The following is a 56,561-nucleotide window of genomic DNA, read 5'->3' on the forward strand; positions in this document are numbered from 1 at the left end:
CGCGGCGGCCACCACCAGCATCGCCTCCGCGCCCGCCGCATGGATGGCGAGATCCGCCCTGTCGGGAAAGAAGTAGCGCAGGCCCAGCGTGACCTCGCCGCGCCGCACCAGGTCGGTGACCTCTGCGCTCGAGGCGGTGCGCAACTCGAGCCGCACGCCGGGCGCCCGCTCGCGGAAGCGGCGCAGCGTGTCGACGATGTGCGTGTCGGCGAGGGTGCCGACCAGGGCGAGCGAGAGACTGCCCGACAGGCCGGACTGCAGGTCGCGGACGGCCTCCTGGCCATCCTTCAGTGCGGCGAGGGCGGCCTCGGCGTGCGGCCGGAAGGCAGCACCCGCCTCGGTAAGCCGGGCCCGGCCGCGCAGCCGGTCGAACAGGGGGACCCCCAGCTCCTGTTCCAGCAGGCCGAGGCGGCGGCTGATCGCCGGCTGGGAGCGGTGCAGGCGCGCGGCGGCGCGGGTGAAGCCGCCGAGCTCGGCGATCGCGACGAAGGTCCGCAGCCCGTCGATGTCCATCGATCCGTTTTCCTGATGATGATGCGAAATACTATGCATTCGACAGAGGCCTGTCGCGCGGCGATCTTCGCGGCAGATCGAGGAGAGAGAGCACATGCGCACCCAGGCCGAGAAGACCGCATCGTTCAGGAAACTGCACGAGCGTCCGGGATGCTTCCTCATTCCCAACCCGTGGGACGCGGGCACGGCACGGATCCTGGCGGGGCTGGGCTACGAGGCGCTGGCGACCACCAGCCTCGGGGTCGCGAACAACCTGGGACACGCGGGCGTGACGCGCGAGCAGGTGATCGCCAACGCGCGCGAGATCGTGGAGGCGACCGACCTGCCGGTGAATGCCGACCTGGAGAACGGCTTCGCCCACGAGCCGGCGGCGGCAGCCGAGACGATCCGGATGGCGGCCGAGGCGGGCCTGGCGGGCGGCTCGATCGAGGACTATTCGAACGATCCCAAGGCTCCGATCTACGACTTCGGCCTGTCGGTCGAGCGCGTGCGCGCCGCAGTCGCCGTGGCCCGCAGCCTGCCGGTGCCGTTCGTGCTGACGGCGCGGGCGGAGAACCTCATCCGCGGCCGCAACGACATGGCCGACACGATCCGCCGCCTCCGGGCCTATTCCGCGGCGGGAGCCGAGGTGCTCTATGCGCCGGGACTGCGCACCGCGGCCGAGATCCGCGCGGTGGTCGAGGCGATCGACCGGCCGCTGAACGTGGTGACGGGCTGGCTCGAGCCCGCGCTCACCGTCGCCGACGTCGCGGCGGCCGGCGCCAAGCGCATCAGCGTCGGCGGCGCGCTGAACCGGTTGGCGCTGGCGGCGTTCGTCGAGGGCGCCCGGGCGATGAAGGAAGAGGGGTCGCTGGCCTGGATGCAGCGCATCGCCGACATGGGGGCGGTGCGCAAGCTGTTCGCCGCCGGTCAGGCCGGCGAGCCGTAGCCGCCGCCGCCCGAGGTCTCCATGACGACGCGGTCGCCGGCCCGCAAGGCGAGGTTCTCCTTGCCGGAGAGCTCGCGGCCGCCGCCGGCCGCGCGATGCAGCGTGACGCGGAACGGCGCGCCGTCGGCGCCGCCCTGCAGGCCGTAAGGGGCGACGATCCGGCGCTCGAACATGGTGGTGAGGCTGAGGCCGTCGGCCAGCACCGTGTAGGTGCGCACCATGCCGTCGCCGCCGCGATGCCGCCCGGCGCCGCCCGAGCCGGTGCGCAGGCGCTGCTCCTCGACCCGGATCATGTACTCGGCCTCGACGATCTCGGCCGGCGTGTTCATCGTGTTGGTGAGGTGAACGCGCACCACCGGCACGCCGTCGCGCTCGGCCCGCGCGCCTTCGCCGCCGCCATGGGTCTCGTAGAAGGTGCCGATGGCGCCGTCGCGCCGCCGTCCGCCGAAGATCAGCAGCCCCGCCGTGGTCGAGCCGCCGGCCGTCAGCCGCTCGGGCACCGCCGGCTCCAGCGCCCGCATGATCGCGTCGACGGCGCGCTGCGAGGTCTCGTGGTTGCCGCCGACCACCGGCTTGTCGATGGCGGGTTCGAGGATGGAACCGGGCCGCGTCAGGATCTCGAGCGGCCGGTAGCAGCCGCCGTTGGGCTGGATCTCCGGACCGGCCACCGCCTTGATGGCGTAGTAGACGGCGGCCATGGCGACGAACGGCGTGGTGTTGAGCGGCCCCGCCACGGCATCGTCGGTGGCGCCGAAGTCGAAGCGCGCCCGGTCGCCCGCGATCTCGATGCGCACGCGGATGGCGGCCGGCTGGCCGTCCGGCCCATCGTCGTCGAGGAAGTCCTCGCCCTCGTAGACGCCGTCGGGCAGGCCCGCGATCGCCTCGCGCATCTGCGCCTCGGAAAGATCGTCCAGCCGGTCGAGGGCGGCGCGGATCGTGGCGGCGCCGTGCTCCCCGCCCAGCCGCTGCAGGCGCGCGTCGGCCGTCCGGGTCGCGGCCATCTGGGCCAGGATGTCGCCCTCGCGCTCGGCGGGTCCGCGCAGGTTGGCCAGCAGGAAGTCGAGCTTCTCGCGGTCCGGGCCCTCGGCCGTGAACAGCCGGACCGGCGGGATGCGCACGCCCTCCTGCCAGGTCTCGGTGGCGGCGGCGAAGTAGCTGCCGGCCCAGGCGCCGCCGATGTCGCCCCAGTGGGCCAGGCTGACGGCGAAGGCGAACAGCCGCCCCTCGAGGAAGATCGGCCGGATGGCCTTCACGTCGGGCAGGTGGTTGCCGCCGACCTCGGGCAGGTTGAGGAACCAGACGTCGCCCGGGAGCAGTCGCTCGGGCGGCACGCGCTCCAGGAACTTCTTCACCGTGAAGCTCATGACACCGAGATGGATCGGGATGTCGCGGCCCTGGGCGATCAGGTCGCCCTTGTGGTCGGTCAGGGCCGAGGAGAGGTCGCCCGCCTCGCGCAGGAGCGGCGAGCGGGCCGAGCGCATGACGACGAAGGACATCTCCTCGGCCGCTGCGGTCAGCGCGTGGCGGATCACCTCCACGGTGAAGGGATCGACAGTGTTCCTCATGGCATGGCCTCGCCGATCCAGAGATGCCCCATCGCGTCGGCGCGCAGCGTCCAGCCCGGCGGCACGACGATGGTCGACCAGGCATCCTCGACGATCGCCGGGCCGGCGATGACGGTCTCGGCGGGCAGGGAATCGCGATCGTAGCGCGGCGTCGGCACGGCGCCGCCCTTGTCGAACCAGCACGGGGCGACGGACATCGGAGTCGGTGCGCCGGCTGTCGCCGCCATCGGGCCGAAGCGCGGGGTGCGGCCGACCCGGGCGCTGAGGCGCAGGCTCTGCAGTTCCCAGTGCTCGTCGGTCTCGTAGCCGTAGATGTCGCGGTGGCGCCGGCGGAAGTCGCGGCCCAGCACGGCGATATCCAGCGGATCGTCGAACGGGACCTCGACGGCGGTGCTCTGGCCGACATAGCGGACCAGCGCGGTGCGCTCGACGGCAATGCGGTCGGCCGCATGGCCCTGGCGATGCAGCGGCTCGGCCAGCGCCGCCGCCATGCCGTCGTGCAGGGCGCGGAAGCGCTCGCCGTCCCACTGCGGGCTCAGCATGCGGACCGACTGCTGCTGCGTGTAGCTCATGTCGGCGACGATGCAGCCCAGCGCCGAGAAGGCCGAGGAGAAGCGGGGGACCACGATCTCGCGGATGCCGAACTCGCGCGCGAGCCCGGCCGCATGCATCGGCCCGGCGCCGCCGAAGGCGAGCAGGGTGCATTGCCTTCCATCGACGCCGCGCTCGACGGTGACGCGGGCCAGGGCGCGGACCATGGTGGCGTTGGCGACGCGCTGCACGCCGAGCGCCAGCTCGACAATGCCGACGCCCAGCCGCTCGGCCAGCGGGGCGAGCGCCGCCTCGGCCGCGGCGACATCGAGGGTGATGGCCCCGCCCAGCCGTCGGGTCGGATCGAGGTAGCCCAGCACCGCATTGGCGTCGGTCACGGTGGGCCGCGTGCCGCCGCGGCCGTAGGCGGCCGGACCGGGCTCGGCGCCGGCGCTCTCCGGCCCGATCGACAGGCCGCCGGTCCCCAGCGTCACCAGCGAGCCGCCGCCGGCGCCGATCGATTCGACGGCGACCATGGGCTGGCGCACCGGCCGGCCGGCGAGCTTGGAATCGGTCGAGATCTCGGCGGCGCCGCGGGTCACCAGACAGACGTCGGTCGTGGTGCCGCCCATGTCGAAGGTCAGCACGCTGTCGAGGCCGAGCGCGCCCGCGACGTGGGCGGCAGCACAGACGCCGGCGGCGGGGCCTGACAGCGCCATGGCGAGCGGCCGGCGGGCGGCGGCGTCCGGCGAGGCCATGCCGCCGGCCGAGTGCATGACGTGGAGGCGGGCACCCTTCACGTCGCGCTGCAGCCGGTCGAGGTAGCGGGCGGCGATCGGCATCACGGAGGCGTTGAGGACCGTGGTCGCGGTGCGCTCGAACTCGCGGGTCTCGGGATTGACCTCGTGCGACAGCGACACGAAGGGCAGGGCCTGCTTCAGGGCCTCGCCAACCGCGCGCTCGTGCGCGGGATTGGCATAGGCGTGCAGCAGCGACACGGCGGCGCTCTGCACGCCGGTGTCCTGGACGCGGCGGACCGCCTCGGCGATGGCGGCGGGCTCGAGCGGCGCGAGGACGGCGCCGTCATGGTCGACGCGCTCGGCCAGCCCGACCCGGCGCTCGGGCGGGACCTGGGCGGCGCGACGCGGCGGCACCTCGAGGCGGTAGAGCTGCTGGCGGCCGGCGCGGCCGATGTCGAGCACGTCCTCGAAACCCTGCGTGGCCACGAGGGCGACGGGCTCGACGCGATCCTCGACGATCGCATTGGTGACCAAGGTCGTGCCGTGCACCAGGTCGTCGACCTGCTCGGGCGAGAGCCCGGCCGCGGCGAGGGCGCCCAGGATGCTGGCGACGGGATCGTTGCGCCGGGTCGGGACCTTGATCGAGCGGACCTCGCCGCTCGCCGGGTGCAGCGCCACGAGATCGGTAAAGGTGCCGCCGATGTCGATGCCGACCTGCCAGCCGGCCGTCGGCGCGCCGTCCTGCGGCATGGATTCAGGCTCCCAGATAGGCTTCCCGCACCCTTGGATGGCGGGCGAGCTCGCGCGCCGGACCGTCCAGCACGATGTGGCCATTCTCGATCACGTAGGCGCGTTTGGCCACATCGAGGGCGAGCACGGTGTTCTGCTCGACCAGGAGCACGGTGACGTCGCGGGCATTGATGTCGGCGATGCGCTCGTAGACCTCGGCCGACAGGCGCGGCGCCAGGCCGAGCGAGGGTTCGTCGAGCAGCAGCATCTTTGGACGCGCCATCAGCGCGCGGCCGATCGCCAGCATCTGCTGCTCGCCGCCCGACAGCGACCAGCCGAGCTGCGTGGCGCGCTCGCGCAGCCGCGGGAACAGCGCGAAGACGCGGTCGAGGTCGCCGTCGGCGCTCATGCCGCGGCGGCGCCACACCGTGGTCGCGACGTCGAGGTTCTCGCGCACCGTGAGGCCCGGAAAGATACGGCGGCCCTCGGGCACGTGGGCGATGCCGCGGCGCACCCGGCTCTCGGCCGAGCTGGTGCCGAGCGGCTCGCCCTCGAAGCGGATCTCGCCGGCGCGCGGCCGCAGCAGGCCGGAGATGGTGCGCAGCAGCGTCGTCTTGCCGGCGCCGTTGGCGCCCAGCAGCGCCACCACCTCGCCCTGGGCGACCTCGATCGAGAGCCCGTGCAGGGCGTCGATGGCGCCGTAGCTGACCGACAGGCCCTCAATCTTCAGCATGACGGTATCCATGGCCGAGATAGGCCTCGAGCACCTGCGGATCGGCGCGGACCTCGGCCGGGCTGCCCTCGGCGATCTTCTCGCCGAAGCTGATGACGGCGATGCGGTCGGCGACGCGCATGACCAGGCCCATATTGTGCTCGACCAGCAGGAGGGTGAGGCCCTGGACGCGCAGGGTTTCCAGGATGCCGCGCAGGCGCTCGACCTCGCCCGAGTTCAGGCCGGCGGCCGGCTCGTCGAGCAGCAGCAGCTTGGGCTCCGAGACGAGGGCGCGGGCGATCTCGACCATGCGCTGGCGGCCGTAGGGCAGCGCGCCGACCAGCCGGTCGGCATCGTCGGCGAGGCCGAGCGTCGCCAGGAGCTCGCGCGCGTGGCTGCGGATCGCCGCCTGCCGGGCGGTGGCGGTGCCGGCGATCGCCGACCAGATCGACTGCGGCAGCAGGTGATGGGCGCCGACCAGCACGTTCTCGATGACGGTCAGGCGCTGGAACAGGCGGCCGTTCTGGAAGGTTCGGACCATGCCGGCCGAGGCCACGACATGCGCCGGCACGTCGCTGATGTCGCGATCCTCGAAGCGGACGCGACCGCCCGAGCTCCTGAGGATGCCGGTCAGCACGTTGATCAGCGTGGTCTTGCCGGCGCCGTTGGGACCGATGACGGAGAAGATCACGCCCGGCGGAATCGTGAACGACACCTCGCGCACGGCGTGGACGCCGCCGAAGCTCTTCGACAGGCCGTCGACGGCCAGCAGGGGTGCCGTCATTGCGGCCTCACCGCCCGGACAGGCCGAGCCGGCGGCCGACCAGCGCGGCCAGGCTGAGCAGGCCCTTGGGCAGGAAGATCAGGATCAGCAGCATCAGGGCGCCGAACACGATCAGGTAGGCGGTGCCGAGGTCGCGCATCAGCTCGGGCATGTAGGTGACGATGACGGCGCCCACGATGCTGCCCAGGATCGAGCCCTCGCCACCGATGATCAGCATCGACAGGTAGACGATCGAATGGCCGAGGGCGAAGTCGTCGGGCGCCACGAAGTTCGTCATGTGGGCGAACAGAGCGCCTGCCAGCCCGGCATAGACGGCGGAGAGCGCGAAGGCCTGGACCTTGATGCGGGTGACGCCGACCGAGGACGACCCGGTCGCCAGCTCGTCGTCGCGCACGGCGATCATGGCCAGGCCGATATGGGAGTTGCGGATGCGCCAGGCGCACCAGGTCGTCGCGGCCAGCGCCAGCCAGACGACGTAGAAGTAGCGATGGTCGGTGGCCAGCGGGAAGCCGGGCAGGGCGAGCGGCGGGATGCCGGAGATGCCGTCGGTGCCGCCCATCACCGACTTCCAGTTGGTGGCGACGATGACGAAGGACACGTTGAAGCCCAGCGTCGCCAGCGCGAGATAGTGGCCCTTGAGCCGCAGCATGGGCAGGCCGATCACCACGCCGATCGCGCCGGCGGCGACGACGGCGATCGGAATCGACAGGAACGGGGTCAGTCCGACCTTGGTCGAGAGGATCGCCGTGACATAGGCGCCGCAGCCGACGAAGCCGGCCTGGGCGAGCGTGATCAGTCCGGCATAGCCGAACGCGAAGTTCAGGCCGATCACGGCGATGGCCGAGATCAGGGCGAGGTTCAGGATGCGGATGCCGTAGCCCGAGACGAAGACCGGCAGCAGGAGCGCGAGCAGGAAGGCCGCGACCGCGGCCAGCAGGACGGTACGCTGGCCGGTCATGCGCGCTCGCCGATCCGTTCGCCGAAGATGCCCTGCGGTCGCACCAGCAGGAACAGGATCATCACCAGGAAGACCAGCCCGTCCTTGTAGGCCGAGGAGATGTAGGCGGCGCCCAGCATCTCGGCGAGGCCGACCAGCACGCCACCCAGGATGGCGCCGGGGACGCTCGAGAAGCCGCCGATGATGATGGCGGCGAAAGCCTTGAGCGCGATCGGATCGCCCATGTTGACGTCGGCGAACCACATCGGCCCGACCAGGATGCCGGCGGCGCCGGTGAGCAGTCCGGCGATGATCCAGGTCAGCACGAACATGCGGTCGACGCCGATGCCCATCAGGCGGGCGGCGTCGCGGTCCTGGGCCACCGCCCGCATGCGCGCGCCGATGGCGGTGCGGTAGATGAAGAGATAGAGCAGGCCGATCATCAGGAACGAGACGGCGATGACGAACAGCGCATGCGCCGACAGCGCCGCGCCGAACACGTCGACGACCTGGCGGCCGAACGGCGAGCGCGGCCGGAACGGCACGGAGCCCCAGGTGATGAGGGCGGCATTCTGGATCACGATGCCGATCATCACCGTGCCGATGATGACCGTGACCACGGGCCGGTCCTGCAGGGGCCGGAAGACGACGGCGTAGAAGGCGACGCCGAAGAAGGCCATGCCGGCCAGCGCCAGCGCATAGGCGGGCGCCAGCGGCAGGCCGAGCTGCAGGCTGGTGGTGACGGCCAGGAAGCAGCCGATCGCCACCATCTGGCCGGTCGCGAAGTTCACCACCCCGGTCGCCTCGTTCACCATGATGAAGGCGAGGCCGACCAAGGCGTAGACGGCGCCGACGGCGACGCCGCTCACCAGGAGCTGGACGAGCTGCTGCAACCGCTCAGCTCCCGTGACTGTTCGTGTCGAGGACCGGCAAGGACCTCACGCCTCGATGGTGCGGATGAACACCGGGTCGCGCGTGCCGGGCTTGATCGAGAACACCGCCAGCGAATGGACCATGTTGCCGTCCTCGTCGGTGGTGAAGGTGTTGGTGACGCCCTTGTAGCCCTTGATCGCCTTGATGCCGTCTCGGACCTTGGCGCGGTCGGTGCCGACCTTGTCCATGACCTGCTTCATGATCCAGGCGGCGTCGTAGTAGCAGGATCCGAACGGATCCGGCTCGAGCTTGAAGCGGTCCTTGAAGCTCTTGATGTAGGTCGCGACCTCGGGGCCGCGGTCGGACGACAGGTAGGCGTCCATGACGCCGTTCACCTTGGCGAGCTCGTCCGGGGCGATCAGGTTGCGTGCCGCCGGAACCATGACACCCGAGGAGATGACGACCGGGATGTCTATGCCCATCTCCTTCAGGAGCTTCAGGATCAGCGCGCCGTCCTTGCCGTAGCTGATGCAGATCAGGCAGTCGGCGCCGGCGTTCTTGAGCTTCTGGAGCTGCGCCGACATGTCGTTGTCGGTGAAGGCATAGGCCTCCATGCCGACGACCTCGGCGCCGCTGTCCTTGACGATCTTCTCGGCCGCCACCGCGCCCGGCTGGCCGAAATCGTTCTGGACGTAGATGATCCCGATCTTCTTCTTGCCCAGTCCCTGCGTGGCGTGCTTGGCGAGCGCCAGGGCCTGGATGCCGTCGGCCGGGCGGATGCGGAACAGCCACGGGTTCTTCTTCTTGTGCATGGCGTCGCCGCCGCCGGCATAGAAGCCGGGGATCTGCGCCTTGGTGACCTCGGGCTCGGTCGCGAGGTTCTGGGTCGTGTAGCTCGACAGGAAGACGAGCGGCGGATTGATGTCGCGCACGACCTTCAGGTAGGCGTTGACCGCGACGCTGTTGGAATCCTTCACGTCCTCGAAGACGATCTTGAGCTTCTTGCCGGCGACGCCGCCCTTGGCGTTGATCTCGTCCTGCGCCATCTGCAGCGAGTAGTGGTACTGCTGGCCCGAGACGTTGAACGGGCCGGTGATCGGCACCATGGCGCCGACCGCGACCTCGCCCGACTGCGCCGACAGACGCTGGGACCAGATGGTGATGCCGGCGGTGGCGGCGGCCCCCGCCATGACCGTGCGACGGCCGAACAGACGCTTGCTTGTCATCGATGACTCCCTTTTTCTTCCCACGTTTCCCCGGATGGCGATCAGTCGGCGGCGCTGGCGAACGGATACCAGCGCTCGGCCTCGGCGGCGGTGATGTAGCCACGCTCGATGTCGCGGCGGACGAGGGCGGCGTCGCGCTGGCGCGGATCGCCGTAGCCGCCGCCGCCGGGCGTGCGGACCTGGACCCAGTCGCCGGGCACCAGCTCGTAGCCTTCGCCCTTGGACAGGTGCTCGGGAACGGCGGTGCGGCCGGACTGCCCGACGATCAGCTCGTTGACGGCGCCGGGCTGGCCGCCCATCAGGCCGGGCGGCCCCTCGCGGCCGTGATCCATCAGGAAGGACGCCGTTGCCGTGCCGCGCAGCAGGCGGACGCGATAGCTGACGCCGTAGCCGCCGCGATGCCGGCCGGCGCCGCTGGAATCCTGGCGCAGCGCGTATTCCTCGAAGACCAGCGGATAGTGCTGCTCGAGGATCTCGACCGGCTGGGTCTTGGAGATGCCGACGGTCGAGCAGCCGTTGGTCAGCCCGTCGGTCTCCCACCAGCCGCCGTAACCGCCGCCGGAGAAGAAGTACATGATGTACTCGCGCTTCTCCTCGGGATCGTAGCCGCCCATGCTGAAGTTGCCGCTGGTGCCGGCCGGGCTCGCGAACATGCGGTCGGGGATGGCCTCGCCCATGGCGCCGAATACCGCCTCCATCACGCGCTGGGCGACCTCGGAGGCGCAGCCGGCGACCGGCCGCGGATACTCGCCGACCAGGAAGGTCCCCTCCGGCCGCGCGATGTGCAGCGGCGCGAAGCAGCCGGAGTTGATCGGCACGTCCGGGAAGATGTGCTTGATCGCCACGTAGACGGCCGACTGGGTGGCGCCCCAGACGCCGTTCAGCGGCCCCTTGCAGGGCGGGCTGGAGCGCGAGAAGTCGAAGTCGATGTCGCCGCCGCGCACCGTCATGTCGAGGGCGATCTCCAGCGGCTCGTTCACGATGCCGTCGCTGTCGATGAAGCTCGAGAAGCTGTAGGTGCCGTCGGGCACGCTCTCGATGTAGGCGCGCATCTGCTGCTCGGAGCGCGCCTTGAGCTCGCCGATCGCCGCCTCGACCGTGTCGGCGCCATAGCGGTCGAGCAGGGCGGTCAGCCGCCGCTCGCCCACCGTCAGCGCGCCGATCTGGGCCTTGATGTCGCCGATGCGCTCGCCGGGCACTCGGATGTTGGTCAGGATCATGTCGACGATGTCGGGGACCATCTCGCCCCGCCGGCAGATCTTCACCGGCGGGATGCGCAGCCCTTCCTGCTGGATCTCGGTCGCCTTGGTGGCGAAGCCGCCGGGGACCATGCCGCCGGTGTCGGGCCAGTGGCCGGTGTTCGACAGGTAGCACCACAGCCGGTCGCGATAGTAGAAGGGCTTCACCATCTTGACGTCCATCAGATGGGTGCCGCCGAGATAGGGGTCGTTGACGATGACGACGTCGCCCGGCTCGAGGTCGCGGCGGCGGGCGATCACCGCCTGGGTGGTGAACTGCATGACGCCGACGAAGATCGGCAGGCCCATCTCGCCCTGGGCGATCACCTCGCCCGTGTCGCGGTGATAGAGCCCGTTGGAGCGGTCGAAGGCCTCGGAGATGACGGGCGAGAACGAGGTCTTCTCGTGGACGAGGTCCATCTCGCTCGCGATCTGGCGCAAGCCGTTCTGGATGACCGCGAGCGTGACGGGGTCGAGGGCCATGATGCTTCCTCTCAGGCCGGCGCCTGGCCGACGGCGATGACGAGGTTGCCGACGGAGTCGACGACCGCGGTGGCGCCGGGATCGATCAGGATGGTGGTGTCGAGCTGGGCCACGATGGCCGGCCCCTCGATGGTGGCGCCGACCGGCAGCCGCTCGCGGGCATAGACCGGCGTGTCGAGCCAGCGTCCGGCGAAATGGACGGCGCGGCCGCCCTGGCGCGCGGCTTCCAGGCTGCCGCCCTCGGGGGCGAAGATCGTGAAATCGAGGTCGGTGCGGCGCCCGAAGGTCGCGGTGCGCAGGTTGGCGAGGACCGGCGTCATCTCGGTCAGCTCGATGTCGAAGCGTTCGCGGTAGCGGGCCTCGAGACTGGCCTTGACAGCGGCGGGGTCGAACGGGCGCTCGACCGTGACGCGCATGACGTGGCTCTGGCCGCGATAGAGCAGGTCGGCCTCGAAGAGCGTCTCGATGGCGGTGACGGGCACGCCCTCGGCGCCGACCAAGGCGCGTCCCTCGGCGTCGTATTCGGCATAGAGGCGATCGACGGCGGCCGCGTCGACCGCCATCAGCGGCTGGTTCAGCGTGTGCACGAAGTCGTGGCGCAGGTCGGCCAGAATGCAGCCCAGCGCCGAGGTGAGGCCGGGAAAGCGCGGCACCAGCACGGTGGGGACGCCGAGCTCGCGGGCCAGCGCCACCGCGTGCAGCGGTCCTGCGCCGCCGAACGGGAACAGGGCGAAGTCGCGCGGATCGTAGCCCTTCTCGATCGACACGAGGCGGATGGCGCTGGCCAGATGGTCGCTGGCCACGGTGATGATCGCGGCCGCCGCCTGGACGGCATCGAGGCCGAGCGGCTGGCCGATCTTCTCGACGATCGCCGCCTTCACCGTCTCCAGCGGCACGCCGCCCGCGACGCCGGGCAGGGCGGCGGGATCGAGCTTGCCCAGCACCAGGTTGGCGTCGGTGACGGTAGGCTGGGTGCCGCCGCGGCCGTAGCAGATGGGCCCGGGATTCGCGCCGGCGCTGTCCGGTCCGACCTGCAGGATGCCGGCCTTGGTGATGCGCGCGATCGAGCCGCCGCCGGCGCCGATCGTGTGGATGTCGATCATCGGCACGCGGATCGGCACGCTGTAGGCGATGTCCTTCTCGGCCGACAGCGCGGGCTCGCCGGCGCGGATCAGCGTCACGTCGAAGCTGGTGCCGCCCATGTCGCAGCCGATCAGGTTGGGATGGCCGGACTGGCGGCCGATGCGCGCGGCCGCGAGCGCGCCCGCCGCGGGGCCCGACATGACCGTCTGGACGGCATAGTCGCTCGCCGCCTTGCCGCTCATCGTCCCGCCGTTGCCCTGCATGATCAGCAGCTCGGAGGGAAACTGCGCGAGCTTCAGCTCCTTCTGCAGGCGGCCGAGATAGCGCGACATGATGGGCTGGATGTAACCGTTGACCGCGGCCGTCGTGCCGCGCTCGAACTCGCGAACCTCGCGCAGGATGTCGGAGCCGACCGAGATGAAGGGCGTCGGCCAGATCTCGCGCGCGATCTCCGCGGCGCGACGCTCGTGCGCCGGATTGACGTAGCTGTGGAGGAAGCTGATCACCAGGGCCTCGGCGCCGGCGGCGAGCAGCGCGCGCACCGCGCGCCGCACGGCCTCCTCGTCGAGCGGCACCAGCACGTTGCCGCGCGCATCGAGCCGCTCCGCCACCTCGAGGCGCAGCTGGCGCGGGATGATCGCCTCGAAGCTGCCGATCATGCCGTAGCCGTAAGGCCGCGTGCGGCGTCCGAGCTCGAGCACGTCGCGGAAGCCCGCCGTGGTGATCAGGCCGCAGGCGACGCCCTTGCGTTCGAGGATGGCGTTGGTGCCGACCGTGGTGCCGTGGACCAGGGAGGTGAGGGCATCGGCAGCGAGTCCGCTCTGCCGGATGCCGGTCATCATGCCGCGCGACTGGTCATCCGGCGTGGACGGGACTTTTGTGACGCGGAACTGGCGCTCGGCGCTGTCGACGAACAAAAGGTCGGTGAATGTCCCGCCGACATCGACGCCGGCCTGCCATTGTCCCATCGCGGGGCGCCCTTCGATGCTCGTTGCACTGGCGAATGCCGGCAGACAAGCAAACGGCGCGCCAAGCCCGGCCGGGCTTGGTGTTCAGGGAGCGGGGTAGCCGACCGTCTGGGCGAAGGTGACGAACTGCTCGGGCGGCAGGCGCAGGCCGCGCGCCAGCGCCTCGGCGTCGAGCGTGCCGCGGAAGACCGTGCCGAGCCCCTCGGAGGCGCAGAACAGGTAGACGTTCTGGCCGATGAAGCCAGCGTCGACGGAGGCGTAGAGACGCCGCTCCTCGCGCGGGATCTCCTCGAGACGCTCGCCATGCGCGACATAGACGAGATGGAGGGGGGCCGCCGCGACGAAATCCTGGGCGCCCGTCAGAGCGCGGATGTCGTCTTCGGCATGGCGAATCAATCTGTGCACATGCGGTTCGTAGAGCCACACGCCGTCAGCCATGACCAGATAGATGTCCATGACGAGGAGATGGCGCCAGTACGGAGCCGTGCGCTCCCCAGTCGCCCGATTGACGCCGAAAGCCGCCCAGAGGAGGTCGGACAGGAGCGTGACGGGCAGCGGACGCTCGGCGAAGCGGCGCGTCGAGTGACGTCGCTTCAACGCGGACAGGAGCGACAGGCCGCCCTCCTTGCGCGGCGAGGGCAGGGGATGGATGTCCTTTCGAAGCCCGCGATCACCGGCACCGGCGGACGGCGCAGTCCTTGCGTCGTGTCGTGTCATGCCGTCCTCCATGGTGTTTTTTTGGTGGCCCAAGAATGTGTCGCCAGCATGTCGAGGGCAGGCCGGCTTTCCCCCTTATGTCCCTGACAAATTGTCCAAGCCGGATCGGGCTGCTAGCGGCCGTGTGTACCTGTATAGGTGACACAGCATCGCCAGGGCGGTGCTTCGGATCGGAACAACGACAAAGCGGGAAGCGCTGAATGGTTGCACTGCCTCTTCCGGATCTTCCGGATGAAATCGCGATCCTCCGGGACCTCGCCCTCGATCTGCGCTGGACATGGAGCCACGAGGCGGATGCGCTCTGGGAACGCGTGGACGCCCGCCTGTGGCATCGCACGCGCAATCCGTGGAGCGTGCTGCAGAGCGCATCGTCCAAGCGGCTGCAGCGGCTGGCCGCAGACACCGTGTTCCGCCGCCAGCTCGCCGACTTCGCGAAGGCGCATCGCGCCTATCTCGATCGGCCGGGCTGGTTCACGACGGCGCACGACCGCAAGGACCTGAAGGGCGTCGCCTATCTCAGCATGGAGTTCGGCCTGGGCGCCGCGCTGCCGCTCTACGCCGGTGGTCTCGGCGTGCTGGCGGGCGACTTCCTCAAGACGGCGAGCGACCTCGACGTGCCGACGATCGGCATCGGCCTGCTCTACCAGGAAGGCTACTTCCGGCAGATGGTCGACGGCTCGGGGATGCAGCAGGAGCTCTATCCCCACAACGAGCCTGCAGCGCTGCCGGTGGAGCCCTTCCTGCTCGAGGAGGGGGGCTGGTTCAAGGTCAAGCTCAAGCTCCCCGGCCGCATCGTCCATATCCGCGTCTGGCGGGCGACGGTGGGCCGCGCGCGCCTCTATCTCCTCGACAGCAACGACCCGCTGAACAGCCCGGCCGACCGCGGCATCACCTCGAAGCTGTATGGCGGCGGCAGCGAGGCGCGGCTGATGCAGGAGATCGTGCTGGGGGTCGGCGGCTGGCGTGTGGTCGAGGCGCTGCAGCCCGAGACGGAGATCTGCCACATCAACGAGGGCCACGCGGCCTTCGCGATCATCGAACGGGCGCGCTGCTTCGCGGTGAAGGCGAAATTGTCCTTCTGGGAGGCGTTCTGGGCGACGCGGGCGGGCAACGTCTTCACCACGCATACGCCCGTCGCGGCGGGCTTCGACTCGTTCCCTCCCAGTCTGCTGGCGAAGTACCTGCCGCTGCTGCGCCGCTACCTGCCGATCGGCGAGGGCCGGGCCGACGGAAGCGGGCTCACCATGCACGACATCCTGGCGCTCGGCCGCGCCGATCCGAACGACGCCGAGGAGCCGTTCAACATGGCGTTCCTCGCGGCGCGGGGTTCGGCGCAATGCCTCGGTGTCAGCCGGCTGCACGGCGAGTTCAGCCGGCGGATCTTCCAGCCGCTGTTCCCGCGCTGGCCCGCCTGCGAGGTGCCGATCGGGCACGTCACCAATGGCGTGCACATCCCGACCTGGGACTCGATCGAGGCCGATCGGATCTGGACGGAATCGTGCGGCAAGGAGCGCTGGCGCGGCCTGTCCGACCTGCTCGGCGAGCAGATCGCCTGCGTGTCGGACGAGGACCTGTGGTCGATGCGCGGCGACGCGCGGCGGCAGGTCGTCGAGGCGGTGCGCCGGCATGTCGTCCTGCAGCTCCGCGAGCGCGGCGCCGACCCGGAGGTCGTGCGCGACGCCGACAGCGTGCTCGATCCCAATGTCCTCACCGTCGGCTTTGCGCGGCGCTTCACCGCCTACAAGAGGCCGAACCTCCTGCTCACCGACCTGGCGCGTCTCGACCGCCTGCTGACCGACGAGCGCCGGCCGATCCAGCTCGTGCTCGCCGGCAAGGCGCATCCGGCGGACCATACCGGCAAGGCGATGATCCAGGCGTGGGTCGAGCTGGCGCGCCAGTCGCGCTACCGCCGTCGCGTCGTGTTCCTCGAGGACTATGACATCGCCCTGGCCCAGGAACTGGTCCAGGGGGTCGACCTCTGGATCAACAATCCGCGGCGCCCGTGGGAGGCGTGCGGGACCAGCGGCATGAAGGTCCTGGTGAACGGCGGCCTCAACTGCTCGATCCTCGACGGTTGGTGGGACGAGGCCTACCAGCCCGACGTCGGCTGGGCGATCGGCGACGCGCGGGGCGGCGAGGCGGAAGAGGTCGACAGCCGCGATGCCGCGAGCCTCTACACCGTGCTCGAAGACAAGATCGTGCCGGAATTCTACGAGCGCGACCCGCACGGCCTGCCGCGCGCCTGGGTGGCCCGCATGCGCCGAAGCATGGCGACGCTCACCCCGCAATTCGCCAGCACGCGCATGCTGCGGGAGTATGTCGAGAAGGCCTACCTCCCGATGGTCAAGGTGCAGCGGCGGCGCTGGGCCGACGGCTGCGCCGAGGCCAAGGCACTGCACGTCTGGTCCAGGGAACTGCGGCGCTGGTGGCCGGGACTGCACGTCGGCGAGCCGCGGGTGGTGGGTGCCGATGGGCGATGGCGCGTTTCGGTGCCGGTGGTGGGCGGGGACCTGCCGCTCGATTCCGTGCGCGTCGAGCTGTTCGCGGACGAGCGGGAGGGCCAGCCGGCCGAGGTGGTCGTGCTACACCAGGAACAGGCGATCCCTGGCAGCGCCAATGGTCACATCTATGCCGGCGAGGTCGAGGCCAAGCGCGCGGCAGCGGCCTACACCGTCCGCGTCGTGCCGTTCCATCCCGACGCGATCGTGCCGACCGAACTGCCGCTTATTGCCTGGCAGCGATAGGCAACCGCCGCGCCTCGGCGTCGCGCAGGCGCACGGCGGTGAGACGCTGGGGTCGCGGCCGGATCATCGGCCGGGCCACGACGCGGCGCTCGCAGTCGTCGAAGCGCTGCTGCCAGGCACGGTGCTCGGCTTCGAGCTCCCGTTCGGCCTGGAGCCAGTGCTCGTGCGACTTGCCCTCCGGGCAACCGCTTCGTTGCCAGATCAGATAGCTTCGCAGGCGAATGGCATCTTCCGGGATCATGCGACGTCCCCTCCTGAGACGGCCGCGCGCGCGGCCCGCCGGACCATTGCCGCCCCAGCACTACCGGCCGCCGCGAGGGCGGGCCGGCGAGGCTCCTCCAGGGGAGGCTCGCACCGTCCGAGCAGTTCACGATACAACTTCGCGTACTTGGCGGCACTCTCAAACCAGCTGAAATTTTGCGCCATCGCCTGGTCCTGGACCGACCGCCAGACGTCGGGACGGCGATAGAGATCGAGCGCCTGGCCGACCGCGCCGGTCAGGGAGACGGTCGTGGCATCCTCGAAGACGAAGCCCGTGGCGGTCCGGGCCGACAGGGTCGAGGGGGAGACGCCGACCACCGTGTCGGCGAGGCCGCCGGTGTTGCGCACGACCGGAAGGGCTCCGTAGCGCAGCGCATACATCTGCGTCAGGCCGCAGGGCTCGTAGCGGGCGGGAACCATCAGGATGTCGGCGCCGCCGTGCAGGCGATGGGCCAGGCGCTCGTCATAGGTCGTGCGGACGGCCACCCGGCCGGGATGCCGATCGGCCAGGCGCTGGAAGGCGATCTCCAGGGTCGGGTCGCCCTCGCCGACCAGGGCGAACTGGGCGCCGGCGCCGACCATGCCGTCGACGCTGTCGAGGAGGACGTCGGCCATCTTCTGATGGGCCAGCCGGCTCACGAAGCCGATCAGGGGCCGGTCGGCCTGTCCGTCGAGGGAGAGCTCGCCCTGCAGCCCGGCCTTGCACACCTGCTTTCCGGACAGGTCCTTGCGGTCGTAGGCGCCCGGCAGGCAGCGGTCGGTGGCGGGATCCCAGCGCTCCGTGTCGATGCCATTCAGGATGCCGACGAAGTTTGTTCCGCGAGAGCGCAGCACGCCTTCCATGCCGCAGCCGAACTCCGGCGTCAGCACTTCGCGGGCATAGTTCGGGCTGACCGTCGTCACCCTGTCACTGAACAGGATGCCGGCCTTGAGGAACGACATCTGGCCGTAGAATTCGATACCACCCGGGTGAAAGTACTCTCCCGGGATGCCGAGGGGCCCCATGGCTTCCGGCGGAAAGTTGCCCTGGAAGGCGAGGTTGTGGATGGTCAGCACGGTCGCCGGGCGGTGGCCGCCCCGCATGGCGAGGAACAGCGGCACGAGGCCGGCGTGCCAGTCGTTGGCGTGGACGATGTCGGGAACCCAAGTCACCAGGTTCCCGCAGGCGAGTGCCGTCGCGACCTGGGCAAGGAAGCCGAAGCGCCGGGCATTGTCGGGCCAGTCACGGCCATCGGCGTCCTGGTAGAGCCCGCCGGGGCGCTCGAAGAGGGACGGTGCGGCGGCCAGCCAGACCGGGACGTCTGTTCCGGGCATCCGGCCGCTGATCAGGAAGCCGTCCTCGATCCCGCCCAGGCCGGAAAAGCGCGCCGCGATGCGGGGAGAGTCGAGCCGCTCGATGGCATCGGGATAGCCGGGCATGAGGATGCGGACGTCGATGCCCTGTCGCGCCATGGCGAGCGGCAGGGCGCTGGACACGTCGGCCAGGCCACCGGTCTTGGCGAGAGGAAAGGCCTCCGAAGTTACAAACAGGACGCGCATGCTTCGCTTCGTGCCCTCTGGGCCGACCCAGAATGCCCAATTTTCAAGTCAGCCCGATGACGTAATCCTTACCGGCTGCCGCCAGTCATTGATCTCCGTCAACGCGCCGCCCCGAGGGGCTGGTTCCCGCCTAGCAATCATCATGCTAGAGCAAATTGCCCGTTGGGAGGAGGCACATGCGTTCGATACTTGTCACCGTGGACGACACGCCGTCGTCGCTCGCCGCTCGGCGCCTGGCGGCGGCCTTGGCCCTGCGCACGGGCGCACAGTTGCACGGCGTGACCGGTTTCGAGATGGCCGATCTCGATCGCGGCGAGCTGGCGCCCCTGGGCGGCGCCGAATATGCCTACAATCGGCTGCAGCAGCGCGAGCGGCAGGCACGCGACCGTCGGGCGCGGGTGGCCGCGCTGCCCCAGGCCTTCGAGAGCTCGATGGCCGCCCAGGGCCTCGAGGCGCCGTGCTCGGTCATGGAAAGCGACGTCCGGAGCGAGCTCCTCCAGCGCATCGAGACCTGCGACCTGGTGATCACCGGCCGGGACGCCGAATTCCACCTCGAGCCGGCCGAGCATGGCGTGACGCCGCTCGTCGAGCACGTGATCCAGCACGGCAGCCGGCCTGTCCTCGTGACGGGTCCCGCGGTTCCCGACGGCGGACCGGTCCTGGTGGCCTACGACGGCAGCCTGCCGGCTGCGAAGTCGCTTCAGATGGCCGTTCTGGTCGGCATGCTGGAGGGGACGGCGGTGCACGTCCTGTCCATGGGCCAGCAGCATTCGGAGGCCCGTGCCGTGGCAGGGCGGGCGGCCGCGTTCCTGCAGGCGCACGGGATCGAACCCCAGATCGACACCAGCGAATCGCACGACGATCCGGCGGCCCAGATCACCCGCCGCGCCGGAGAGATCGGCGCCCGCCTGCTGGTGATGGGGGCCTTCGGTCATCGTCGCCTGCGCGACGTCCTGTTCGGCTCCTGCACCCGGCACCTGTTCGACGCGGTACCGCTGCCTCTCTTCATCTATCACTGAGGCCGGCGCGGGGCCTCGGCCGGTCCCTCAGAACTTGCGCACGCGCGGCGGATCGAGGGTCCTGTCGACGATATTGCGCATGAGGGTGACGAGGGCGGCGCTGGATACCGCCGGGACGCCGTCGCACCAGGGGATCCGCTCGCCGCCCCCGCCGTCGACCAGCCCCAGGCCGACTCCGACATGATGCAGGGCGATTTCCTCGTCCGGCGCATGACACAGGCCGGTATCGCGCTTCAGCAGGGCGAGCGCGGCGACCACGCCATAGGCGCCGATGTTCGATGTCGTGCCCACGGCCAGCACGTCGGTCGGCACGACGGAGAATACGCCGCCGCCGCAGGGCGTGGTCGTCGCCATCGTGTGCTCGGGCAGGCGCTTCTCGAGCGCCGCGTGGACCTTGCCGAAGCCGATCTCGTTGCCGCCGTCGCCGATCCCCAGCGTCGGCTTGCCGAGCGCCGCGGCCGTCCGGAAGATCGTGTCGACGTTGGCGCGGTGGGCGGAGCGGCTGACGCCCGTGACGCCGTAGATCTGGCCGTTCCGGTTGCCGCCCAGGCGCTCGATCGCCACGAACACGTCGTGCTTCGCGGCGATCTTCTCCTGCTGGCTGGTGTCGCCGAGGGCGAGAGGCTCGACCGCGGCGTCGATACCCGCACGTTCCACCAGCATGGCGATCGGCGGCAGGGGATCGGGATCGGTGTAGATCGTGACCTTGTGGCCAAGACGCGTGAGCGCCGCGGCCAGCACGACCGCGCCGAACGGGCCGTCGTTCTCGCCCACCGGCATGTGATCGGGCACGGCCGCACCGGTGACGATGGCCATGTCGGACGGCGGGCGGTCGAGCAGGCGGGCGGCGGCCAGCACCAGGGGTTCCGGCGAGACCGCGCGCGCGATTTCCCAGAGCACCCACTTCTTGCCGCGCGGCATGCCGGTGCGCCGCATCTCGATGTTGATCAGCTTGTCGATATTGTCCGCGGCGATCTCCAACTCACGCTCCCTTGGCGAGGCGGATGCACTTGGCCCAGTGGCCCGGTTCCAGCGGGTACTGCACGGGGTCGACGGCGGCGCATTCGTCGATCGCCACCGGGCAACGCGTGCGGAAGCGGCAGCCCGACGGCGGGTGAGCCGGGTCGGGAAGGTCGCCGGTGAGGATGACGCGCTGCCGCTTCGCCTCCAGCTCGGGATCCGGGACCGGCACGGCCGACATCAGCGCCCGGCTGTAGGGATGGGCGGGCGCCTCGTAGATCCCACGCTTGCCGGCGAACTCGACGATGCGGCCGAGATACATGACGGCGATGTCGTCGCTGACATGCCGCACGACGCTTAGGTCGTGAGAGATGAAGATGTAGGCGAGGCCGAGCCGCTGCTGCAGGTCCTGCAGGAGGTTCACGATCTGGGCCTGGATCGAAACGTCGAGCGCCGACACGGGCTCGTCGCACACGATCAGCTCCGGTTCGACCGCGAGCGCCCGGCAGATCGCGACGCGCTGCGCCTGCCCGCCGCTCAGCTCGTGCGGGTAACGCTCGACGAGGTGGCCGGCCAGGCCGACCATGTCCAGCAGCTGGCGGATTCGCGGTGCGCGGGCGCCGCCGGGATGCAGGCCATGGATGTCGAGCGCCTCGCCGACCAGGGCGCCGATCGGCATGCGCGGGTTCAGCGAGGCGTGGGCATCCTGGAAGATGATCTGCAGCTTGCGGCGCATCCGGCGCAGCGCCGACCGCTCTAGGCCGCAGAGGTCGGTGCCGTTGAACACGACGCGGCCGGCGGTCGGCCGCACGAGCTGCAGCAGGGCGTAGCCGGTCGTCGACTTGCCGCAGCCCGATTCGCCGACCAGGCCAAGCGTGCGGCCGCGTTCGACGCGGAAGCTGACGCCGTCGACAGCCTTGACCGCGCCAGGCGAGCCCGGCCGGCCGTAGACGACTTCCAGGTCCTCGACCTCGAGCAGGGCGCTCATGGCGACAGGTCCGCGAGGCAGGCCGCCCAATGCTCGGCCCCGAAGTTGCGCCGCTCCGGCGGCCGCTGGCGGCATTCCGAGACGGCGACGCGGCAACGCGGCAGGAAGGGGCAGAGGGGGATCGGGTCGATCAGGTTGGGCGGCAGTCCCTCGATCGGCGTCAGGCGCGGCCCGCCCGTGCCGTCGAGGCGGGGCGTCGAGCCCATGAGGCCGAGCGTGTAGCCGTGGGCGGGGCGATGGAACAGCTCGCGCACCGGAGCGGTCTCGACGATCCGGCCGGCGTACATGACGTTCACGCGATCGCAGAGGCCGGCGACGACGCCGAGATCGTGGCTGATCCAGATGACGGAGGTGCCGCTGTCGTGCTGAAGGCGCTTCACCAGGTCGATGATCTGGGCCTGGATCGTCACGTCGAGAGCGGTGGTGGCCTCGTCGGCGATCAACAGGCGGGGGTTGCACGAGAGCGCAATGGCGATCATGACGCGCTGGCGCATGCCGCCGGAGAACTGGTGCGGGTAGGCGGCGAGGCGCCGCTCGGCCATCGGGATGCCGACCATCTCGAGGAGCTCGATCGCGCGGCGGCGCGCCGCGGTGCCGTCCAGCTTCCGATGGCGGCGCAGGACTTCGGTCATCTGCCGTCCCACCGTGAGCACCGGGTTCAGCGAGCGCATCGGGTCCTGGAAGATCATGGCCATGCGGGCGCCGCGGATCTCGCGCGCCTGGGCCTCGCTCAGTCGAAGCAGGTCGGTCCCTTCGAGCGTGATGGCGTCGGCAGTGACGCGACCCGGCGGTTCGGGCACCAAGCGCATGATGGAGAGCGCGGTCACGCTCTTGCCGCTGCCGCTTTCGCCAACGAGGCCCAGCACCTCGCCTTCTTCGAGATCGAAGGAGACGCCGTCGACGGCGCGCACGACGCCGCGATCGGTGGCGAACCGGGTCTGCAGGTTGCGGACGCTCAGCAGCGCCATCAGCCCTCTCCCTCGGCGAGGCGCCGGCGGGTGCGCCAGGCCCGCGGATCGAGCGCGTCGCGCAATCCGTCGCCCATGAAATTGATGCTGAGCACGCAGAGAACGATGATTCCCGTGGGCGCCATGAACATCCAGGGTGCGTCACCCAGGAATCGCCGGGCCTCGCTCATGTCGCGGCCCCAGCTGGGCTGCGGCGGCTGGGTGCCGAACCCGAGGAAGGAGAGCGATGCCTCGGACACGACGGCGGCCGAGAACACGACGGTGAGCTGCACGACGATGGGCGAGACGACGTTGCGCAGGATGTGCGCGAGCACGATGCGGGTCGTCGGCGCGCCGAGCGCGCGGGCGGCGGTGACGTAGACATCCTCGCGCACCGCCAGCGTCGAGCCGCGCACGATGCGGGCGAGCACGGGCGCCTGGACGAGGCCGAGCGCCAGCATGACGTTCTGGATCTCGGGTCCCAGCAGGCCGACCAGCGCCACGGCCAGGAGCAGCGGCGGAAAGGTCAGGAAGGCGTCGACCATGCGCATCAGGAGGTTGTCGACGCGGCCGCCCAGGTAGCCGGAGGTCAGGCCCAGCGGGACACCGAGCGAGAACGCGAAGGCCACGACCAGGATCCCGACGCTGAGCGACGTGCGCGCGCCCCAGATCAGGCGTGAGAAGATGTCGCGACCGAAATGGTCGGTGCCAAGCCAGTGCTCGAGCGACGGCGGCTTCAGCTTGGCGCTCAGCTTGATCTGCACGGGGTCGAAGGGCGAGACCCAGGGCGCCAGGATGGCCGCGAGCGCGATCAGCACCAGGAAAGCGAAGCCCGCCATGGCGGCGCGGTGGCGCGGGAACTGGCGAGCGGCCAGGGCGAAGGCGCTCGATATGCGGGGCGCGGCAGAGGGGGTGACCGTCGACATCTCAGAAGCGGATGCGCGGGTCGAGCAGGGCGTAGAGGGCGTCCGCCAGGATGTTCGCGAACAGGAAGAAGGCGGCGATGACCAGGGTGAAGCCCTGGATCACGGGAAAGTCGCGGTTGACCACGGCGTTCAGCACGGCGGAGCCCATGCCCGGAACGGCGAAGATGTACTCGATCGTCACCTGGATGCCGATCATGTAGCCGAACTGAATCGCGGCCATGGTCACGAACGGGATCATCGCGTTCTTGAGCGCGTGGACGACGATGATGGTCGGCGGCATCAGCCCCTTGGCGCGTGCCGTGCGCATGTAGTCCTGCGACAGCACGTCGATCATGCTCGACCGCAGCAGGCGGGTAAGGATCGCCGTCTGCAGGGTGCCGAGCGCGACCGCCGGGATGATGAACGGACGGATGTAGGTCCAGAGGCCGCCGGAGACCTGCTCGGCCGTACCGATTCCGGTGATCGGCAGCCAGTCGAGCTTGATCGAGAAGACATAGATCAGGATCAGCGCCAGCCCGAAGTTGGGAATGGCGAAGCCGGCGACCGTGTAGCCGGTACAGAGATAGTCGATCCAGGTATTGCGTCTCAGCGCCGCCAGCACGCCCAGGGGAATCGATACCAAGAGGGCGAAAGCCATCGCCGCGGCGGCAAGCTGCAGGCTGACCGGCAGCCGTTCGGCCAGGAGGCTCGTCACGGGATCGTTGAGCCGGATCGAGCGGCCGAGATCGCCCGTGACGACCTTGCTGATCCACAGCAAATACTGCTCGGGCAACGAGCGGTCGAGGTTGAACTCCTCGCGCATCGCCTCGGCGGCTTCCTTGGAGGTCTGCATGCCGAGCATGATCTGGACCGGATCGCCGGGCGTCGCCCGCGTGATCAGGAACGTCATCAGCGAGACCACGATCAGGACCAGCGGAACCTGGATCAGGCGTCGCCCGAGATAGCGCCACATCGATCAGCCCTTCGGGGAGATTGTCGGAGGGGCCGCAGCCTGCGAGCGGGTCCAGCCTGCCGCGGCCCCTCCGACGACTCGCGCACCGTCGCCGGCGCGCGAGAAGGATGTCTTCAGCTCCATTCGATCGTGTCGAGCTTTTCCATGTACTCCTGGGGCGTCGGATCGAAGCCCTTCAGGGACTTGTTGAATACCTGGATGTTCGTGGTGTTGCAGTGATAGATCAGCGGGCACTCGTCGAGCGTCATGTCGACGATCTTGTGGTACATGCCCTCGCGCTTGGCGGCGTCGCGCTCGCTGCGGGCGCCGTCGAGCAGCGTGTCCATCAGCGGATTGTTGTAGCCGGACGCATTGCCCTTGCTGTGCAGGAACCACCAGGAGGTGGCGTCGGGGTCCGGGGCCACCAGGGTGATGTCCTCGAGGACCTGGTCGTAGCGCCGGTTCAGCCACAGATTGTTGTAGCCGCCCATGTCCATGTTCTTGATCTTGTAGGTGATGCCGATCTGGCTGACCATCGCGGCCACCAGCTCGAGCTCCTTGCGGAGCCAGTCCTTGTCCGAGGTGATGACCTCGACCTCGTAGCCCTTGGCGCCGGCCTGGGCCATCAGCTCCTTGGCCTTCTTCAGGTCGCCGTTCTTGGGATACTTGAGCAGCGGCTTGCGGAAGGCGAGGTAGCCTGCGGGGATCTGGTTGTCGGTGGCGATCGCCTCGCCATAGTAGATCTCGTTCACGATCGCCTCGCGGTCGATCGCGTAGGAGATGGCCTGGCGCACCAGCTTGTTCTCGAACGGCGTGCCGGTCTTCTTGAGGTTGAACTGCTGATAGTCCCATTCCCAGCCCGGCGTCGACTTGACGACGAAGTTGCTGTTCTTGCGCACCCCGGCCACTTCCTTCGGGTCGGGATGGGTGACGAAGTCGAGCTCGTTCTTCATCAACGCCTGCAGGCGGGTCGTCGAATCCGGGATGGCGCGATAGACGATCTTGTCCATCTTCGGGAAACCGGTGCGCCAGTAGTCGGGATTGCGCACCAGCACGATCTCGGCGCCGCGCTTGCTCTCGATCTGGAAGGCGCCGTTGCCCACCGGCGTGGCGGAGTAGGCCTGGTTGCCCATCTCCTTGTGCGCCTTGGCCGAGATCATGGTGCCGCCATAGCCCATGGTGACGCCGGGGAAGGCGCCGAAGGGCTGCTTGGTCTTGACCTCGACGACGTACTTGCCGTCGGCCTTGACCGTATCGACCGGGAAGAGGGCGGTGCCGACCTGGAAGCTCTTCGATTCCAGGTGGTAGTTCCAGGTGTAGACCACGTCCTCGGCGGTGAACTCGCCGAAGCCCTTCTGCCACTTCACGCCCTCGCGAAGCTTGATGCGCCAGGTCAGCGGATCGGGGTTGGCCCATTCCAGCGCCAGCATCGGCTCGATGGTGCGCTTGCCGAAGTCGATCCGCACCAGGCCGTCAAAGATGTTGTAGAGGACCAAGCCGCCCTGGATGTCGAAGCGGATCACCGGGCTCAGATTGCCGAACTCGCCGCCCCAGACGCCGACCCGAAGGTCGCGCTTGCCCTGGGCGATCGCCGGCGCGCGGCCGGTGCCGAGAAGAAGGCCAGCGCCGACCGCTCCCGTCGTGAATCCCCGACGTGTGATTCCCATTCCGTTTGTCATCGTCGACCCCTTCCTCATCACCGCCTCCTGCTTCGTACTCGTCAGAAGCCCCTGTCGTATTCCTTCAGGCCGTTCTCAACGATCTGGTGCAGGATGGTGATCAAACTTGCCTGCACCCTGTCCGATGTGCCGTCCACGTAGGGGATGAGCCGGGAATAGGCCCCGTCCATCGCTCCTCCCGCGACGCTGCCCAGCACGATCCGCAGCTCCGTCGCCTCGTCATGCAGCACCTCTCGATTGCCGAGATGGCCCGCCAGCGCCGCTGCGATGCCGTACGCTCCCCAATTCGAAACCGCGGCGAACACCAGGACGTCGCATTCAGTAACCGTGCCAACGCCGCCGTGGCACGGGCAGCCGCAGTCCTTTCCGAAGGGCTGGATCTCGCGCACCGCTTCCTTGATGACGCCGCAGCCGATCTCGTTGCCGCCGTCGCCGACGCCGATCGTCGGGATGCCGTTGGCGCGGGCGAAGTCGGCGAGATGGTAGGCGCTCGCGATCTTGTCCGGCGTACGCGGTGTTCCCATGATCGAGTGGTAGATGCCTTTGACGTTGGGCCCGACCTTCTCGATGAAGATCATGGCCGCCGGCTTGTATTTGCGGGCGAGCGCGGCCGCGGCCTTCTTGCCGGCGGCGTCGCCCAGCGGAAAATCGATCGCCAGCGCCACCGACCGGCGCTGCTTGAACAGCTTCTCGTCGACGACGGCGATGCCGGCGGCCTCGGTGGCCTTGACCGTCGCCGGCATGTTGCGCGCCTCGCTGATCAGGATGGGCTTGGCGCCCAGCCCGATCTCGATGGCGCGGGCGATGGCGGCCGCACCCGGCGGGCCGTCGGTCTCGCCGGCCGGCAGGCCGGGCGGCGTACCGGCGCCCGTGACGACGAACACGTTGTCGCCGGGCTTCACCGAATCGATCAGGAGCTTGGCCGCCAGCCAGGTGAGCGGCTTCTTCTGCTTCTTGCGCGCCGCCTCGTAGAGCGGATAGGTGACGCCGCGCGGCAGGCCGGCGCGGAAGCGCATCTCGATGTTGATCGCGCGATCGATGGAATCGCCGACGATTTCGTCTATTGCCACTGTCTTCTCCTAGAAGGCTCGCTTGAAGCCGCTCAGCAGCCCGTTGCGCACGATGATGCCAAGCATGGTGACGACGGCGCAGGACATCTCGGCCGGCATGCCGTCGACTTGAAGGATGTGGCGGCCGGTGCTTCCGTCGGCGCCGTGGGCATCGACGCAGGCCTCGATCATGCGGCGCTCGGTCTCCGCCGAATGCATGATTTCCGGCTTCCCGGTGAGCACGGCGAGGGCAGCCTCGACCGCGTAGGCCCCCCAGTTGGAGGTATTGGCGGGGACCAGCACGTCGGTCTTGACCCGGGTGCACAGGCGCTCGCCGTTCGGCTTGTACTTCGCCACGGCGTCGGGGATCAGGCCGAAACCGATCTCGTTGCCGTTGTCGCCGATGCCGAGCGAGGGGATGCCCCGGCGCGCCGCCTCGTCGAACAGGCATTCGGCACGGGCGCGGTCTCCCGCCGTCGGCGTCCCGGTGGAGGTATGGGCGATGCCCCTGGAATTCGGGCCGATCTTCTCGATGCTGATCACCAGTGCCGGCTTGTAGGTGTCGAGATAATGGGCAGCCTGCTGCTCGGCGGTCTCGTCGTAGGCGAGCGGCAGGACGGCCGTGGTGTATCCCGTGTCGAGGGCGTGGCGCGGCTCGCGGATGCCCAATCCGACGGCCAGCGTCGTCGCGGCCAGATTGTCGACGAACGGCGCCTCGGTGAAGAGGAGGGGCACCGCGCCGGTCGCGGCATGGATGGCAAGCGCCAGCGCCGCCACGCCCGGCGGACCGTCGGTCTCGCCGGCGGGCAAAAAGCGCGGATCGCCGGCACCCGTGGTGATGAACACCGTCTTGCCCGGACCGAGATGCTCGAGGATCTGGCGCGCGGCCAGCATGGAGAGCGGGCCGCCGCCCTGGGCGGCGCACGCCGCCTCGTGGAGGTTGACGATGACGTTGCGCGAGGTCGGCGAGATACGGGCCTCGACGGTGACCAGCCGATCGATGTGGCGGCCGATCAGGGCATATTGCTCGGGCGTGGCCGAGCTGTGGCGGGCGACGTGCTGGGCAAGATCCATGGCAGGCCCACCGCTCAGTGCGTCAGTCCGGCATCGGGCGGCTCGAGATTCTTGCGCACGATGTTGGACAGGAACTGCATGCAGGCCATCGAGGTCTCGCCGTCGAGCCCGTCGACCAGGAACTCGGTGGTGCAGTACATGGCCTCGAGCCCGCCGGCATCGAGGCAGGCCTGGACGATGCGCTTCTCCATCGCCGGCGAGTGGATGAGCTGGGGCTTCTTGAGCAGGTAGGCGAGGCAGGCCTCGATGCCGTAGCAGCCCCAGTTGGACATCATGGCCGGTATGACGATGTCGGTCTTCACGACGGTGGCCAGTGCCTTGCCCTTGGGCATGGTCTTGACCACAGCGTCATAGATGGTGCCGAAGCCCAGCTCGTTGCCGTGATCGCCGATGCCGACCGAGAAGATCTTGCGGCGGTTGGCCTCGGTCACGACATCGCCGATGTCGATGCAGCCTTCGAACTTCGACTCCGGGCCGGTGAGCGGCAGGCCGGTGGCGGTGTGCACGTTGCCGTCGGCGCCGGCGCCGAGGCGCTCGGCGCTGACCACCGCCTTCGGCTTGTATTCCTCGTAAATCTGCTGGATCCAGGCCTTGATCTTCGACTGGTCGGTCGGAGCGTTCACGATCGCCGCGCCGAGATGGCGGTCGCGCGCCTGGACGAACGGCTTGACCATCAGGCCGGCCGCTTCGCTCGACGCCACGATCGGGTCGGCGTGGCAAGCCTCGTTGACATAGACCGGAATGGCGCCGAGCCCGCGATAGAGGATGCGGGCCAGCGAGGCCGCGCCCGGCGGGCCGTCGCTCTCGCCCTTGGGCATCGTCGGCTCGTAGCCGGCGCCGGTCATGATGAACACGACATCGCCTTTGCCGAGCGCCTTCATCAGGCCCTCGGCCGCTGCCATGGTCACCGGCCTGTCGCCTGCGGCCTTGCGCGCCGCCTCGTACATCGGTAGCAGCACGCCATGCGGCATGCCGTGGTTCTTCGCCTCGATGGTGATCAACCGATCCACCGCCTCGCCGACCATGTCGAGCATCGTCACTGTCCCCGGATTGTCCTGCTGGTGCGTAATTGGGCGCGCTGCCCAGTGATCGCACAAGATCAATTTTTGCTTCGACACGATGCCGATTCGGCATCACTATCGAAAGCAGAGGCCGAACAGATGACCAACGCCAACATCCGATACTTCGCCACCGTGGCTCGCCACGGCTCGATCCGCGAGGCCGCCGAGGAACTCAACGTCGCCCAGTCCGCGCTCAGCCGCCAGATCCAGAAGCTCGAGGAGGATCTCGGCGTTCCGCTGTTCCAGCGTCATGCCCGCGGCGTCGAGCTGACCTCGGCGGGAGAGATCTTCCTGCGCCATGCGCGTTCCAGCCTTCGCCAGGAGGAGCGCGTCCGCTCCGAACTCGACGCGCTGAAGGGACTCCGGCGCGGGACGGTGAACCTGCAGGCGATCGAATCGCTGGTTCCGGGCGTGCTGCCGCAGGTGATCGTCGGCTTCAGCCGGCGCCATCCCGGCATCACCTTCAACGTGACCGTCGACCGCTCCGACCGCATCATGGCGGCGGTGCGCGAGGGGCGGACCGACATCGGCCTCGTCTTCTATCCGACCGGCGAAAGCGAGGTCACCAGCGTCTTCAAGATGCGCGAGCCGCTGGTCGCGTTGATGTCGCCGCGTCATCCGCTGGCCAGGAAAGCCAAGGTCTCGCTGGCCGAAAGCATCGGCTACCCGATCGCGCTGCCGCTGAAGAACTCGGGCAGCCGCATGCTGATCGACATCGCCTGCAAGGCGGCAGGAATCTACATGGACCCGGTGCTGGAGACCAACTCGATCCAGCTGCGCGTGCAGTTCGTCCACGTGAACAACGGCATCACCTTCCATTCGAAGCTGTCGGCGGCCGACAGCCTCACGACGGGCAAGGTCGTGGCCGTGCCGATCCGCGACCGAATCGTCAATACGGCGACGATCGACGTCATCACGCATGCGTCGCGCCAGCTGCCGCTGGTGGCCGACGAGTTCGTGCGTTTCCTGCAGGGTGCGTTGCAGGATTTGCGCGAGCCCCTCAGCAGCGCAGCATAGGTCGTGGCGTATTTCATGCATCGCGTCGCCCCGACCTCGTAGGGAGAAGACGTCCATGACATTCACGCTGGTGGCGCGCTGTCCCAAGAGCGGGCAGCTGGGAATCGGGATCGCGACTTATTCGATCTGCGTCGGTCTCTACTGCAACGGCCTGCGCCCGAATGTCGGCGCCACGATGAGCCAGGCCTTCGTCAATCAGGGCAACAACACGCTGGCCCTGCGCCTTCTCGAACAGGGCTTCTCGCCGGCGCGCGTGCTGGCGGAGCTCGGCGCCAACGACCCGGATCACGAGTATCGCCAGATCGCGGTCATCGACCGCGACGGAAATGCCGTGGCGTACACGGGTCCCAAGACGCGCGGCTGGGCGGGCCACAAGGTCGGCGATGGCTATGTCTCCATGGGCAACGTGCTGGCCGGTCCGGAGGTCGTCGAGGCGATCGCCGACGCGTACGAGAAGCACGCCGACGAATCCTTCGAGCGCCGGCTCCTGCGGGCGATCGAGGCCGGCCGGGATTCGGGCGGGCAGGCGGGCAACGACGGCCATCTGACCGAGCGCTCGGCGGGCCTGTTCGTGTACGGCGCCTACGATCATGCCGAGCTCGACCTGCGCGTCGACCTGCACGACAAGGCGGTAGACGAGTTGCGGCGTGCCTTCGAGGAGTACGAGCTTTATCGCGGCTACTACCGCGATCGAGGCAGGAACCCGCGCGACGCCGTCCCGCAGGACGTGTTCGTCGCCGGCCTCGAGCCCCGGAAGGAGGCGGCGCAATGACCTACTCGATCATCGGACGCTGCCCCAGGACCGGCCGACTCGGCCTCGGCATCACGACCTTCTCCCTGGCCGTCGGCGGCCGCTGCGAGGGCGTCGCGGCGAACATCGGCGTCTGCAAGACGCAGGCCTTCCCCAACCGGACGAACGACCCGCTCGGCATCAAGCTGATGGCGCAGGGCTACGTCCCGTCCCGCGTGATGGAGATGTTCGCGGCCAACGATACCGAGCACGACTATCGCCAGATCGCCATCATGGACCGCGATGGGCGCGTCGCCGCCCATACCGGGTCGGGCACGCGGGGCTGGTCGGGCCACGAGATCGGCGCGGACTGCGTGGCGTTCGGCAACGGGCTGGTCGGGCCGCAGGTGCTGACCGGCCTGATCGCGGGCTTCACCGCGCGGCCCGACGAGGCTCTGGAGTACCGGCTGATGCGTGCGCTCGAAGGCGGCCGCGACGCGGGCGGGCAGGGCAACGCCACGACCCACAAGCCCGAACGGTCGGCGGCGATCAAGGTCGTCGACCGCCTCGACTATCCCGAGGTCGACGTCCGCGTCGACGTCCATCCCACCGCCGTCGAGGAGCTGCGCCGCGTCCTCGAGGAGTTCAAGCTCTACGAGGACTTCTACCGAGAGCGCGGACGGAACCCGGGCAAGGCGATTCCGCAGGATGTCTTCGTCGCCAATCTCAAGGCGCGGCGCGCGTAGGAGAGTAGTCGCATGACATACACAGTGCTGGGCCGCTGCCATCGCACGGGGCGCCTCGGGATCGGGATTGCCACCTTTTCGATCACCGTCGGCCGCTACTGCTGGGGCGTGAAGTCGATGACCGGCGTGACCGTGAGCCAGGCCTTCGCCAACGAGCGCAACAATGCGCTGGCGCTGCGCCTGCTGACGCAGGGCTTCACGGCGCGATCGGTGGTGCAGCAGCTTCTCGACAACGATCCCTATGGCGACTACCGGCAGATCGGGGTCATCGACCGAAGCGGGCTTGCCGTCGCCCATACCGGCCCGCACTGCCGCGGCTGGGCCGGCCACGTCGTGGGCGAGAACTACATCGCCTTCGGCAACGGCCTCGTCGGTCCAGAGGTCGCAGACGCAATCGCCAAGGGCTTCCTGGCCGAGCCCGATGCCGACCTGGAACATCGCCTGCTGATGGGCATCGAGGCGGGACGCGACGCCGGCGGGCAGGGGACCCGCGAACGGCCGAAGACGGAGCGTTCCGCGGCCTTGCGCGTCTACTCGACCGACCCCTTCGCCGACATCGACCTGCGCGTCGACCTGCACGACAAGGCGATCGACGAACTGCGGCGCGTCTGGACCGAATTCAAGCAGTACGAATCCTACTATCGCCACCGCGAGCGCAATCCGCAGGGGGCCATGGGCCAGGAAGAATTCATGAAGACCCTGCGGGCTGCGGAGGCCTAGATGACCTTTTCAATCGTCGCGCGCTGCCCGCAGACGGGCCGCCTCGGGCTCGGCATCGCCACCTTCTCGATCGGGTCCGGCGGGCGCTGCGAGGGCGTCCTGGCCGGAGTAGGCATCTGCAAGACGCAGGCCTTCACCAACCGCGGCAACGATCCGCTCGCCATCGAGCTGATGGCCCAGGGTCTGGGGCCCGCGCAGGTCATGCGGATGCTGGAAGCCAACGATCCCGATCATGCCTATCGCCAGATCGGCATCATCGACCGCGACGGCAATCCCGTCGGCCATACCGGTTCGGGCTGCCGGCCCTGGGCAGGGCACAAGGTCGGCAAGGGCTACGTCGCGTTCGGCAACGTGCTGGCGGGGCCGCACGTGCTCGAGGCGATCTGCGCCGGCTTCGAGAAGGAGCCGGACGGCCTGCTCGAGTTCCGCATCCTGGCGGCGCTTGAGGGCGGCCGCGATTCGGGCGGCCAGGTCGGCGCCAACGGCCACCTGACGGAGCGATCGGCGGCGATCCGCGTCGTTTCCGATCCCGACTATCCGGACATCGACGTCCGCGTGGACCTGCACGACGACGCGATCGGCGAGCTGCGCCGCGTGCTGGTCGAGTTCAAGCGCTACGAGGTGTTCTACCGCGACCGCGGCCGCGATCCGTCGACCGCCATCACCCAGGACGAGTTCGTCCGCAGGCTGGAGGCGAGCGCATGAAGAAGCCGTTCCACCTCGCCTGGTTCCTGTCGCAGGGCTACGGCCCCAAGAGCTGGCGCAGCGACTGGCCGGGCAGCGACCTCAATCGCTGGATGATGCCCGACATCTTCGTCGACCTCGCGAAGGGCCTGGAGCGCGGCTGCTTCGACTACATCATCATCGAGGATTCCTCGAACGTGCCCTACACCTACAAGGGCAGCCACGACACCTACCTGCAGTACGGGGCGAGCGCGCCCAAGCTCGATCCGGCGGTGCTGGTCCCGTACCTCGCCATGGCGACGAAGCACCTCGGCATCGTGCCGACGCTGTCGGTATCGGAGTACCCGCCGTACCTGCTGGCGCGCCTGGTCAACTCGCTCGACCACGTCACGGAAGGCCGCATCGGCTGGAACTGCGTGACCGGCAGCAACGACGGCGCGGCGCAGAACTACGGCCACGAGAAGCACCGCCCGCACGACGAGCGCTACGACGTGGCCGACGAGTTCGCCGACGTCGTGACCCGCCTGTGGGAGGCGTGGGAGCCCGACGCCGTGGTGCTCGACCGCGAGAAGCCGATGTTCGCCGACGGCTCGAAGGTCCATGCGATCCACCACGAGGGCAAGTACTTCAAGGTGCGCGGGCCGATCAACGCGCCGCGCTCGCCGCAGGGCCGGGTGCCGATCTGCCAGGCCGGCGGCTCGCCGCGCGGCCAGCGCTTCGCCTCGCGCTGGGCCGACACGATCATCACCAACGCGCCGACGGTGGAGCACATGAAGGCCTACCGCGAGGAGGTGCGGCAGGGCGCGGTGGCGGCCGGGCGCAATCCGGACGACATCAAGGTCCTGTTCCTTGCCCAGCCGCTGATCGACGTCAGCATGGAGGCGGCACGCGAGCGCCGGCGGCTGGAAGAGGTCGATGGCATGAAACACATCGATTCGACCCTCTCCAGCATGTCGCGCATCACCGGCATCGACTTCTCGAAGTTCGACCTCGACGAGCCGCTGCCGCCGACGCTCACGACCAACGGTCACCAGTCGACACTGGCCAAGTGGATCGGCAAGACGCCCCGCGCGCTCGCGCGGACCGCGACCGCCAAGCAGGGCATCGACTTCACCGGCACGCCGGACCACGTCGCCGGGGTGATGCAGGAGATCATGGAGGAGGTCGGCGGCGACGGCTTCCTGATGTTCAATCCATACTTCGACCGCCGCTACGTCATGGAAGTGTGCGACGGGCTGGTGCCCGAGCTGCAGCGCCGTGGCCTCACGCGGAAGGCCTACGCCCACAAGCACCTGCGCGACAACCTGATGGAGTTCTGACGGCCGGGGATCGCGAGGCGACGGGGTCGAGGCTCCCCGCTGCGGGAGCGCTACGCCCGCTGATCGGCCAGGTGACAGGCGACCTCGCGGCCGTCGACTGTCTGCAGCACCGGGAGCTCGACGCGGCAGCGGTCGGTGGCCATCGGGCAGCGCGGGTGGAAGGCGCAGCCGGAGGGCGGGGCAAGCGGGCTCGGAATCTCGCCCTGCACGGCGGCGCGCTGCCGCGGGCGTCCCGGCCTGGGCACTGGAACGGCGGCGAGCAGGGCCTCGGTATAGGGATGGAGAGGGCGGCGGTAGATCGTCTCCTTGTCGCCGATCTCGACGATGCGGCCGAGATACATCACCGCCACGCGGTCAGCGATGTGCCGCACGATGCGCAGGTCGTGGGAGACGAAGACGTAGCTGAGGCCGCGCTCGTTCTGGAGGTCGCGCAGGAGGTTCACCACCTGTCCCTGCACCGAGACGTCGAGCGCCGACACCGGCTCGTCGCAGACGATCAGCGCCGGATCGAGCGCCAGCGCACGGGCGATGCCGATGCGCTGGCGCTGGCCGCCGGAGAACTGGTGCGCGTAGCGCGACCCGTGCTCGGGCAAGAGGCCCACCATCGCGAGCAGCGCCGGCGCCCGCTCGCGGCACTCGCGGCGCGAGCGGCCGGCGAGGCGCAGCGGCTCTGTGACGATCTCGTCGACGCGCATGCGCGGGTTCAGAGAGCCATACGGATCCTGGAAGATCATCTGGAAGCGGCGGCGCAGGGCCTGCAATGCCGCGCCCTCGGCGGCGGCGATGTCGCTGCCGTCGAAGAGGACCGTGCCCGAGGTCGGATCGAGGAGGCGGATCAGCAGGCGGCCGAGCGTGGACTTGCCGCAGCCGCTCTCGCCGACCAGGCCCAGCACCTCGCCGCGGGCGACGGAGAGATCGACGTTCTCGACCGCATGGACGGTGCCGACCTGGGCGATGCCCAGTGGGCCACCGAGGACGGGGAAATGCTTGGTGAGCCCGCGGGCGGCGATCAGCTCGGTCATGCCACGGCATCCAGCGGGCGGATGCAGGCCGCGACATGGTCGGGGCCGCGCGGCGCGAGCGGCGGATCGGCCGCGCGGCAGGCGTCGACCGCGTGGGTGCAGCGCGGCTGGAAGCGGCAGCCCGACGGCAGGTCGGTCGGCGCCGGAACCGTGCCCTCGATGACGGCCAGGCGATCGCTCGCTTCCTCGTCGGGGACGCAGCGCAGCAGGGCGGCGGAATAGGGATGGGCGGCGGCGGCAAACAGCGTGGCCGTCTCGGCGCGCTCGACGACGCGGCCGGCATACATGACGACGACGCGGTGGGCATGCTCGGCGACGATGCCGAGGTCGTGGGTGATGAACAGGATGCCCATGCCGAACTCGGCCTGGAGGTCCGACAGCAGGTCCATGATCTGGGCCTGGATGGTGACGTCGAGCGCCGTCGTGGGTTCGTCGGCGATCAGAAGGGCGGGCTCGCAGGCCAGCGCCGCGGCGATCATCACGCGCTGGCGCATGCCGCCCGACAGGCGATGCGGGTAGTCGTCGTAGCGACGGGCGGCGGACGGGATGCCGACGCGATCGAGGAGCGCGATCGCGCGGGCGCGGGCGTCGCGCTTCGACAGGCCGCGGTGCAGGCGAAGGGGCTCGGCGACATGGGCCCCCACCGACAGGAGCGGGTTCAGGGACGACATCGGCTCCTGGAAGATCATGGCGATCCGGTCGCCGCGGATCGTCGCCATCGCCCGTTCGTCGAGGGCGGCGAGGTCACGGCCCTCGAAGCGGATGACGCCGCGGGTCAGGCGGCCGGGCTCCTGGAGAAGGCGCATGACGGCGAGGGCGGTGACGCTCTTCCCGCTGCCGCTTTCGCCGACGAGGGCCACAGTCTCATGGGGCTCGACGGCGAAGCTCACGCCGTCGACGACGGTCGTGGACCTTCCGGACGGTCCAAAGGCGACGGCGAGATCTGAAATATCGAGGAGGGCCAAGGACGATCCAATTCACATTTTCAAATGTTCGATTAATCGTACATTCGGACATTGATCATTGTCACCTGTCTCGCTAGGCTTGCCGGGCAGGACAATTGAGGAACAAGCAATGTTGGGGCCACTGGGCGAGGAATTCTCGACGTTCGCGATCTCGGCGCGCTGCCCCGAGACCGGGAAGTACGGCGTCGCCATATCGACCCGCCCGATCGGTGTGGGCTCGCGCTGCCCGTTCGTGAAGCCGGGACTCGGCGTCGTCGTCACCATGGCCGTCACCGATCCCCGGCTCGGTCCGCTCGGCCTGCGGCTGCTCGACCTCGGCTACTCGGCGAGCCGGGTCCTCGACGAGATCGCCGTCAGCGATCCCCATATCGAGTACCGCCAGATCTCGGTCATCGACCGCGACGGCAATGCCGTGGCCCGCACCGGCAAGGAAAACCACGACTGGTCGGGCCACTTCTGCGAGCCGAACATGGTCGCGATGGGCAACGGCCTCATCTCCGAGCGCACCGCGTCGGAGATGGCCGAGACGTTCCGGAAGATGAAGGGCGACGATCTCGAGGCGCGGCTGATGTCGGCGCTCGAGGCCGGTCGCGATGCCGGCGGCCAGCATGGCGGCCAGCATTCGGCGGCGCTCGTCGTCTACCGCAACCAGGAATATCCGCTGGTCGACCTGCGCGTCGACGAGCATGTCGAGCCGATCGGCGAGCTGCGCCGCGTCTTCGACCTCTACCGGCCGCAGATCGAGTACTACGAGACGCGCCCCTGGCAGCCGGCGGCGCTCGGCGTCGTCGAGGACTGGGTCGAGGAGCGGGCGCGCGCGAAGAAGGAGAAGCGGGCGTGACCTTCACCGTCGTCGCCCGCTGCCCCAGGACCAAGATGCTGGGCGTCGCGATGGCGACTCACGCGCCGGCCGTCGGCAACCGCTGCCCGGTGGTGATCCCGCGCATGGGCGCGGCCTCGGTGCAGGCGATCGCCGATCCGCGCCTGTGGCAGCTCTGCACCCGCCTGATCGGCATCGGCTATCACGCGCCCAAGATCGTGGCCGAGCTCGAGAGCAGCGATCCCAACGCCGGCCTGCGCCAGATCGGCGTGGTCGATGCCTGGGGTCACGCCGCTGCGATGACGGGATCCGAGAACGGCGCCTATGCCGGCCACATCGTGGGCGAGGGCTGGCTGGTCATGGGCAACGGCATCGTCGGCCCGCAGGTCACCGAGGCGATGGCCGCCTCGATGCGCGCCACCGGTGCCGAGCTGATCGAGGAACGCCTGGTGCGCGCCGTCGAGGCGGGCGGGCGCGCCGGCGGCCAGGCGGACGGTCACTTCTCGTCGTCGCTTCTCGTCTATGGCGACGAGCCGTTCGCCTACATCGACCTGCGCGTCGACGTGCACGAGGAACCGATCGGCGAGCTCCGGCGGATCTTCGAATGGTTCAGGCCACTGCTGCCGTACTACAGCGAGCGACCCTACAACCCGCGCCTGCCGCGGGACGATCGCTGGCGTGAGCAGCAGGGTCCGTCAGCGGGGAAGAACTAGCCATCGTTCTGGAGGTGTGAGCATGCGTCGGTTTCTGGCTTCATTCGTCGTCGCGGCGCTCGCCGTCGGCGCAGGTGCGCCGGGCGCGCACGCCAAGGACTCGCTGGTCGTCGGCGCGTCGCTGTTCACCGATTCGATCGCGCCGACCGGCGGCGCCTACATCACGCTCAGCCTCTGCTACCAGACCTGGGATCCCCTGATCGCCCGCGACAGCGACGACAAGCTGATCCCGGCGCTGGCCGAGAAGTGGGAGGCGATCAGCCCGACCCAGTGGCGCTTCCATCTGCGCAAGGGCGTGAAGTTCCACGACGGCACGCCGTTCACCGCCGCGGACGCCAAGTTCACGATCGACTATGTCATCGATCCCAAGACCGTCTACGCCCGCAAGACGCGCATCGCCGGCGTCGTGGGCACCGAGGTCGTGGACGATTACACGATCGACATCAAGACCGCCAAGCCGGCGCCATTGCTGCTGCGCGGCCTGGCCGACATTCCCATCGAGTCCAAGGCCCATACCGAGAAGGTCGGTTTCGCCGAGGCTCACAAGAAGCCGATGGGCACCGGTCCCTTCAAGTTCGTCGAATGGGTCGCGGGCGATCACTACGACCTGATCGCCAACGAGGCCTACTGGGACGGCGCGCCGGCCGTGAAGAAGCTCCGGATCCGCGCCATCCCCGAAGGGGCGACGCGCGTCGCCTCGCTGGTGGCCGGCGAGACCGACATCATCGAGGAGATCCCGGTCGACCTCCTGCCGTCGGTCGAGAAGCGCAAGAACCTCAAGGTCGACGCGGTCGAGTCCTCGGTCAGCCTCGTGCAGACGTTCGACACCCGCAAGCCGCCGTTCAACGACGTGCGCGTGCGCATCGCGCTCGACTATGCGATCGACAAGCAGACGCTGTTGAAGCAGATGCTGGGCGGCTACGGTTCGGTGCTCGACGGGCAGCTCGTGACCAAGTCGACCTTCGGCTACAACCCCAACATCAAGTCGCGCCCCTACGATCCGGCCAAGGCCAAGGCGCTGCTGGCCGAGGCGGGCTATCCGAAGGACTTCCAGAACAAGATCAACACGCTGTCGGGCCGCTACCTGTCGGACGTCGACATCGCCAATGCCGTCGCCGGCATGATGACCGAGGCCGGGGTCAAGACCAGCGTCAACGTCGTCGAGGGCGGCGTGTGGTCCCAGCTCGACCGCAGCCGCGACCAGGGCCCGATGTACCAGGTCGGCTGGTTCAGCGTCGGCGACGCCGACTTCAACACCGTCTGGTACACCGAGGTCGGCAAGCGCAACTACTGGAGCAACGCCGAGTTCGACAAGCTGTGGGCCGAAGCCCGCTCGACCCTCGACGAGGCGGCGCGTCTCAAGGCCTACAACCGCATGATGGAGATCATGCACGAGGAGATGCCGTCCATCTTCCTGTTCGGCCTGCCGCGCATCTCGGGCCGCTCGGACAAGGTGTCGGGCTGGAAGCCCTCGCGCGACTCCCTGCTGCGCCTCAGCAAGGTCAGCGTGAAGTAGGGCACCGGCATGCGGGCCAAGGCACATCACCGTCCCGGGGAGCGGCCCGCTGGGCCGCGGTCCCGGGATGAGCGCCCCGTGGCCTGACCATGCGCTACCTCCTGCGGCGGCTCCTGCTGGTGCCGGTGCCGCTGATCTTCGTCATCGCCTTCGTCTTCGTCGTCCTGCGCCTCACCGGCGACCCGGTGGCGATCTATCTCGGTCTCGACGCTACCCCGGAGCAGGAGGCGGTGCTTCGCGCCGAGCTGCATCTCGACAAGCCGCTGGCGGTGCAGTTCGGCTACTTCCTCCTCGACCTGGCGCAGGGCGATTTCGGCACCTCGATCCAGTTCAAGCAGCCGGCCATGGACATCGTCGGCGAGCGGCTGGGCGCGACGCTGCAGCTGCTGGCGCTCGGCCTCCTGCTGGCGATCGTGCTGGGGATCCTCGGTGGCATCGCCTGCGCGGTATGGAAGGACCGCATCCCCGACTTCGTCATCTCGGTCCTGGCGGTGCTCGGCCAGTCGATGCCGAGCTTCTGGCTCGGCATCCTGCTGATCCAGCTCTTCGCCCTCGACCTGCAATGGCTGCCGACATCGGGGCAGGGCGGCCTCGAGCATCTCGTGCTGCCGACGATCACCCTGGCCACCTTCCTGGTGCCGAACTTCATCCTGGTGACGCGCGTGAGCGTGCTCGAGACCATGCGCGAGCAGTTCGTGGTCACGGCGAGGGCACGCGGCGCCGGCCCGGCCCGCGCGCTGTGGCGGCACGTCCTGCCCAATGCGATCAACCCCGTGGTCAGCCTGGTCGGGCTGCAGCTCGGGCGCCTGATGGGCGGCGCGGTGGTCACCGAATCGGTCTTCGCCTGGCCCGGGGTCGGGCGTCTCATGGTGAGCGCCATCTTCCAGCGGGACGTACCGATCGTGATCGCGGCGGTGTTCGTCGTGGCGGTCACCATCGTCCTCGCCAACCTTGCGGTGGACCTCGTGCAGGCCGCCATCGACCCGCGCATCCGGCTGCGGTGAACCCATGAAGTGGTTCGGCCCGCGCCTGAAGATCCAGATCGGCGTCACGCTGGTCGTCGGCATATGCCTGGTGGCGATCTTCGCCCACCAGCTCGCGCCCTACGACCCCTATGCCCAGAACCTGATGCTGCGCCTGCGTCCGCCCGTCTGGGAGATGCGCGGCACCTGGGCCCATCCGCTGGGCACCGACAATTTCGGCCGCGACCTGCTGTCCCGGCTGATCTACGGGTCGCGGCTGTCGATCGTGGTCGGGCTGATGGCGATGGTGGTGGCGCTGTCGGTCGGCACGACGCTGGGCCTGGTCGCGGGCTATCTCGGCGGCCGCACCGAGCAGGTCATCATGCGCTTCGCCGACGGCTACCAGGCGATCCCGGAGATCCTGCTGGCGATCGTGGTCGTCGCGGTGTTCGGCGGCGGCGTCACCGTCCTGATCCTGGTCCTGGGCTTCGCCGGCTGGGAGAGTTACACCCGGGTCGCCTTCAACCTCACGCGCAGCCTGCGCGAGCGACCCTTCGTCGAGGCCGCCGTCGCCTCGGGGGCGGGTGGCCGCTACGTGATGTGGCGGCACATCCTGCCGCAGATGTCGCCGGTCCTGACGGTGATCGCCACCCTGCAGGTCGGCCAGCTCATCCTGCAGGAGACGGCGCTCAGCTTCCTCGGCCTCGGCCTGCCGCCGCCCACGGCCACCTGGGGCAACATCCTGGCGGAGGGACGCGACCGTCTGCTGGTGGCGCCCTGGATCGCCAACCTCGCGGGTGCGGCGATCGTGCTGCTGGTGCTGGGCGTCAATCTGCTGGGCAACGGGCTGCGCGAGACGCTAGACCCGCGACGCACGGAAAGAAAATAGGGAGAGAGCCATGCGTCGCGACCCGATCCCCGCCTACTACCGCATCTACCAGGTGCTGAGCGAGCGCATCGCCACGGGCCTCTATCGCCTGGGCTCGCAGCTGCCGACCGACAGCGAGATCATGGCCGAGTTCGGCGTCGGCCGGCACACCGCGCGCTCCGCGGTCGAGGAGCTCGTGGCGCGCCAGCTCGTCCGGCGCTTCCCGGGGCGCGGCACCTTCGTGCTGGAGAGCAATCCGTCCCGGCCCGACTGGAGCGCCCGCGCGCTCGAGGACCTGCAGATCCACGACCCCGAGGCGCGCTTCGATCTGCACGGCATCGAGAGCCTGGCGCACGACGCCGATCCTCGCGTCGCGGCGCTGCTCCAGTTGCCCCCGGGCGAGGGCATGATGCGCATATCGTGGAGCCGCGTGCGGCCCGAAGGACCGATCGGCTTCTGCGCCGCCCACCTGCCGCAGCACCTGGCGGACCGCCTGCCGGCGGACATGGCGCAGCAGATGCACTCCGCCCGCGTGATCCCGCTGATCGAGAAGCATTGCGGCATCCAGGCCTTCCGCGTCCAGCAGACCTCGTCGGCGGTGGCCGCCGACCGTCATCTCGCGCGCCGCCTCGACGTCGCCGAAGGGACGGCGCTGCTGCTCCTGCAGCGCGCCTACTTCGATATCGAGGGCACGGCCGTCTACTACTCCGATCTCTGGGTGAGGCCGGACCGCTATGTCCACAAGATCGAGCTTTTCCGCCAGCGGCAGGCCGTGGAACTGGCCCGTCCAGTTCCCGGCCAAGCCGGGGCGATGCCCGTGAGCCGCGTTGAGAGGTCCTCGTCATGAAGAAGATGTTCCACCTGGCCTGGTTCCTGTCCCAGGGCTACGGACCCAAGGCCTGGCGCAGCGACTTTCCCGGCAGCGACCTCAATCGCTGGATGATGCCCGACATCTTCGTCGACCTGGCGAAGGGCATGGACCGGGCCTGCTTCGACTACATGATCATCGAGGATTCCTCGAACGTGCCCTACACCTACCAGGGCTCGCACAACGCCTATCTCCAGTATGCGGCGAGCGCGCCCAAGCTCGATCCGGCGGTGCTGGTGCCGTACCTCGCCATGGCGACGAAGAATCTCGGCATCGTGCCGACCCTCTCCGTGTCGGAGTATCCGCCGTACCTGCTGGCGCGCCTGGTCAACTCGCTCGACCACACGACCGAGGGGCGGGTCGGCTGGAACTGCGTGACCGGCAGCAACGACGGCGCGGCGCAGAACTACGGCCACGACAAGCACCGGCCGCACGACGAACGCTACGACGTGGCCGACGAGTTCGCCGACGTCGTGACCCGGCTGTGGGAAGCGTGGGAGCCCGACGCCGTGGTGCTCGACCGCGAGAAGCCGATGTTCGCCGACGGCTCGAAAGTCCATGCGATCCACCACGAGGGCAAGTACTTCAAGGTGCGCGGGCCGATCAACGCGCCGCGCTCACCGCAGGGCCGGGTGCCGATCTGCCAGGCCGGCGGCTCGCCGCGCGGCCAGCGCTTCGCTTCGCGCTGGGCCGACACGATCATCACCGAGGGCGGCGGCAGCATCGAGAGCATGAAGGCCTACCGCGAGCTGGTGCGCAAGCAGGCCGCCGAGTTCGGCCGCAATCCGGACGACATCAAGGTCCTGTTCCTCGCCCATCCGATCATCGACGTCAGCATGGAGGCCGCCCGCGAGCGCTCGAAGATGGAGCAGCGCGAGGCCGAGCAGCATCTCGACCTGCATCTCTCCGGCATGTCGCGCCTGACCGGCATCGACTTCTCGAAGTTCGATCTCGACGAGCCCCTGCCGTCCCACCTCACGACCAACGGCCACCAGTCCTCGCTGGCCAAGTGGATCGGCAAGACGCCGCGCTCGATCCTGCAGAGCTACACGCGCAAGGGCGGCATCGACTTCACCGGCACCGCAGACCATGTCGCCGGCATGATGCAGGAGATCATGGAGGAGGTGGGCGGCGACGGCTTCCTGATCTTCAACAGCTATTTCGACCGGCGCTACGTCATCGAGGTCTGCGACGGGCTGGTGCCCGAGCTGCAGCGCCGGGGCGTCACGCGCAAGGCCTACGCCCACAAGCACCTGCGCGACAATCTCCTGGAATTCTAGCCGCCGTCGGTCGGCGGAACGGCAGGACAGGGGCAAGGGGCCGCTGGCGCGGCCCTTGCTTCCCGGGGCCCATGACCCTGCCGCTGATCGACGTCCACACCCATATGTACCTGCCGCGCTACATGGCCCTGCTGCGGCAGCGCACGAAGGTCCCGCGCGTCGTCTCGCGCGCCGGCGGCGACCGGCTGGTCATCCTGCCGGACGAGGAGGCCGATACCTCGACGTCCGCCGGCCGCCCCATTGGCGGCGAGTTCCATGAGGTCTCCCGCAAGCTCGCCTTCATGGACCAGCACGGCATCGCCGTATCGGTGGTGAGCCCGGCCAACCCCTGGATCGATTTCGTGGAACCCGAGGAGGCGCCGGCCCTGGCCGCCCAGCTCAACGACGACCTCGAGGCGATCTGCGCCGGATCCGCCGGCCGCCTCCTGGGCTTCGGCGTCCTGCCGCTGCAGCGGCCCGAGACCTGCGCCGCCGAACTCCGCCGCATCGCGGGGCATCCCCACATGCGCGGCGTCATCGTCGGCTCGGCCGGCCGCGGCAAGGGCCTGGACGATCCCGATTTCGAGCCGATCTGGAAGGCGGCGGCGGATGCCGGCCTGTTCGTGTTCATCCATCCGCACTATGGCGTCGGCCACGGCCTGTTTCCCGACACCGGCCACGCCATGATGCTGGCGCTGGGCTTCACCTTCGAGACCTCGATCGCGGTCGCGCTGCTGATCCTGCGCGGGACGCTGCAGCGCCATCCGGCGCTCAAGCTGCTGATCGCCCATGCCGGCGGCACGCTGCCCTATCTGGCCGGCCGCCTCGATTCCTGCGTCAAGAACGACATCTCCAAGGATTTCGGCCTGGCCCAGCCGCCCAGCCATTACCTCCGGCAGTGCTGGTTCGATTCGATCTCCTATCATCCGCCGGCGCTCGCGGCGCTGGAGGCCTTCGCGGATCCGTCGCGGATCATGTTCGGCACGGATCATCCGTTCTTCCGGCCGCATGTCGGCGACGCGGTGCTCGACCGGACGACCTGGCCGGTGCCTGAGGAGAACCTGCAGGCCCTGGCCTCGCTGTCGCCGGCGCGCCAGAAGGCGATTGCCTACGAGAACGGCCTGGCGGCCTTCGGAATAGCATTGCCGTAATGCAGCGAAGGTGAAGGCCCGGCCCTTGCCGGAGCCGGTCCCGGTGCGGCACCGTCGACTCCTGGCCGGGCCGGAGATGGACACATGACTCAGGCGAGGAGACTGCTGGCGGCGTTGCTGGGTCTGGCGCTGGCCTGGGGCGGCAGCGCGGCCCGGGCGGCCGATCCCGTCGACCTGCTGCTGGTGCTGGCGGCCGACGTGTCGCGCAGCGTGACCGAACCCAAGTTCCGGCTTCAGCGCGAGGGCGCGGCCGCCGCGATCTCCCATCCGGATGTGCTGCGCGCCATCACCTCGGGGCAGCATCGGCGCATCGCCGTGTGCTTCGTCGAATGGGCGACGGTCGGCCAGCAGAACGTGGTGATCGACTGGACCGTGATCGGTGACGATGCGTCGGCGCACGCCTTCGCGGGCCGTCTGGTCGAGGCGCCGCGCTCCTTCATGGGCTCCACGTCGATCAGCAGTGCCATCGATTTCGCCGTGGGGCAGATCGATCGCGCGCCCTTCTCCTCGGAACGGCGGGTGATCGACGTGTCCGGCGACGGCACCAACGTCTCGGGGCGCCCGGCGGGCGACGCGCGCGACGAGGCCACTGCCAAGGGCATCGTGATCAACGGTCTCGTCATCCTGACGCCGCTCGAGGAATCGCTGCGGCCCGACCACACCAACCCGCCGGGCGGCCTCGAGAAGTACTTCCAGGACAACGTCATCGGCGGCTCCGGCGCCTTCACGGTCGTGGCCGAGGATCATCGCGCCTTCGGCCGTGCGCTGACCAAGAAGCTGATCGCCGAGATCGCCGGCCTGCCGCCGCACCAGCTCGCGTCCGCACCGGAGTAGGCGCGGCGGATCCGGGCCGCGCCGGACCGGACAGGACAAAACGACCTTGTCTTTCCGGCATGCCCGTTGCATTGCATCTGTCATGACGCCGCCCTGACCTGACGTCCTGATCCGCCGTCCTCGCTCCGCACCGGAGCGTGCGCGGACGTCCTGGTCTTCTCCCGTCCATCACCAACCGTCGCCGCCCGGAACGCTCGTGCCGTGGCGCGGCATGGAGAGATTGTTGCTGTCACTTTCCTGGTCGCGTCTGCGCAGCGAATGGCTCGGGAACATCAAGGGCGACGTGCTGGCCGGGCTGGTCGTGGCCCTGGCGCTGATCCCCGAAGCCATCGCCTTCTCGATCATCGCGGGCGTCGATCCCAAGGTCGGCCTCTACGCCTCGTTCTCGATCGCGGTGATCACCGCCATCGTGGGCGGCCGTCCAGGCATGATATCGGCCGCGACGGCGGCCACGGCCGTGCTGATGGTCACGCTCGTCAAGGAGCACGGCCTGCAGTACCTGCTGGCGGCGACCGTGCTGGCCGGCGTCCTGCAGGTGGGGGCGGGCCTGCTGCGCCTGGGCTACGTCATGCGCTTCGTCTCGAAATCGGTGATGACCGGTTTCGTCAACGCGCTCGCCATCCTGATCTTCCTGGCGCAGCTGCCGGAGCTGATCGGCGTGACCTGGGTCACCTATGCGATGGTCGCGGCCGGTCTCGCGATCATCTACGGCTTCCCCCGGCTGACCCGGGCCGTGCCGTCGCCGCTCGTCTGCATCGTCGTGCTGACGGTGGTCTCGATCCTGCTGAAGCTCGACGTCCGGACGGTCGGGGACATGGGCGAACTGCCCTCGACCCTGCCGGTGTTCCTGCTGCCCGACGTTCCGCTCACCCTCGAGACGTTCCTGATCGTGCTGCCCTATTCGGCAGGCATCGCCGCCGTCGGCCTGCTCGAATCGCTGATGACCGCACAGGTCGTCGACGACCTGACCGACACGGGCAGCGACAAGAACCGCGAATGCGTCGGGCAGGGCGTGGCCAACATGGCCACGGCCTTCATCGGCGGCATGGCCGGATGCGCCATGATCGGCCAGTCGGTGATCAACGTGAAGGCGGGCGGTCGCGGGCGCCTCTCGACCTTCTGCGCCGGCATGTTCCTGCTGTTCCTGATCGTGGTGCTGGGCCCCTGGGTGAAGCAGATGCCGATGCCGGCGCTGGTGGCGGTGATGATCATGGTCTCGATCGGTACCTTCAGCTGGGTGTCGATCCGCAACCTCCGCACCCATCCGCGCTCCTCGAGCGTCGTGATGCTGGCCACCGTGGCCGGCGTCGTGCTGACCCACAATCTCGCCGTCGGCGTCGTCCTCGGCGTGCTGCTCTCGGGCATCTTCTTCGCCTGGAAGATCGCCCAGCTCTTCCGCGTCACCTCGGTGGCCTCCGATGATGGTCGCGCACGGACCTACAAGGTCGAGGGCCAGCTCTTCTTCGCCTCGGCCGACGACTTCACGGCCGCCTTCGACTTCAAGGAAGCCCTGGAGAAGGTGACGATCGATCTTGCCGCCGCCCATATCTGGGACATCTCGAGCGTTGCCGCGCTCGACAGGGTCGTGCTGAAGTTTCGTCGTGAGGGGGCCGAGGTCGAGCTGATCGGCCTCAATCGGGCCAGCGAGACCATCGTGGACCGCCTGGCCATCCACGACGAACCCGGCGCGCTCGACAAGCTCGGCAGCCATTGAACGGGAGGGCGTGGACATGACGACGATCGTCGCCTGCATCGACGGCTCGCTCTATTCCCACAGCGTCGCCGACCATGCGGCCTGGGCGGCCGGACGTCTCGGCGGCCGCGTCGAGCTGCTGCAGGTGCTGGGGCGGCGCGAGGTCCCGGCCGCCGATCTCAGCGGAAACATTACCGCAGACATGCAGGAATCGCTGCTGGCCGAACTGGCCGCCGTGGACGCCCAGCGGGCGAAGCTCCTGCAGAAGCGGGCGCGGATCGTGCTCGACGAGGTCAGGACCCGGGTGGCGGCGGCGGGTGTCGCCGAGGTCGGCATCAGCTTGCGCAACGGCGATCTGCTCGAGGAACTGGCGGCGCGCGAGGCCGCCGAGCTGATCGTCATCGGCAAGCGCGGAGAGGCGGCGGACTTCGCCCGCCTGCATCTCGGCTCCAACATCGAGCGGGTCGTCCGCAGCTCCCATCGGCCCATCCTGGCGGCGTCGCGCGCCTTCCGGCCGATCGCCCGGGTCCTGATCGCCTTCGATGGCGGACCGAGCGCGCTGAAGGCGGTCGACCATGTGTCTCGCTCGCCGCTCTTCGCGGGACTCGCCGTCTCCCTGGTGACGGCGGGACGGGACGGGCCGGAGGTGCGCCGACGGCTCGACGCGGCCGCTGCGCAGTTGCGGGGCGGCGGGCTGGCGGTCGACCCGACCGTCGAGCCGGGACCGTCGGAGAAGGCGATCGCGGCAGCCATCGAGCGGAGCGGCGCCGACCTTCTGGTGATGGGCGCCTACGGGCATTCGCGCGTGCGCAGCCTGATCATCGGCTCGACCACGACGGAGATGATCCGCGCCTGCAGGATCCCGGTGATGCTCTTCCGCTGAGGAGCGTGGGTGGCTACCGGCTGTCGTAGAGCCGTATCACCACCGCCTCGAGGGCCAGGAAGAAGGCGAACAGCACGATGCCGACGCCGCACAGGAGCAGGATGGCGGCGAGGAGGAGCGCTGTCTCGAAATTGTTGGCCGAGAACAGGATGATGTAGCCCAGCCCGGTCTGGGCCGTGATGAACTCGCCCAGCACGACTCCGATCACCGCGAAGGTCACGCCGATCCGCAGGCCGGCGAAGATGTGGGGCAGGGCGAAGGGCAGCTTGACAGTGAGGAACATGCGCGGCCGCGCCATCATCAGGCTGCGGCACAGGCGCTCGTAGCTGGGCGGCGCCGCCTGCAGGCCGGTGATCGTGGCGACCAGCACCGGGAAGAAGGCGATGAAGACGGAGAAGGTCACGTTGGCGACGAAGCCCGTTCCGAACCACAGCAGGAAGACCGGCGCCAGCGCCACCTTGGGGATGAGCTGGAAGAAGATGATCGTCGGATAGACCATGCGCATCAGCGTCGCCGAGTAGGAGACGGCGAGACCGAGCGCGATGCCGAGAAGGGCGGCGGCCGCGATCCCCGCCACGGCGCCCCAGAAGGTCGGCTGCGCCTGCTCGAGCAGCACGTCGAGCGAGCGGGTCAGGGTCGCGTAGACCAGGCTCGGCGCCGGCAGGAGGCGGGTGCTGACGACGCCGCTGCGGCTGACGAGCTCCCAGCCGCCGATCAGCAGCAGGAAGGCGACCGCCGGCGGCGCGAGCGTGCGGGCGGCCGACCGGGCGAGGCCGGCGAGGTCGTAGCCTCGCGTCCTGGCGAGGGGAAGGCCGATGTCGGTCATTCGCCCTGCCACCGCCGGATGGCCAGCTCGCCGGCGTGGACTGCGCCATAGCAGACGAGGCCGATCAGGCAGAGCACGGCGATGGCCGCCAGGATGAGGTCCGTGCGCAGCAGCGCCGCCGCCTTGAGGATCAGGAAGCCCAGCCCCTCGGACGAGGAGATGAACTCGGCGACGATGACGCCGATGACCGCCAGCGTGACGGCGATCTTGAGGCCGGCGAACAGGTAGGACATCGACGCCGGCAGGCGGATCAGCCAGAAGGTGCGCCACGGGCTGGCCGTGAGGCCGCGACCCAGCCGGACGAACGAACGGTCGGTGGCCTCGAGCCCCGCCATCATGGCGATGAAGATCGGGAAGAAGCCGATGAAGGCGGCGATGGTGATGCGCGACGGCCAGCCGATGCCGACCCAGACGATGAACAGCGGCGTCCAGGCGATCTTCGGCACGAGCTGGATGACGACGACCAGCGGATAGATCGCGTCGCGCAGCAGGCGGCTGAAGGAGAGCAGGGAGGCCAGCCCGACGCCGAGAACCGTCGCGACGGCGAAGCCCGCCAGCGTGTCGCGCACCGTAGGCACCGTCTGCCGCCAGATCTGGTCGAAGTCGCCGACCAGAGCGGCGCCGATGTCCGACGGCGCCGGCAGGATCACCTTGGGATAGTCGAACACCATCACCACGACCTGCCACAGCAGCAGCAGGCCGGCCCCGAACGCGGCGGGCAGCATGAAGGCGCGGAACTGGTCCAGGGTCGCCGTCAGCGAGGGGGCCGGGCGGGCCATGGTCAGTGGGGGACGTGCTGGATCTTGCCGCGCAGGTGGCCGCAGATCTCGTTGAAGGCGACCGTCTCGCCGATTTCCAGGCCACGCGGACGGGCGAAGGGGATACGCACGTCCTCGATGATACGGCCCGGGCGGCTGCTCATCACCAGGACGCGGTCGGCGAGATAGACCGCCTCGCGGATGGAATGGGTGACGAACAGCGCCGTCCGATGATGCTCCTCCCACATCTTCATCAGTACGAGGTTCATCTCGTCGCGCGTGATCGCGTCGAGGGCGCTGAACGGCTCGTCCATCAGCAGCAGGTCGGGCTCGTAGACCAGCGCCCGGCAGATGGCGACGCGCTGGCGCATGCCGCCGCTGAGCTGGCGGGGTTTGTGATGATGGAAGCCCTTGAGCCCCACCCGGTCGAGCAGCCCGGCGGCGCGGGCGACGGTCGCGGCATCCTTGGGGCCGGTGCCCCGATCGGCCGCCTGGAAGGGGAACAGCACGTTGTCGAGGGCGCTCTTCCAGGGAAGAAGGGTCGGGTCCTGGAACATGATCCCGGTCTCGGCGCGCGGGGCGGCGAGCGGATGCCCGGCCACGGCGATGGTGCCGCGGCTCGGCGTGTCGAGGCCCGCGACCATCATCAGGAGCGTGCTCTTGCCGCAACCCGACGGGCCGAGAAGTGCCACGAACTCGCCCGCCTTGACCGTGAAGGTCGTCGGGGCCACCGCCTCGACCTGTTGCCGGGTCCCCTCGTTGTAGACCTTGGAGATCCGGTCGACGACCACGTAGTCGGGACCGGCCGCCGCGACGGCGGCCGGCTGCTCGATGCGGAGCGCGGTCGCGCTGGTCATCCCAGCGCGTACTTCGACGAGGCCGCCTTGGCCTTTGCCCACTCGGCGTCGGTGAGCTTGAGCTTGCCGACGAACTCGTTGGTGAACAGGGCGTTGGGGTCGGGCTTCTTGTCGCCCGGCGCCGAGGCGTTCTCGAGGATGAGCTCGGTCATCTTGGCGTAGACCGCCGGCTCGGCGAAGCCGACGCCCTTCTCCATCGGCGTCTTGGAGCAGTAGTTGGCCGCCCACACGCCCATGCCGATCTCGAGCTGTTCCTTGGCGGTCGATGCGAGCTTGAGCTCGGGCACTTCCTTGAACAGGATCTCGATCGTCTCGGACGGATTCAGCAGGGCGAACTTGACGCCCTCCGACAGGCCCATCGTCATCGCCTCGCACAGCGCCTTCTCCTTGGCGAAGAACTCCGGCGTCGTGGTGAGCGAGTGGGCGTAGAAGGGCAGGCCGTACTTGCTGTACAGGAACACCCGCGGATTGACGCCCGCGGCCATCAGCTTCGGCAGCGCGCTGGCAATGAAGCAGGTGATCGCGTCGCACTGCTTGTCGATCAGGGCAACCTCGCGAACCTTGTTGTCGAGGGCCACCGACTGGATGTCCTTCATCGTCAGGCCGACGTTCTTCAGGAACGCCGGCAGGAACGGGTATTCGCCCGAGGTGAGGGTCGACCCGACCTTCTTGCCCTTGAGGTCGGCCGGCGCCTTGATCGGCCCTTCCGGCCGGACGGCCACGCCCATGGTCGTGTCGTAGTTGAAGCAGCCGAGCGACAGGAGCGGCAGGCCCTTGACCGCCTGCTGGATCGAGTTGGGCGCCGCCGGGATGCCGAACTCGTACTTGCCCTGGGCGATCGCCTGGGTCGCCGCCGCCGAGCCCGTGCCCTTCTCGATGACCACGTCGATGCCCGACTTGGCCCAGAACTGCTTGGCCGCGTAGGACCAGATGTTGGCGCCCTCGGGCAGCCAGCCGAGCGTGTACTTAACCGTCACCTTCTTCTGCGCGAAGACCTTCTTCGGCAGGAAGGCCGCTCCCGCGGCCACGGCGGCCGCGCCGGCGGCAGCCCCGACGAGCTGGCGGCGGGAAAGTCCGTTGGCCCCGATCGCGACCGCCTTGGATGGTTTGCGCATATGACCTCCACACCTGAAATCCCCGGAGAACGAGGCAACATGCATGCCAATGGCACGGGCCTTGCTGCCCCCCAGGGGCGGCAAGGGGAGAGAACCATGGACACGATCGTCTCGAAGCGCGGCGCCACGGGGCGGGTTCGTCCGCCTGCCGTCGAGGCGCTGCTGGCCGAGATCGCCGGGCTGGACGAGGCGGCGGTCCAGCAACGCATGATGCCGGCGGGCTGCTATACAGAGCCGGAATTCTTCGCCTTCGAGAAGACCGAGGTCTTCGCCCGCACCTGGATCTGCGTCGGCCGGGTCGAGCAGGTCGCGGACACGGGGGACTGCCTCGCGACCGAGGTCGCCGGCGAGCCGGTCCTGGTCGTGCGCGGCGAGGACGGTGCGATCCGCGCCCTGTCCGCCATCTGCCAGCACCGCGGCGAGATCATTCCCTGCCCGGAGAAGGGAAAGGCGCTCCGCTGCCCGCTGCATTTCTGGACCTACGACTTCGAGGGCCGGCTGGCCGGCGCGCCTCGCATGGGGGGCGCCGACGCCGTGCAGGCGCTGCGCCGGACGGTTCGCCTGCCGCAGCTGCGGGTCGAGCTGTGGCATGGCTTCATCTTCGTGAACCTTGATCCTCAGGCACGGCCGCTCGGCCCCAGCCTCGCCAAGCTCGAGCCGCTCTGGGCCGGCTACGAGGCGACCGGCCTCAAGGCCCTGCCGCCCGCGATGAGCGACACGCCGCTCCCCTGGAACTGGAAGGTCCAGGTCGAGAACTTCACCGACGCCTATCATCCCGAGTACGTGCACATCGGCACCCACGACTTCGCACCCAGCGTGATGGATGGCGACGGCGTGCGCTTCACCGAGATGAAGCCGGGCGACAATGCCATCGTGCGCAGCGTTCCGATGCGCACGCCCGACGGCGGCATGATGAAGGAGGGCTGGGGGCCGGACGCCGCCTTCCCGGCGATCGCCACCCTGCCGCCCGAGCAGCGGCGACGCATCACCTTCGCCATGCTGCCGCCCAGCCTGACCATGATGTTCGCGCCCGGCACCGTCGCCTACACGCTGATCCGCCCGACTGCCGTCACCGCGACCTTCGCCGGTTCGGACCGCGTGACCTACGGCGGCTGGCTGCTGCCGCAGAGCACGCTCGACCTGCCGGACTTCCTCGACCGGTGTAAGGCGGTGAGCGAGGGCGGGTCGAAGATCTGGGCGCAGGACGTCCCGGTGAACCGCGGCATGCAGGCGGCCAAGAGCTCGCGCTTCCTGCCAGAGGGGATCTACGGGCCGCTCGAGACGACGTTGCAGCAGTTCAACGTCTGGCTGCTCGAGGCCTATCGCCGGGCCATCGGCTGAACTGACGATCCCCGCTGTTGGCGGTTACTGAAAACAGTAAAATTCGGCAGCGTGTTGCCGAAATCAGTACGGACTGAACAAAATTTGCTTCTTGTAAGAATGCTGGCGCACTCCTACCAATCGAGTGGGGGTTCGCGCGGGCCGGGCCGGGATGGGGCGCCGGACTAGTCGGGACACTGAATGCCGGCATCGCGCCGTCACCTCCGCCACCGCCGTGTGCGACCGATGTCGAATGAGGTGACGCGATGTTGAAGAGGATTCCGTTGCTGGCGCTGACTGCCGCTGCGCTGGCCATAGGCTGGGCTCAGGCGGCCGTGGCCGAGCCGATCACGCTCCGCTTTGCGATGATCACCGCCGAATCTTTCCCCTACATGGATGGCGCGAAGAAGTTCAAGGAACTGGTCGAAGCGCGCTCCAAGGGCGACATCAAGGTCCTGCTGTTTCCCGGCGGACAGCTCGGCAACGAGCGCGAGATCAACGAGGCGATCCTGGAAGGCTCGATCCAGATCGGCGTCGGTGCCGGCGCGATGGCCAACCTGGCGCCGATCTACAACATCGTCCAGGTTCCGTTCCTGATCCAGGGGCAGAGCCACATGGCGGCGATCGCCGACGGTCCGGTCGGCGTCAAGCTGGCCGACCGCATCGAGCAGCAGGCCGGCTTCAAGGTGCTTGCGTGGTTCAGCACCGGCGACAGCCCGATCGAGACGGTGAAGAAGCCGGTCAAGACGCCTGCCGACCTCGCCGGGGTGAAGATCCGCGTCATCGAGACGCCGGTTCTGGTCGACGCCATGCGGGCGCTCGGGGCCAACCCGACTCCGATGCCCTACACCGAGGTCTATACCGGCCTGAAGCAGGGCGTCATCGAGGGCGCACATCTCGACGTGCTGTCGGTCGACACGCTGAAGATCGCCGAGGTCGCCAAGAACATGACCGACTGGGAGCAGATCACCTTTGTCTCCGAGCCGCGTCCGGTGATCATGAGCAAGAAGTACTTCGCGTCCCTGTCGCCGGCCAACCAGAAGATTGTCCAGGATGCCATGAAGGAGGCCGCCGTCTACGAGCGTCAGGTCTTCAAGGACAAGATGACCTCGATCCGCAAGAAGCTCGTCGAGCAGGGTGTCACGATCACCCAGGTCGACGCGCCGGCGTTCGTCGAGAAGCTGAAGCCGGTCTGGGCGAAGTACGCCGCCCAGCTCAAGGCCGAAGACCTGCTGGCCGAGATCGTCGCGCTGCGCAAATAGGCGCAGTCTCGTGAGGCGGCCGGCCATGAGCAGAGCGCTCGACCTCCTGTTCGAGAGGCTGGCCGTCTTCGTGGCCGGCGCCGCGCTGGCCCTTGCGCTGGGCGTGATGGCAGCCCAGGTCGTGTGCCGCTACCTCCTCGACGACAGCCTCGTCTGGTCCGAGGAGGTGGCGCGCTACGCCCTGGTGTGGAGCTCGATGGTCGGCGCCGCCGTCGCCTACCGGCAGGGCGGGCACGTCGCCATCACCAACCTGGTCGAGCGCCTGCCGGCCCGGCTGCGCCTCGCCGTTTCGCGGGTCGTCCACCTGCTGATCCTGGGCTTCGGCGGCCTGGTGGCCTGGACGGGATGGGCGCTCTCAGCCCGCAACTTTGCCCGCCATCAGCTTTCGGCGGCCCTGCAGATCGACATCGCCTGGGTGAACCTGGCAATCCCCGTGGGCGGGGCACTGATCGCCGTGGCGGCGATCGAGGCGATCGTCACGGCCGCCAAGCCGAGCGCCGGGGTCAGCACGCTGTGACGGGGCTGGTCGCCTGGTTCGTGGGCCTGCTAGTCATCGGCGTTCCGATCGCCTTCGTGCTCGGAATCGCCACGTCGATCTACCTCGTGACCAGCGGAATCGCACCGCTGTCGGCGGTGCCGCAACGGCTGTTCGCGGGCCTCGACCAGTTCGTCCTGATGAGCATCCCGTTCTTCATCATGTCGGGCGCCCTGATGAACGAGGCACAGCTGACCAGCCGGCTGGTCCAGTTCGCCAATCACCTTGTCGGGCGCTGGCGGGGTGGCCTCGCCCAGGTCAACGTGCTCAGCAGCCTGTTCTTCGGGGGCATCACCGGGGCCGCGACTGCCGACGTGGCGGCACTGGGCCCGATCCTCATTCCGGCGATGGAGAAGCAGGGCTACCGGCGCGATTTCGCGACCGCGGTGACCGTGGCATCGTCGCTGTGCGGCCCGTTGATCCCGCCAAGCATTCCGATGCTGGTCTACGGGATTTCCTCCGGCAGCTCGATCGGCGCCCTGTTCCTGGCCGGCGCCTCGCCTGGCGTGGCCGTCGGCATGGCGCTACTCCTGCTGAACCGCTACCTGCTGCGCAACATGCCCGTGACGGAGGCGGAGAGCGGCGGCCCGGTCGGCTGGATGGTGCGGGCGTCGGGCTTTCTCGCCAGCTTCCGCATCGCGCTTCTGGCGTTGCTTATGCCCGTCATCATCGTGGGCGGGGTGATCGGCGGGATCGTGACGCCGACCGAATCGTCGGTGGTCGCCGTCGTCTACGCCATGGTGGTGGGGCTGGCGATGCGGACGCTCAGCCCGCGGACCATGTGGCGCCTGATCGCCGCGGCAGCGATCACCTCGGCGACGATCATGCTGATCGTTGCGGCGGCGAACCTGCTCGGCTGGGTGCTCGCGTTCGAGAGGGTGCCGCAGGCCGTGGCCGACGGGTTCCTGGCCCTGACCGACAATCGCTGGGCGTTCCTCGGCCTTGTCATCGTCCTGCTGCTGATCGTCGGCCTGTTCCTCGAGACTTCCGGGGCGATCATCATCCTGACGCCGGTGCTGCTGCCGGCGGCCCAGGCCTACGGCTTCGATCCAGTCCATTTCGGCGTGGTGCTCGTGTTCGGCCTTGTGATCGGCCTGCTGACGCCACCCGTCGGCCTGTGCCTGTTCATCGGCTGCAGCGTCGGCAACGTCACGATCGAGCAGCTCAGCAGGGCGTTGCTGCCCTTCATCGCGGTGATCTTCTCGGTCTATCTCGTATTCGCGTTCGTGCCGGCTGCCTCGCTGTGGCTGCCGCGACTGTTGATGTAGGGGCGGGGCATGGGGGAGGCGCGGGTTGACGATGGGGAGTTTCAGTGTTCCACTGAAAACACTGAAAAATTGAACGACATCGTTCGTTATCCCGGAGATCAGGCAACGTGTACACGATAGCGGTCGACATCGGCGGCACCTTCACGGACGTGATCGCCATCGACAATCGCAATGGCCATACGGTCATGGGGAAGGCGTTGACCACGCCGGCCGACCTGCAGCAGGGCGTCATGGACGGCCTCGCCAATGCAGCCGACAACTTGTCTACCAGTGTCCGCGACCTTCTGCAGCGGACCGATCGAATGGTCCATGCGACGACCCAGTCGAGCAATGCGGTCTTCGCCTTTACCGGCGCCTGCACCGCCGTCCTGACGACGCGCGGATTCGGCGACACTCTGACGATCATGAGGGCGGCGGGCCGCGTTGCCGGGCTCAGCGTGTTCGAGCGCCACCACTACCGGGCCACGTCAAAGCCTCGGCTGCTGGTCGACGAGCGCGACATCGTGGAAATCAGCGAGCGCGTCGACGCGGACGGCGACGTCGTGACGCCGCTCGACGAGCTGCAGGTCGCCCGCACTGCCCGCTCCCTGGTGGAGCAGGGCTACGAGGCGGTCGCCGTTGCCTATCTATTCTCGCATCAGAATC

53 protein-coding genes (2 of these 53 cut by a window edge) are annotated in these 56,561 nt (G+C 68.9%); 25 read left to right on the forward strand and 28 right to left on the reverse strand.

The window, feature by feature from the left end; translation table 11 throughout:
- Positions 1–513, reverse strand: the 5' portion of a protein-coding gene (locus tag ACO073_RS15705; protein WP_421998536.1) for a LysR family transcriptional regulator. 489 nt of this gene lie to the left of the window's left edge; only the first 513 of its 1,002 coding nucleotides appear in the window; its start codon is at positions 511–513; its stop codon lies beyond the left edge, outside the window.
- 94 nt (positions 514–607) lie between these two features.
- Between ACO073_RS15705 and ACO073_RS15710 the strand changes: the two genes are divergently transcribed.
- A complete protein-coding gene (locus ACO073_RS15710) occupies positions 608–1,441 on the forward strand; it encodes an isocitrate lyase/PEP mutase family protein (protein ID WP_421998538.1) in 834 nt (277 codons plus the stop codon).
- On the opposite strand, the gene ACO073_RS15715 is transcribed toward ACO073_RS15710, so the two are convergent.
- From ACO073_RS15715 to ACO073_RS15760, 10 genes are all read right to left on the reverse strand, one after another.
- Positions 1,423–3,006, reverse strand: a complete 1,584-nt coding sequence (locus ACO073_RS15715) for a hydantoinase B/oxoprolinase family protein (RefSeq protein WP_421998539.1) — start codon at positions 3,004–3,006, stop codon at positions 1,423–1,425. The genes ACO073_RS15710 and ACO073_RS15715 overlap by 19 nt on opposite strands.
- A complete protein-coding gene (locus ACO073_RS15720) occupies positions 3,003–5,027 on the reverse strand; it encodes a hydantoinase/oxoprolinase family protein (RefSeq protein WP_421998541.1) in 2,025 nt (674 codons plus the stop codon). The genes ACO073_RS15715 and ACO073_RS15720 overlap by 4 nt, the downstream gene beginning before the upstream one ends.
- Positions 5,028–5,031: 4 nt before the next feature.
- Positions 5,032–5,739 (reverse strand): ABC transporter ATP-binding protein, encoded by a 708-nt coding sequence (locus tag ACO073_RS15725; protein WP_421998542.1) that lies wholly within the window; start codon positions 5,737–5,739, stop codon positions 5,032–5,034.
- The gene (locus ACO073_RS15730; protein ID WP_421998543.1) at positions 5,726–6,502 is read right to left on the reverse strand and encodes an ABC transporter ATP-binding protein; all 777 of its coding nucleotides are present in this window, start codon (positions 6,500–6,502) and stop codon (positions 5,726–5,728) included. The genes ACO073_RS15725 and ACO073_RS15730 overlap by 14 nt, the downstream gene beginning before the upstream one ends.
- 7 nt (positions 6,503–6,509) lie before the next feature.
- Positions 6,510–7,460, reverse strand: a complete 951-nt coding sequence (locus ACO073_RS15735) for a branched-chain amino acid ABC transporter permease (RefSeq protein WP_421998545.1) — start codon at positions 7,458–7,460, stop codon at positions 6,510–6,512.
- Entirely contained in the window at positions 7,457–8,332 is an 876-nt protein-coding gene (locus tag ACO073_RS15740; protein WP_421998546.1) for a branched-chain amino acid ABC transporter permease, read from the reverse strand. Before ACO073_RS15740 ends, ACO073_RS15735 begins: the two co-directional genes overlap by 4 nt.
- Before the next feature lie 45 nt (positions 8,333–8,377).
- Positions 8,378–9,538, reverse strand: coding sequence for an ABC transporter substrate-binding protein (locus ACO073_RS15745; RefSeq protein WP_421998547.1), 1,161 nt, complete (start codon positions 9,536–9,538; stop codon positions 8,378–8,380).
- A gap of 41 nt (positions 9,539–9,579) precedes the next feature.
- A complete protein-coding gene (locus ACO073_RS15750) occupies positions 9,580–11,259 on the reverse strand; it encodes a hydantoinase B/oxoprolinase family protein (protein ID WP_421998548.1) in 1,680 nt (559 codons plus the stop codon).
- A gap of 11 nt (positions 11,260–11,270) precedes the next feature.
- Positions 11,271–13,310: a hydantoinase/oxoprolinase family protein gene (locus ACO073_RS15755; RefSeq protein WP_421998550.1), complete on the reverse strand. Its 2,040-nt coding sequence runs from the start codon at positions 13,308–13,310 to the stop codon at positions 11,271–11,273.
- 84 nt (positions 13,311–13,394) lie between these two features.
- Positions 13,395–14,027, reverse strand: coding sequence for a nitroreductase family protein (locus tag ACO073_RS15760; RefSeq protein WP_421998551.1), 633 nt, complete (start codon positions 14,025–14,027; stop codon positions 13,395–13,397).
- A gap of 200 nt (positions 14,028–14,227) precedes the next feature.
- Here ACO073_RS15760 and glgP point away from each other — a divergent pair, with 200 nt between their 5' ends.
- Entirely contained in the window at positions 14,228–16,771 is a 2,544-nt protein-coding gene (glgP, locus tag ACO073_RS15765; RefSeq protein ID WP_421998552.1) for an alpha-glucan family phosphorylase, read from the forward strand.
- Here glgP and ACO073_RS15770 read toward each other — a convergent pair.
- Both ACO073_RS15770 and glgA read right to left on the reverse strand, forming a co-directional pair.
- Positions 16,752–17,012 carry a DUF2934 domain-containing protein gene (locus tag ACO073_RS15770; RefSeq protein WP_421998554.1) on the reverse strand — a complete coding sequence of 87 codons (261 nt, stop codon included), beginning with the start codon at positions 17,010–17,012 and terminating at the stop codon, positions 16,752–16,754. The two genes, glgP and ACO073_RS15770, sit on opposite strands and share 20 nt — an antisense overlap.
- Entirely contained in the window at positions 17,009–18,571 is a 1,563-nt protein-coding gene (gene glgA / locus ACO073_RS15775) for a glycogen synthase GlgA (protein WP_421998555.1), read from the reverse strand. Before glgA ends, ACO073_RS15770 begins: the two co-directional genes overlap by 4 nt.
- A 176-nt stretch (positions 18,572–18,747) precedes the next feature.
- Here glgA and ACO073_RS15780 point away from each other — a divergent pair, with 176 nt between their 5' ends.
- Positions 18,748–19,590, forward strand: a complete 843-nt coding sequence (locus ACO073_RS15780; RefSeq protein ID WP_421998556.1) for a universal stress protein — start codon at positions 18,748–18,750, stop codon at positions 19,588–19,590.
- A gap of 27 nt (positions 19,591–19,617) precedes the next feature.
- Here ACO073_RS15780 and ACO073_RS15785 read toward each other — a convergent pair whose 3' ends face one another.
- From ACO073_RS15785 to ACO073_RS15825, 9 genes are all read right to left on the reverse strand, one after another.
- Positions 19,618–20,571, reverse strand: coding sequence for a glutamate cyclase domain-containing protein (locus ACO073_RS15785; protein WP_421998557.1), 954 nt, complete (start codon positions 20,569–20,571; stop codon positions 19,618–19,620).
- A gap of 1 nt (position 20,572) precedes the next feature.
- The gene (locus ACO073_RS15790; protein ID WP_421998558.1) at positions 20,573–21,538 is read right to left on the reverse strand and encodes an ABC transporter ATP-binding protein; all 966 of its coding nucleotides are present in this window, start codon (positions 21,536–21,538) and stop codon (positions 20,573–20,575) included.
- Entirely contained in the window at positions 21,535–22,506 is a 972-nt protein-coding gene (locus ACO073_RS15795) for an ABC transporter ATP-binding protein (RefSeq protein WP_421998559.1), read from the reverse strand. Before ACO073_RS15795 ends, ACO073_RS15790 begins: the two co-directional genes overlap by 4 nt.
- The gene (locus tag ACO073_RS15800) at positions 22,506–23,411 is read right to left on the reverse strand and encodes an ABC transporter permease (protein ID WP_421998560.1); all 906 of its coding nucleotides are present in this window, start codon (positions 23,409–23,411) and stop codon (positions 22,506–22,508) included. The genes ACO073_RS15795 and ACO073_RS15800 overlap by 1 nt, the downstream gene beginning before the upstream one ends.
- Position 23,412: 1 nt before the next feature.
- On the reverse strand, positions 23,413–24,363 hold the full coding sequence (locus ACO073_RS15805; protein ID WP_421998561.1) for an ABC transporter permease: 951 nt from the start codon (positions 24,361–24,363) through the stop codon (positions 23,413–23,415).
- Positions 24,364–24,476: 113 nt separating this feature from the next.
- Positions 24,477–26,009 (reverse strand): ABC transporter substrate-binding protein, encoded by a 1,533-nt coding sequence (locus ACO073_RS15810; protein WP_421998563.1) that lies wholly within the window; start codon positions 26,007–26,009, stop codon positions 24,477–24,479.
- 53 nt (positions 26,010–26,062) lie between these two features.
- Positions 26,063–27,091: a glutamate cyclase domain-containing protein gene (locus tag ACO073_RS15815; RefSeq protein ID WP_421998564.1), complete on the reverse strand. Its 1,029-nt coding sequence runs from the start codon at positions 27,089–27,091 to the stop codon at positions 26,063–26,065.
- A gap of 9 nt (positions 27,092–27,100) precedes the next feature.
- Positions 27,101–28,144 carry a glutamate cyclase domain-containing protein gene (locus ACO073_RS15820; RefSeq protein ID WP_421998565.1) on the reverse strand — a complete coding sequence of 348 codons (1,044 nt, stop codon included), beginning with the start codon at positions 28,142–28,144 and terminating at the stop codon, positions 27,101–27,103.
- 14 nt (positions 28,145–28,158) lie between these two features.
- The gene (locus ACO073_RS15825) at positions 28,159–29,178 is read right to left on the reverse strand and encodes a glutamate cyclase domain-containing protein (RefSeq protein ID WP_422002155.1); all 1,020 of its coding nucleotides are present in this window, start codon (positions 29,176–29,178) and stop codon (positions 28,159–28,161) included.
- Between the two features lie 126 nt (positions 29,179–29,304).
- Between ACO073_RS15825 and ACO073_RS15830 the strand changes: the two genes are divergently transcribed.
- From ACO073_RS15830 to ACO073_RS15855, 6 genes are read left to right on the forward strand one after another with little or no spacing between them, the layout of a single operon-like run.
- Entirely contained in the window at positions 29,305–30,222 is a 918-nt protein-coding gene (locus ACO073_RS15830; RefSeq protein ID WP_421998566.1) for a LysR family transcriptional regulator, read from the forward strand.
- 55 nt (positions 30,223–30,277) lie between these two features.
- Positions 30,278–30,994, forward strand: a complete 717-nt coding sequence (locus ACO073_RS15835) for a DUF1028 domain-containing protein (protein ID WP_421998567.1) — start codon at positions 30,278–30,280, stop codon at positions 30,992–30,994.
- Positions 30,991–31,698, forward strand: coding sequence for a DUF1028 domain-containing protein (locus ACO073_RS15840; RefSeq protein ID WP_421998568.1), 708 nt, complete (start codon positions 30,991–30,993; stop codon positions 31,696–31,698). Before ACO073_RS15835 ends, ACO073_RS15840 begins: the two co-directional genes overlap by 4 nt.
- 12 nt (positions 31,699–31,710) lie before the next feature.
- Positions 31,711–32,418, forward strand: a complete 708-nt coding sequence (locus tag ACO073_RS15845) for a DUF1028 domain-containing protein (RefSeq protein WP_421998569.1) — start codon at positions 31,711–31,713, stop codon at positions 32,416–32,418.
- Positions 32,419–33,123, forward strand: a complete 705-nt coding sequence (locus tag ACO073_RS15850; protein WP_421998571.1) for a DUF1028 domain-containing protein — start codon at positions 32,419–32,421, stop codon at positions 33,121–33,123.
- Positions 33,120–34,421, forward strand: coding sequence for an NtaA/DmoA family FMN-dependent monooxygenase (locus ACO073_RS15855; protein WP_421998572.1), 1,302 nt, complete (start codon positions 33,120–33,122; stop codon positions 34,419–34,421). The genes ACO073_RS15850 and ACO073_RS15855 overlap by 4 nt, the downstream gene beginning before the upstream one ends.
- A 50-nt stretch (positions 34,422–34,471) precedes the next feature.
- Here the strand turns inward: ACO073_RS15855 and ACO073_RS15860 are convergent, their stop codons facing one another.
- Both ACO073_RS15860 and ACO073_RS15865 read right to left on the reverse strand, forming a co-directional pair.
- Positions 34,472–35,443: an ABC transporter ATP-binding protein gene (locus tag ACO073_RS15860; RefSeq protein ID WP_421998573.1), complete on the reverse strand. Its 972-nt coding sequence runs from the start codon at positions 35,441–35,443 to the stop codon at positions 34,472–34,474.
- On the reverse strand, positions 35,440–36,408 hold the full coding sequence (locus ACO073_RS15865) for an ABC transporter ATP-binding protein (protein WP_421998575.1): 969 nt from the start codon (positions 36,406–36,408) through the stop codon (positions 35,440–35,442). Before ACO073_RS15865 ends, ACO073_RS15860 begins: the two co-directional genes overlap by 4 nt.
- 109 nt (positions 36,409–36,517) lie before the next feature.
- Here ACO073_RS15865 and ACO073_RS15870 point away from each other — a divergent pair, with 109 nt between their 5' ends.
- The 11 genes from ACO073_RS15870 to ACO073_RS15920 all read left to right on the forward strand — a co-directional run bounded on the left by ACO073_RS15870 (position 36,518) and on the right by ACO073_RS15920 (position 47,975).
- Positions 36,518–37,249 (forward strand): DUF1028 domain-containing protein, encoded by a 732-nt coding sequence (locus tag ACO073_RS15870; RefSeq protein ID WP_421998576.1) that lies wholly within the window; start codon positions 36,518–36,520, stop codon positions 37,247–37,249.
- A complete protein-coding gene (locus ACO073_RS15875) occupies positions 37,246–37,941 on the forward strand; it encodes a DUF1028 domain-containing protein (RefSeq protein ID WP_421998577.1) in 696 nt (231 codons plus the stop codon). Before ACO073_RS15870 ends, ACO073_RS15875 begins: the two co-directional genes overlap by 4 nt.
- A 22-nt stretch (positions 37,942–37,963) precedes the next feature.
- Complete coding sequence (locus ACO073_RS15880) at positions 37,964–39,457, forward strand: ABC transporter substrate-binding protein (protein WP_421998579.1); 1,494 nt, start codon at positions 37,964–37,966, stop codon at positions 39,455–39,457.
- A gap of 89 nt (positions 39,458–39,546) precedes the next feature.
- Positions 39,547–40,461, forward strand: a complete 915-nt coding sequence (locus tag ACO073_RS15885) for an ABC transporter permease (protein WP_421998580.1) — start codon at positions 39,547–39,549, stop codon at positions 40,459–40,461.
- A gap of 4 nt (positions 40,462–40,465) precedes the next feature.
- Positions 40,466–41,308: an ABC transporter permease gene (locus tag ACO073_RS15890; RefSeq protein WP_421998581.1), complete on the forward strand. Its 843-nt coding sequence runs from the start codon at positions 40,466–40,468 to the stop codon at positions 41,306–41,308.
- A 10-nt stretch (positions 41,309–41,318) separates the two neighbouring features.
- The gene (locus ACO073_RS15895; RefSeq protein WP_421998582.1) at positions 41,319–42,134 is read left to right on the forward strand and encodes a GntR family transcriptional regulator; all 816 of its coding nucleotides are present in this window, start codon (positions 41,319–41,321) and stop codon (positions 42,132–42,134) included.
- The gene (locus tag ACO073_RS15900; protein WP_421998584.1) at positions 42,131–43,435 is read left to right on the forward strand and encodes an NtaA/DmoA family FMN-dependent monooxygenase; all 1,305 of its coding nucleotides are present in this window, start codon (positions 42,131–42,133) and stop codon (positions 43,433–43,435) included. The genes ACO073_RS15895 and ACO073_RS15900 overlap by 4 nt, the downstream gene beginning before the upstream one ends.
- A 71-nt stretch (positions 43,436–43,506) precedes the next feature.
- A complete protein-coding gene (locus ACO073_RS15905; protein ID WP_421998585.1) occupies positions 43,507–44,565 on the forward strand; it encodes an amidohydrolase family protein in 1,059 nt (352 codons plus the stop codon).
- Between the two features lie 84 nt (positions 44,566–44,649).
- Positions 44,650–45,399, forward strand: a complete 750-nt coding sequence (locus ACO073_RS15910; protein WP_421998587.1) for a DUF1194 domain-containing protein — start codon at positions 44,650–44,652, stop codon at positions 45,397–45,399.
- 226 nt (positions 45,400–45,625) lie between these two features.
- A complete protein-coding gene (locus ACO073_RS15915) occupies positions 45,626–47,113 on the forward strand; it encodes a SulP family inorganic anion transporter (protein WP_422002157.1) in 1,488 nt (495 codons plus the stop codon).
- Positions 47,114–47,129: 16 nt separating this feature from the next.
- Positions 47,130–47,975, forward strand: coding sequence for a universal stress protein (locus ACO073_RS15920; protein ID WP_421998588.1), 846 nt, complete (start codon positions 47,130–47,132; stop codon positions 47,973–47,975).
- Positions 47,976–47,988: 13 nt separating this feature from the next.
- Here ACO073_RS15920 and ACO073_RS15925 read toward each other — a convergent pair whose 3' ends face one another.
- The 4 genes from ACO073_RS15925 to ACO073_RS15940 are packed head-to-tail and all read right to left on the reverse strand — an operon-like array spanning position 47,989 to position 51,531.
- Entirely contained in the window at positions 47,989–48,801 is an 813-nt protein-coding gene (locus ACO073_RS15925) for an ABC transporter permease (RefSeq protein ID WP_421998589.1), read from the reverse strand.
- Complete coding sequence (locus ACO073_RS15930) at positions 48,798–49,580, reverse strand: ABC transporter permease (protein ID WP_421998590.1); 783 nt, start codon at positions 49,578–49,580, stop codon at positions 48,798–48,800. The genes ACO073_RS15925 and ACO073_RS15930 overlap by 4 nt, the downstream gene beginning before the upstream one ends.
- Positions 49,581–49,582: 2 nt before the next feature.
- Positions 49,583–50,416, reverse strand: coding sequence for an ABC transporter ATP-binding protein (locus ACO073_RS15935; protein WP_421998591.1), 834 nt, complete (start codon positions 50,414–50,416; stop codon positions 49,583–49,585).
- The gene (locus ACO073_RS15940) at positions 50,413–51,531 is read right to left on the reverse strand and encodes an ABC transporter substrate-binding protein (RefSeq protein ID WP_421998592.1); all 1,119 of its coding nucleotides are present in this window, start codon (positions 51,529–51,531) and stop codon (positions 50,413–50,415) included. The genes ACO073_RS15935 and ACO073_RS15940 overlap by 4 nt, the downstream gene beginning before the upstream one ends.
- A gap of 96 nt (positions 51,532–51,627) precedes the next feature.
- Between ACO073_RS15940 and ACO073_RS15945 the strand changes: the two genes are divergently transcribed.
- The 5 genes from ACO073_RS15945 to ACO073_RS15965 all read left to right on the forward strand — a co-directional run.
- Positions 51,628–52,872 (forward strand): aromatic ring-hydroxylating oxygenase subunit alpha, encoded by a 1,245-nt coding sequence (locus tag ACO073_RS15945; RefSeq protein WP_421998593.1) that lies wholly within the window; start codon positions 51,628–51,630, stop codon positions 52,870–52,872.
- Positions 52,873–53,117: 245 nt separating this feature from the next.
- Positions 53,118–54,113 carry a TRAP transporter substrate-binding protein gene (locus tag ACO073_RS15950; RefSeq protein ID WP_421998594.1) on the forward strand — a complete coding sequence of 332 codons (996 nt, stop codon included), beginning with the start codon at positions 53,118–53,120 and terminating at the stop codon, positions 54,111–54,113.
- A 25-nt stretch (positions 54,114–54,138) separates the two neighbouring features.
- A complete protein-coding gene (locus ACO073_RS15955; protein WP_421998596.1) occupies positions 54,139–54,630 on the forward strand; it encodes a TRAP transporter small permease in 492 nt (163 codons plus the stop codon).
- Positions 54,627–55,916, forward strand: coding sequence for a TRAP transporter large permease (locus ACO073_RS15960; protein WP_421998597.1), 1,290 nt, complete (start codon positions 54,627–54,629; stop codon positions 55,914–55,916). The genes ACO073_RS15955 and ACO073_RS15960 overlap by 4 nt, the downstream gene beginning before the upstream one ends.
- Before the next feature lie 107 nt (positions 55,917–56,023).
- A protein-coding gene (locus ACO073_RS15965; RefSeq protein ID WP_421998598.1) for a hydantoinase/oxoprolinase family protein crosses the window boundary here: on the forward strand, positions 56,024–56,561 show its 5' end (the start). It continues 1,568 nt past the right edge of the window; only the first 538 of its 2,106 coding nucleotides appear in the window; its start codon is at positions 56,024–56,026; the stop codon falls past the right edge of the window.

This window comes from Reyranella sp. (genome assembly GCF_965229815.1).
Classification (GTDB): Bacteria; Pseudomonadota; Alphaproteobacteria; order Reyranellales; family Reyranellaceae; genus Reyranella.

Coding starts and splice junctions, on each gene's coding strand:
- ACO073_RS15950 (WP_421998594.1), top strand. CDS start 53,118: ATGTTGAAGAGGATTCCGTTGCTGGCGCTGACTGCCGCTGCGCTGGCC.
- ACO073_RS15850 (WP_421998571.1), top strand. CDS start 32,419: ATGACCTTTTCAATCGTCGCGCGCTGCCCGCAGACGGGCCGCCTCGGG.
- ACO073_RS15935 (WP_421998591.1), bottom strand. CDS start 50,416: ATGACCAGCGCGACCGCGCTCCGCATCGAGCAGCCGGCCGCCGTCGCG.
- ACO073_RS15825 (WP_422002155.1), bottom strand. CDS start 29,178: ATGCTCGACATGGTCGGCGAGGCGGTGGATCGGTTGATCACCATCGAG.
- ACO073_RS15755 (WP_421998550.1), bottom strand. CDS start 13,310: ATGGGACAATGGCAGGCCGGCGTCGATGTCGGCGGGACATTCACCGAC.
- ACO073_RS15870 (WP_421998576.1), top strand. CDS start 36,518: ATGTTGGGGCCACTGGGCGAGGAATTCTCGACGTTCGCGATCTCGGCG.
- ACO073_RS15920 (WP_421998588.1), top strand. CDS start 47,130: ATGACGACGATCGTCGCCTGCATCGACGGCTCGCTCTATTCCCACAGC.
- glgA (WP_421998555.1), bottom strand. CDS start 18,571: ATGCGCGTCCTGTTTGTAACTTCGGAGGCCTTTCCTCTCGCCAAGACC.
- ACO073_RS15715 (WP_421998539.1), bottom strand. CDS start 3,006: ATGAGGAACACTGTCGATCCCTTCACCGTGGAGGTGATCCGCCACGCG.
- ACO073_RS15725 (WP_421998542.1), bottom strand. CDS start 5,739: ATGCTGAAGATTGAGGGCCTGTCGGTCAGCTACGGCGCCATCGACGCC.
- ACO073_RS15735 (WP_421998545.1), bottom strand. CDS start 7,460: ATGACCGGCCAGCGTACCGTCCTGCTGGCCGCGGTCGCGGCCTTCCTG.
- ACO073_RS15860 (WP_421998573.1), bottom strand. CDS start 35,443: ATGACCGAGCTGATCGCCGCCCGCGGGCTCACCAAGCATTTCCCCGTC.
- ACO073_RS15830 (WP_421998566.1), top strand. CDS start 29,305: ATGACCAACGCCAACATCCGATACTTCGCCACCGTGGCTCGCCACGGC.
- ACO073_RS15910 (WP_421998587.1), top strand. CDS start 44,650: ATGACTCAGGCGAGGAGACTGCTGGCGGCGTTGCTGGGTCTGGCGCTG.
- ACO073_RS15730 (WP_421998543.1), bottom strand. CDS start 6,502: ATGACGGCACCCCTGCTGGCCGTCGACGGCCTGTCGAAGAGCTTCGGC.
- ACO073_RS15845 (WP_421998569.1), top strand. CDS start 31,711: ATGACATACACAGTGCTGGGCCGCTGCCATCGCACGGGGCGCCTCGGG.
- ACO073_RS15770 (WP_421998554.1), bottom strand. CDS start 17,012: ATGATCCCGGAAGATGCCATTCGCCTGCGAAGCTATCTGATCTGGCAA.
- ACO073_RS15750 (WP_421998548.1), bottom strand. CDS start 11,259: ATGGCCCTCGACCCCGTCACGCTCGCGGTCATCCAGAACGGCTTGCGC.
- ACO073_RS15940 (WP_421998592.1), bottom strand. CDS start 51,531: ATGCGCAAACCATCCAAGGCGGTCGCGATCGGGGCCAACGGACTTTCC.
- ACO073_RS15855 (WP_421998572.1), top strand. CDS start 33,120: ATGAAGAAGCCGTTCCACCTCGCCTGGTTCCTGTCGCAGGGCTACGGC.
- ACO073_RS15955 (WP_421998596.1), top strand. CDS start 54,139: ATGAGCAGAGCGCTCGACCTCCTGTTCGAGAGGCTGGCCGTCTTCGTG.
- ACO073_RS15895 (WP_421998582.1), top strand. CDS start 41,319: ATGCGTCGCGACCCGATCCCCGCCTACTACCGCATCTACCAGGTGCTG.
- ACO073_RS15905 (WP_421998585.1), top strand. CDS start 43,507: ATGACCCTGCCGCTGATCGACGTCCACACCCATATGTACCTGCCGCGC.
- ACO073_RS15885 (WP_421998580.1), top strand. CDS start 39,547: ATGCGCTACCTCCTGCGGCGGCTCCTGCTGGTGCCGGTGCCGCTGATC.
- ACO073_RS15890 (WP_421998581.1), top strand. CDS start 40,466: ATGAAGTGGTTCGGCCCGCGCCTGAAGATCCAGATCGGCGTCACGCTG.
- ACO073_RS15835 (WP_421998567.1), top strand. CDS start 30,278: ATGACATTCACGCTGGTGGCGCGCTGTCCCAAGAGCGGGCAGCTGGGA.
- ACO073_RS15805 (WP_421998561.1), bottom strand. CDS start 24,363: ATGTGGCGCTATCTCGGGCGACGCCTGATCCAGGTTCCGCTGGTCCTG.
- ACO073_RS15880 (WP_421998579.1), top strand. CDS start 37,964: ATGCGTCGGTTTCTGGCTTCATTCGTCGTCGCGGCGCTCGCCGTCGGC.
- ACO073_RS15925 (WP_421998589.1), bottom strand. CDS start 48,801: ATGACCGACATCGGCCTTCCCCTCGCCAGGACGCGAGGCTACGACCTC.
- ACO073_RS15800 (WP_421998560.1), bottom strand. CDS start 23,411: ATGTCGACGGTCACCCCCTCTGCCGCGCCCCGCATATCGAGCGCCTTC.
- glgP (WP_421998552.1), top strand. CDS start 14,228: ATGGTTGCACTGCCTCTTCCGGATCTTCCGGATGAAATCGCGATCCTC.
- ACO073_RS15780 (WP_421998556.1), top strand. CDS start 18,748: ATGCGTTCGATACTTGTCACCGTGGACGACACGCCGTCGTCGCTCGCC.
- ACO073_RS15745 (WP_421998547.1), bottom strand. CDS start 9,538: ATGACAAGCAAGCGTCTGTTCGGCCGTCGCACGGTCATGGCGGGGGCC.
- ACO073_RS15795 (WP_421998559.1), bottom strand. CDS start 22,506: ATGGCGCTGCTGAGCGTCCGCAACCTGCAGACCCGGTTCGCCACCGAT.
- ACO073_RS15820 (WP_421998565.1), bottom strand. CDS start 28,144: ATGGATCTTGCCCAGCACGTCGCCCGCCACAGCTCGGCCACGCCCGAG.
- ACO073_RS15720 (WP_421998541.1), bottom strand. CDS start 5,027: ATGCCGCAGGACGGCGCGCCGACGGCCGGCTGGCAGGTCGGCATCGAC.
- ACO073_RS15900 (WP_421998584.1), top strand. CDS start 42,131: ATGAAGAAGATGTTCCACCTGGCCTGGTTCCTGTCCCAGGGCTACGGA.
- ACO073_RS15810 (WP_421998563.1), bottom strand. CDS start 26,009: ATGGGAATCACACGTCGGGGATTCACGACGGGAGCGGTCGGCGCTGGC.
- ACO073_RS15710 (WP_421998538.1), top strand. CDS start 608: ATGCGCACCCAGGCCGAGAAGACCGCATCGTTCAGGAAACTGCACGAG.
- ACO073_RS15760 (WP_421998551.1), bottom strand. CDS start 14,027: ATGACACGACACGACGCAAGGACTGCGCCGTCCGCCGGTGCCGGTGAT.
- ACO073_RS15840 (WP_421998568.1), top strand. CDS start 30,991: ATGACCTACTCGATCATCGGACGCTGCCCCAGGACCGGCCGACTCGGC.
- ACO073_RS15945 (WP_421998593.1), top strand. CDS start 51,628: ATGGACACGATCGTCTCGAAGCGCGGCGCCACGGGGCGGGTTCGTCCG.
- ACO073_RS15930 (WP_421998590.1), bottom strand. CDS start 49,580: ATGGCCCGCCCGGCCCCCTCGCTGACGGCGACCCTGGACCAGTTCCGC.
- ACO073_RS15790 (WP_421998558.1), bottom strand. CDS start 21,538: ATGAGCGCCCTGCTCGAGGTCGAGGACCTGGAAGTCGTCTACGGCCGG.